The organism is Massilimicrobiota sp. An142, from assembly GCF_002160725.1.
In the GTDB taxonomy this organism is placed as follows: Bacteria; Bacillota_I; Bacilli_A; order Erysipelotrichales; family Coprobacillaceae; genus Allocoprobacillus; species Allocoprobacillus merdigallinarum.
Window position 1 is genome coordinate 1 of record NZ_NFLD01000002.1, and the last position, 57,671, is coordinate 57,671.

General features: G+C 30.0%; 44 protein-coding genes, 2 tRNA genes, 1 pseudogene and 1 other annotated feature. Of the genes and pseudogenes, 41 read left to right on the forward strand and 6 right to left on the reverse strand.

Annotated features, from left to right (window positions below):
- Positions 1–133: 133 nt before the first annotated feature.
- From B5E87_RS01155 to B5E87_RS01180, 6 genes are all read left to right on the forward strand, one after another.
- Positions 134–1,708 carry a Dam family site-specific DNA-(adenine-N6)-methyltransferase gene (locus B5E87_RS01155; protein WP_087243110.1) on the forward strand — a complete coding sequence of 525 codons (1,575 nt, stop codon included), beginning with the start codon at positions 134–136 and terminating at the stop codon, positions 1,706–1,708.
- Entirely contained in the window at positions 1,692–2,558 is an 867-nt protein-coding gene (locus tag B5E87_RS01160) for a type II restriction endonuclease (protein WP_087243239.1), read from the forward strand. Before B5E87_RS01155 ends, B5E87_RS01160 begins: the two co-directional genes overlap by 17 nt.
- A 173-nt stretch (positions 2,559–2,731) precedes the next feature.
- Positions 2,732–4,015, forward strand: coding sequence for an ATP-binding protein (locus B5E87_RS01165; protein WP_087243111.1), 1,284 nt, complete (start codon positions 2,732–2,734; stop codon positions 4,013–4,015).
- Between the two features lie 289 nt (positions 4,016–4,304).
- Positions 4,305–4,697, forward strand: a complete 393-nt coding sequence (locus B5E87_RS01170) for a (deoxy)nucleoside triphosphate pyrophosphohydrolase (RefSeq protein WP_087243112.1) — start codon at positions 4,305–4,307, stop codon at positions 4,695–4,697.
- Complete coding sequence (locus tag B5E87_RS01175; protein ID WP_087243113.1) at positions 4,690–7,494, forward strand: DEAD/DEAH box helicase; 2,805 nt, start codon at positions 4,690–4,692, stop codon at positions 7,492–7,494. Before B5E87_RS01170 ends, B5E87_RS01175 begins: the two co-directional genes overlap by 8 nt.
- A gap of 16 nt (positions 7,495–7,510) precedes the next feature.
- Positions 7,511–9,490, forward strand: coding sequence for a UPF0158 family protein (locus tag B5E87_RS01180; protein WP_087243114.1), 1,980 nt, complete (start codon positions 7,511–7,513; stop codon positions 9,488–9,490).
- A 402-nt stretch (positions 9,491–9,892) separates the two neighbouring features.
- On the opposite strand, the gene B5E87_RS01185 is transcribed toward B5E87_RS01180, so the two are convergent.
- Both B5E87_RS01185 and B5E87_RS01190 read right to left on the reverse strand, forming a co-directional pair.
- Positions 9,893–10,648: a Fic family protein gene (locus tag B5E87_RS01185; protein ID WP_087243115.1), complete on the reverse strand. Its 756-nt coding sequence runs from the start codon at positions 10,646–10,648 to the stop codon at positions 9,893–9,895.
- Positions 10,649–11,058: 410 nt separating this feature from the next.
- A complete protein-coding gene (locus B5E87_RS01190) occupies positions 11,059–12,696 on the reverse strand; it encodes an AAA family ATPase (RefSeq protein ID WP_087243116.1) in 1,638 nt (545 codons plus the stop codon).
- A 75-nt stretch (positions 12,697–12,771) separates the two neighbouring features.
- On the opposite strand from B5E87_RS01190, the gene B5E87_RS01195 reads away from it, so the two are divergent.
- From B5E87_RS01195 to B5E87_RS01240, 10 genes are all read left to right on the forward strand, one after another.
- Positions 12,772–15,771 carry a TOTE conflict system archaeo-eukaryotic primase domain-containing protein gene (locus B5E87_RS01195; RefSeq protein ID WP_087243117.1) on the forward strand — a complete coding sequence of 1,000 codons (3,000 nt, stop codon included), beginning with the start codon at positions 12,772–12,774 and terminating at the stop codon, positions 15,769–15,771.
- Positions 15,768–16,733, forward strand: a complete 966-nt coding sequence (locus tag B5E87_RS01200) for a hypothetical protein (protein WP_087243118.1) — start codon at positions 15,768–15,770, stop codon at positions 16,731–16,733. Before B5E87_RS01195 ends, B5E87_RS01200 begins: the two co-directional genes overlap by 4 nt.
- A gap of 15 nt (positions 16,734–16,748) precedes the next feature.
- Entirely contained in the window at positions 16,749–17,543 is a 795-nt protein-coding gene (locus B5E87_RS01205; RefSeq protein ID WP_087243119.1) for a hypothetical protein, read from the forward strand.
- Positions 17,544–17,552: 9 nt separating this feature from the next.
- On the forward strand, positions 17,553–19,160 hold the full coding sequence (locus tag B5E87_RS01210) for a hypothetical protein (RefSeq protein WP_087243120.1): 1,608 nt from the start codon (positions 17,553–17,555) through the stop codon (positions 19,158–19,160).
- A gap of 94 nt (positions 19,161–19,254) precedes the next feature.
- On the forward strand, positions 19,255–20,601 hold the full coding sequence (locus B5E87_RS01215) for a Wadjet anti-phage system protein JetA family protein (protein ID WP_087243121.1): 1,347 nt from the start codon (positions 19,255–19,257) through the stop codon (positions 20,599–20,601).
- Position 20,602: 1 nt separating this feature from the next.
- On the forward strand, positions 20,603–21,247 hold the full coding sequence (locus B5E87_RS01220; protein ID WP_087243122.1) for a DUF4194 domain-containing protein: 645 nt from the start codon (positions 20,603–20,605) through the stop codon (positions 21,245–21,247).
- Positions 21,234–24,428 carry an ATP-binding protein gene (locus B5E87_RS01225; protein WP_087243123.1) on the forward strand — a complete coding sequence of 1,065 codons (3,195 nt, stop codon included), beginning with the start codon at positions 21,234–21,236 and terminating at the stop codon, positions 24,426–24,428. The genes B5E87_RS01220 and B5E87_RS01225 overlap by 14 nt, the downstream gene beginning before the upstream one ends.
- Positions 24,421–25,599: a Wadjet anti-phage system protein JetD domain-containing protein gene (locus B5E87_RS01230; protein ID WP_087243124.1), complete on the forward strand. Its 1,179-nt coding sequence runs from the start codon at positions 24,421–24,423 to the stop codon at positions 25,597–25,599. Before B5E87_RS01225 ends, B5E87_RS01230 begins: the two co-directional genes overlap by 8 nt.
- 86 nt (positions 25,600–25,685) lie before the next feature.
- Positions 25,686–28,922, forward strand: a complete 3,237-nt coding sequence (locus tag B5E87_RS01235; RefSeq protein WP_158095519.1) for a DEAD/DEAH box helicase — start codon at positions 25,686–25,688, stop codon at positions 28,920–28,922.
- A 10-nt stretch (positions 28,923–28,932) separates the two neighbouring features.
- Positions 28,933–30,390, forward strand: a complete 1,458-nt coding sequence (locus B5E87_RS01240) for a DNA-directed RNA polymerase subunit alpha C-terminal domain-containing protein (RefSeq protein ID WP_087243126.1) — start codon at positions 28,933–28,935, stop codon at positions 30,388–30,390.
- A gap of 54 nt (positions 30,391–30,444) precedes the next feature.
- On the opposite strand, the gene B5E87_RS01245 is transcribed toward B5E87_RS01240, so the two are convergent.
- Entirely contained in the window at positions 30,445–31,800 is a 1,356-nt protein-coding gene (locus B5E87_RS01245) for an NCS2 family permease (RefSeq protein WP_087243127.1), read from the reverse strand.
- Between the two features lie 286 nt (positions 31,801–32,086).
- Between B5E87_RS01245 and B5E87_RS01250 the strand changes: the two genes are divergently transcribed.
- From B5E87_RS01250 to B5E87_RS01260, 3 genes and pseudogenes are all read left to right on the forward strand, one after another.
- A complete protein-coding gene (locus B5E87_RS01250) occupies positions 32,087–32,647 on the forward strand; it encodes an RNA 2'-phosphotransferase (protein ID WP_087243128.1) in 561 nt (186 codons plus the stop codon).
- A gap of 93 nt (positions 32,648–32,740) precedes the next feature.
- Positions 32,741–33,517, forward strand: a pseudogene (gene ucpA, locus B5E87_RS01255) (SDR family oxidoreductase UcpA); the annotation flags it as partial.
- A gap of 312 nt (positions 33,518–33,829) precedes the next feature.
- Positions 33,830–34,762, forward strand: a complete 933-nt coding sequence (locus tag B5E87_RS01260) for a GTP-binding protein (protein WP_087243129.1) — start codon at positions 33,830–33,832, stop codon at positions 34,760–34,762.
- A 10-nt stretch (positions 34,763–34,772) separates the two neighbouring features.
- Here B5E87_RS01260 and B5E87_RS01265 read toward each other — a convergent pair whose 3' ends face one another.
- On the reverse strand, positions 34,773–35,729 hold the full coding sequence (locus tag B5E87_RS01265) for a biotin--[acetyl-CoA-carboxylase] ligase (protein WP_087243130.1): 957 nt from the start codon (positions 35,727–35,729) through the stop codon (positions 34,773–34,775).
- A gap of 93 nt (positions 35,730–35,822) precedes the next feature.
- Here B5E87_RS01265 and B5E87_RS01270 point away from each other — a divergent pair, with 93 nt between their 5' ends.
- Genes B5E87_RS01270 through B5E87_RS01280 form a run of 3 tightly spaced genes read left to right on the forward strand, consistent with a single transcriptional unit; the run spans position 35,823 to position 37,567 of the window.
- Complete coding sequence (locus B5E87_RS01270) at positions 35,823–36,323, forward strand: DMP19 family protein (RefSeq protein ID WP_087243131.1); 501 nt, start codon at positions 35,823–35,825, stop codon at positions 36,321–36,323.
- A 58-nt stretch (positions 36,324–36,381) separates the two neighbouring features.
- A complete protein-coding gene (locus tag B5E87_RS01275; RefSeq protein ID WP_087243132.1) occupies positions 36,382–36,603 on the forward strand; it encodes an acyl carrier protein in 222 nt (73 codons plus the stop codon).
- A gap of 37 nt (positions 36,604–36,640) precedes the next feature.
- Positions 36,641–37,567, forward strand: coding sequence for a magnesium transporter CorA family protein (locus tag B5E87_RS01280; protein ID WP_087243133.1), 927 nt, complete (start codon positions 36,641–36,643; stop codon positions 37,565–37,567).
- On the opposite strand, the gene B5E87_RS01285 is transcribed toward B5E87_RS01280, so the two are convergent.
- Entirely contained in the window at positions 37,562–38,899 is a 1,338-nt protein-coding gene (locus B5E87_RS01285; protein ID WP_087243134.1) for an aminotransferase-like domain-containing protein, read from the reverse strand. The two genes, B5E87_RS01280 and B5E87_RS01285, sit on opposite strands and share 6 nt — an antisense overlap.
- Before the next feature lie 127 nt (positions 38,900–39,026).
- Between B5E87_RS01285 and B5E87_RS01290 the strand changes: the two genes are divergently transcribed.
- From B5E87_RS01290 to B5E87_RS01300, 3 genes are all read left to right on the forward strand, one after another.
- Positions 39,027–40,355 carry a 6-phospho-beta-glucosidase gene (locus B5E87_RS01290; RefSeq protein WP_087243135.1) on the forward strand — a complete coding sequence of 443 codons (1,329 nt, stop codon included), beginning with the start codon at positions 39,027–39,029 and terminating at the stop codon, positions 40,353–40,355.
- Between the two features lie 92 nt (positions 40,356–40,447).
- Positions 40,448–40,538: transfer RNA gene (locus B5E87_RS01295), tRNA-Ser, on the forward strand.
- A gap of 30 nt (positions 40,539–40,568) precedes the next feature.
- Positions 40,569–40,645, forward strand: a tRNA-Asp gene (locus B5E87_RS01300).
- A 74-nt stretch (positions 40,646–40,719) separates the two neighbouring features.
- On the opposite strand, the gene B5E87_RS01305 is transcribed toward B5E87_RS01300, so the two are convergent.
- Positions 40,720–41,250, reverse strand: coding sequence for an NUDIX hydrolase (locus B5E87_RS01305; protein WP_087243136.1), 531 nt, complete (start codon positions 41,248–41,250; stop codon positions 40,720–40,722).
- Positions 41,251–41,481: 231 nt separating this feature from the next.
- Here B5E87_RS01305 and B5E87_RS01310 point away from each other — a divergent pair, with 231 nt between their 5' ends.
- The 16 genes from B5E87_RS01310 (at position 41,482) to B5E87_RS15375 (ending at position 57,643) form a co-directional block, all read left to right on the forward strand.
- Positions 41,482–42,462: an RluA family pseudouridine synthase gene (locus tag B5E87_RS01310; protein WP_087243137.1), complete on the forward strand. Its 981-nt coding sequence runs from the start codon at positions 41,482–41,484 to the stop codon at positions 42,460–42,462.
- A gap of 52 nt (positions 42,463–42,514) precedes the next feature.
- The gene (locus B5E87_RS01315; RefSeq protein WP_087243138.1) at positions 42,515–43,435 is read left to right on the forward strand and encodes an ROK family protein; all 921 of its coding nucleotides are present in this window, start codon (positions 42,515–42,517) and stop codon (positions 43,433–43,435) included.
- A gap of 125 nt (positions 43,436–43,560) precedes the next feature.
- Complete coding sequence (gene mnmA, locus B5E87_RS01320; protein WP_087243139.1) at positions 43,561–44,694, forward strand: tRNA 2-thiouridine(34) synthase MnmA; 1,134 nt, start codon at positions 43,561–43,563, stop codon at positions 44,692–44,694.
- Positions 44,694–46,886: an SF1B family DNA helicase RecD2 gene (gene recD2 / locus B5E87_RS01325; RefSeq protein WP_087243140.1), complete on the forward strand. Its 2,193-nt coding sequence runs from the start codon at positions 44,694–44,696 to the stop codon at positions 46,884–46,886. Before mnmA ends, recD2 begins: the two co-directional genes overlap by 1 nt.
- A 42-nt stretch (positions 46,887–46,928) precedes the next feature.
- On the forward strand, positions 46,929–47,066 hold the full coding sequence (locus B5E87_RS14945) for a hypothetical protein (protein ID WP_158093958.1): 138 nt from the start codon (positions 46,929–46,931) through the stop codon (positions 47,064–47,066).
- Positions 47,067–47,115: 49 nt separating this feature from the next.
- Positions 47,116–48,153, forward strand: a complete 1,038-nt coding sequence (locus B5E87_RS01330) for an AI-2E family transporter (RefSeq protein ID WP_087243141.1) — start codon at positions 47,116–47,118, stop codon at positions 48,151–48,153.
- A 32-nt stretch (positions 48,154–48,185) separates the two neighbouring features.
- Positions 48,186–49,154: a Na/Pi cotransporter family protein gene (locus B5E87_RS01335; RefSeq protein ID WP_241147105.1), complete on the forward strand. Its 969-nt coding sequence runs from the start codon at positions 48,186–48,188 to the stop codon at positions 49,152–49,154.
- A gap of 13 nt (positions 49,155–49,167) precedes the next feature.
- Entirely contained in the window at positions 49,168–49,701 is a 534-nt protein-coding gene (locus B5E87_RS01340) for a dihydrofolate reductase family protein (RefSeq protein ID WP_087243143.1), read from the forward strand.
- 31 nt (positions 49,702–49,732) lie between these two features.
- Positions 49,733–49,932, forward strand: a binding site (T-box leader).
- 37 nt (positions 49,933–49,969) lie between these two features.
- Entirely contained in the window at positions 49,970–52,579 is a 2,610-nt protein-coding gene (gene alaS, locus B5E87_RS01345; protein WP_087243144.1) for an alanine--tRNA ligase, read from the forward strand.
- 63 nt (positions 52,580–52,642) lie between these two features.
- Positions 52,643–52,900 (forward strand): IreB family regulatory phosphoprotein, encoded by a 258-nt coding sequence (locus B5E87_RS01350; RefSeq protein ID WP_087243145.1) that lies wholly within the window; start codon positions 52,643–52,645, stop codon positions 52,898–52,900.
- Positions 52,900–53,322 carry a Holliday junction resolvase RuvX gene (ruvX, locus tag B5E87_RS01355; RefSeq protein WP_087243146.1) on the forward strand — a complete coding sequence of 141 codons (423 nt, stop codon included), beginning with the start codon at positions 52,900–52,902 and terminating at the stop codon, positions 53,320–53,322. The genes B5E87_RS01350 and ruvX overlap by 1 nt, the downstream gene beginning before the upstream one ends.
- Before the next feature lie 2 nt (positions 53,323–53,324).
- Complete coding sequence (locus tag B5E87_RS01360; RefSeq protein WP_087243147.1) at positions 53,325–53,597, forward strand: DUF1292 domain-containing protein; 273 nt, start codon at positions 53,325–53,327, stop codon at positions 53,595–53,597.
- A gap of 47 nt (positions 53,598–53,644) precedes the next feature.
- Positions 53,645–54,721, forward strand: a complete 1,077-nt coding sequence (locus B5E87_RS01365; protein ID WP_087243148.1) for a lactonase family protein — start codon at positions 53,645–53,647, stop codon at positions 54,719–54,721.
- Between the two features lie 686 nt (positions 54,722–55,407).
- A complete protein-coding gene (locus B5E87_RS14950; protein WP_158095521.1) occupies positions 55,408–55,563 on the forward strand; it encodes a hypothetical protein in 156 nt (51 codons plus the stop codon).
- A gap of 559 nt (positions 55,564–56,122) precedes the next feature.
- Complete coding sequence (locus tag B5E87_RS15370) at positions 56,123–57,040, forward strand: AlbA family DNA-binding domain-containing protein (protein WP_241147106.1); 918 nt, start codon at positions 56,123–56,125, stop codon at positions 57,038–57,040.
- 75 nt (positions 57,041–57,115) lie between these two features.
- A complete protein-coding gene (locus B5E87_RS15375) occupies positions 57,116–57,643 on the forward strand; it encodes a winged helix-turn-helix transcriptional regulator (RefSeq protein ID WP_275112286.1) in 528 nt (175 codons plus the stop codon).
- The last annotated feature ends 28 nt before the right edge of the window (positions 57,644–57,671 follow it).

Here is a 57,671-nt window from a genome sequence, read left to right on the forward strand (position 1 = left end):
AACAATGAATTTATATGTTCATTGTCAAAATAAATATAAACAAGATTGCATGAACAGAATACATATTTAGTCCAAATCCGTTTTCAACGGATTTTTTCTTTTAGTTCATTACTAAGGGAAAAAAGGAGTGAATATGAAACCTTTTGTAAAATGGGCTGGTGGAAAAACACAGTTATTAGAAGAAATAGAAAAACTATTACCAAGCAAAATAAATCATTATTATGAGCCGTTTGTCGGTGGTGGTGCTGTTGCATTGCATTTTATGTTTGAAAAAGCAACAATAAATGATATTAATCAAGAACTTATTTTTACGTATGAGTGTATAAAAAATCAGAAAGATGAATTATTAAAAGAATTGGATAAATTGGCTTTGGAGCATGAAAAGAATCCTAAAGAATTTTATTATCATACAAGAGATTTATATAATGAAATGATGGCAAATCAAGAAAAAAACATTTCTTTAGCAGCAATGTTTATTTATTTGAATAAACATTGTTTTAATGGATTATATAGAGTTAATTCTAAAGGTTTATTTAATGTACCATTTAATCAAAAGAAATCAGGAAATTCTTATAAAAAAGAGGATATAGATCAAATATCTAAGTATTTACAGAATGTAAATATTTTGTGTACTGATTTTGAAAATGTTTGTAAGAACTGTGAAAAAGGTGATTTTGTATTTTTTGATAGTCCTTATGATCTTTTAAATGATACATCGTTTGAATCATATACTAAAGAAGGATTTACAAAAGAAGAACATATTAGATTAGCTAATCTTTATAAAGAGTTATCTAAAAAAGGTGTCTATTGTATGCTGACAAATCATAATACAGAACTCATAAGAGAACTTTATAAAGACTTTCATATCAAGGTTATTAATGTTAAAAGAAATATTAATTCAGATGCTAAAAAAAGAACTGGTGAAGAAGTGATTATTACTAATTATGAATCAAATAATGATATTCAATTAATTAATGGTGATGCTTTTGAAATATTACCTACTATTAAAGATAAAACAATAGATATGATATTTCTTGATCCACCATATTTTCTATCAAATGGCGGTATATCTTGCTCAGGTGGTAAGCAAGTTTCTGTTAATAAAGGTGAATGGGATGAAAATTATTCTTTTCAGGAAAAGGTAGATTTCAATAGGAAATGGATAATAGAAGCAAAAAGAATATTAAAAGATACAGGAACAATATGGGTATCTGGTACTTATCACAACATTTATATTATTGGGTATTTATTAGAAGAATTAGGATTTAAAATAATTAATAATGTAACTTGGATGAAAACAAATCCACCACCAAATTTAGCATGTCGTTGTTTTACTCATTCAACTGAAACACTATTATGGGCAAAAAAGAATATTAAAAATGTTAAGCATACTTTTCATTACAAATTAATGAAAGAATTGAATGAAGGAAAGCAAATGAAAGATGTATTTGTTGGATCATTAACACCACAAAAAGAAAAGAGATATGGGAAACATCCCACGCAGAAGCCTGAATATCTATTAGAAAAAATTATTTTAGCAAGTACAAATGAAAATGACCTTGTCTGTGATTTTATGGCGGGTAGCTTTACAACTGGCGTTGTATGTAAGAAGTTAAAGAGAAGATTTATAGGAATAGAAAAAGAAAAGGAATTTTATGAAATAGGTTTAAAGAGAATAGAGGATGTTAATTATGGAGAGAAACTTTGAGAAATGGCTATCAACTTTAAGAAGTTCAATATCTGATTATAAATATTATGTTGACTTTGAAAAGGTATATGAAAATATAAATGATATTAAAGTTGAATTAAATATTTTAAATTCATTAATAGGATCAAAAGATTTTGATGATGAATTTAGATCTATATGTCAGAAATATCCTCAAACATTAAAATGCATTCCTATATTGTTGGCTGTCAGACAATATGAGATAGAAGTGCAAACAAACTATAAAAATATTAAATATGATTTTATGTTATATAAATACAAAAAATTATCTCATAATGATATTGATCTGTATCTTGAATTTTTAAAAGAAACTGGATTAAAAGAGTTAATAGTTAATCATATTATTAATAATTTAGTGGATTATGTTTTAGGTATAGAGGTTGGATTAGATTCAAATGGAAGAAAAAATCGTGGTGGACATTTGATGGAAAATTTATTAGAAAGATATATTCAAGCGCTGAATGTTGAATATTATAAAGAAATGTACACGAAAGATATTGAAAAGAAATGGAATATTGATTTATCACTACTTACAAATGCTGGAGATGTTGCTAAAAGGTTTGATTTTGTTGTAAAAACAGAGAATCAAATTTATGTTTTTGAAACGAATTTTTATAAAGCTGGTGGAAGCAAGTTAAATGAAACAGCAAGAAGTTATAAAAATATCACCCAAGAAATTGATAGGGTTGAAGGAGTAACATTTATATGGGTCACTGATGGTTATGGTTGGCGAAGTGCTAAACATAATCTTAAGGAGACCTTTGATGTATTGAATACTTTGTATAACATTCATGATTTAGAAAATGGAATTTTGAGAAAAGTCATCTTATGATGATTTTTTATTTTATAAGCATATAAGAAAATAGATTTTGGATATTCTAGTATGAAGATAAAATAATAATTTTATATTATTAATATGTACAATTTAAATTTTTTACAAAGAATAAAAAATTTTGAATTTGTTAAATGTTTTTGTGTTATATTCTTTTTGGAAAGGAGAAGAAAATGAAAAAATTAAACTTAATTCCTGATATAGATCACTTATGGAAGACTCTTGGTTATCATTTTGAAAACATATGCCAGGTTATGCACGAGTTTATCGATAATGCTATTTCTGATTTTATTAGAAATAATATTAAAAATTGTGAAATTATTATTACATTTAAAAAAATTGGCGATCAAGTAGAAGTTATTATAGAGGATCATGGAAAAGGTATTATAGACATTGAAAATGCTTTAACTCTAGGTGGTATGAGATATTCAGAGTCGTTATTGAATGAACATGGATTTGGAATTAAACATGGTTTTGCGTCCGGAGATCCTCTTAATAAAACTTGGTCATTAATGACAAGAACAGAAAAAGATGCATTATTAGGGCAATATCAGGTAGTAAAAGCACCGTATTTATTTGAGGGTATGAATGTTGAAGTATGCAAAGGAAATTGCTTAACAGGTACTGAAACAGGAACAATTATCAAGTTTACATGTACATATGATATTTTCAAGACAATACGAATTCCTTTTGGGAGTCATACATCTCAATTTGAGGATTTGGTAAATCTATTTTATGAAGATTTAGGAGTGTATTATTCTTACATTATTAAACAAGAAAATGTTCAGATAACAATAAAAGCTTTTGATGACGATAAAAAATATAAACATATAGCTAATGTAAAACCTATATTTCCAGTTGTTGAAAAGTGTAAAATGAATAAATCGCAAATGGTTGATTTGGGTAATGGAGTAGTCAAAATTGATTTGAAGCATATTATCATGTCGAAAAAAACACTAACAAAAAAATACTATTTAAAAAATATGAGATCTTCGGGAGTAGAAATACGTTATAATGGTAGGTTACTTGAGTTTTTGGGATTTGAAGAAATTTGGGGTATAAAATCACATCCATTTTATAATGGTAATCTCATAGTTGTCAATTTAATTTCTGATAAAAGAGGAAGACTACCTAATACACGTACAACAAAAACTGGTTTAAATAGATCTGATTCAAAAACCGCATTTTTATTTCATTGGATTGCTGATCAAATTTCATTATTGCATGATGAAAAAGAAATGAATCAAAATATAAAAATGAAATTTATTGATCAAGTTGTAAATTTGACTTTTGTTGATAAAGAAAACATAATTTATGATGCTATTAAAACAAAAAAATTTATTTGTAATTGCCAAGTTTACACTCATGAGGGTTATGATTTGTATTTTGAATGTGCAAAAAGTAAAGTTAATGATCTCTACTTTTTTGAAAAAATATGGACGAACAACTTTTATTGAATAAACCTATTAGTAGAATTATTCTAATTACCGACGAACATCCAGAGCCTTTGAGAGAACGTGTTAGGTTGATTAATAAAAAGAATATTGAAGGAAAAAATTATAATATTGTTTTAATTACAAAGTAATTTTTTAAGATCTAATAATGGGGGGGGACTATTATTAGATTTTTTCATTTGAAAAAGTTTTTTTAATATTATTGATATGATATAATTGAAATACGTGTTTTAAAAAAGTATAAAGTATTTTTGCTTTCAATACTTATATAGTCAAGTTTGTGGAGGAAATTATGAAAATAGTTAATGTTGTTGCTGCCATCATCAAAAGAGATGATCAGATATTAATTGCTAAAAGAGGATATGGAGAATTCAAAGGAATGTATGAGTTTCCTGGAGGAAAAATAGAAAAAGGTGAAACACCTGAAGAAGCATTAAAAAGGGAAATAAAAGAAGAAATGGAAGCAAATATTGAAGTTGATTCATTTATATGTCATGTTCATTATCAATATCCAGATTTTATATTGGAAATGGATTGTTATTTATGTCATTTGAAAGATTCACATATTTCATTATTAGAACATTTAGATGCAAAATGGATTCATCCTGTTCAAGAAGATATATTATGGGTTCCTGCTGATGTACAAGTTATCGAGGAAATAAGAAAGAAGGTTCACAATGGATAACCTTTTATTACAAGAAAGAACTAGACTCATTTATAATGATCAACAACAAAACAAAAAGGTTATAACAGATATTGAAAATGCATTATTAGATTGTGATACATTTGATATTTCTGTTGCTTTTATAGCGTTATCAGGATTGGCTTCTATTAGAGAAACTTTACATAAATTGAAAGTTCAAAATAAAAAAGGAAGAATCATCACAAGTACATATTTAGGATTTAATGAACCTAAAATGTTTAAAGACTTATTAAAATATCCTAACATAGAGGTACGAGTATATGATGATCATCATGGTTTTCATTCTAAAGGTTATATCTTCCAAAAAAATTCAAATTATTGGGCAATAGTAGGAAGTTCAAATTTAACACAGTCTGCTTTATCATTAAATCAAGAATGGAATGTTTATGTATCATCACATAAACAAAATGATACAATAAAACAAATACAAGGTGAATTTGAAAATCAATGGCAAAAATCAATTCCTTTAACTCATGAATGGATCAATGAATATCAAAAAAATTATGTTAAACCTGAAAAACATTCAATACGACATATTCAAAAAGACATTGTCCCCAATTATATGCAAAGACAAGCTTTAGCTTCATTAGAACACTTAAGACAACAAAATCAAGATAGGGCTTTGCTTATTTCAGCAACAGGTACTGGAAAGACATATCTTTCTGCTTTTGATGTTCAAAAAGTTAAACCTCGTAGAATGTTATTTGTTGTTCATAGAAAAAGTATTGCTTTGAAAGCTATGGAAACATTTCAAACAATTATTAAAGATAAAACAATGGGTATTTTTTCTGGCAATGTTAAAGAATTGGGTAAAGATTATTTGTTTTCAACAGTTCAAACTATTCATAAAAAAGAAAATAGAGAATTATTTAAACAAGATGAATTTGATTATATTATTATTGATGAAGTTCATAAAGCGGGAGCTTATACATATCAAGAATTAGTTCATTATTTTCATCCTCAATTTTTATTAGGTATGTCAGCTACACCAGAAAGAAATGATCAGTTTGATATATATAAAATGTTTCATTATAATATTGCTTATGAGATCAGACTTCAACAAGCAATGGAATATGATCTGTTATGTCCTTTCCATTATTATGGTATCACTGATTTAAATATTGATGGTATTAGTATAGATGATAAATCTGATTTTAATCTTTTAATTAATGAAAAACGTATTGATTATATTATTGAAAAAATTGAAGAATATGGATATTCAGGTGAAAAGGTTCATGGTTTAATTTTTGTAAGTAGGAAACAAGAAGCTATTGAATTGTCCAATTTATTTAATCAAAGAGGTTATAATACTATTGCATTAACTGGTGATGATAATGAAGAAAAAAGACAGGAAGCAATGGATCGCCTTGAATCTAATGATGAAGATGGCTTAGATTATATTTTTACAGTTGATATTTTTAATGAAGGAATTGATATTCCTAAAGTAAACCAAGTTGTGATGCTTAGACCAACACAATCAGCTATTATTTTTGTACAACAACTTGGAAGAGGATTAAGAAGAAATGATGAAAAAGATTATGTCGTTGTTATTGATTTTATTGGGAATTATGAAAGAAACTTTTTAATACCTATAGCTTTAAGTGGAAATACAAACTTAAATAAAGATACACTGAGACAATTTATAACTGAAAGAAATGTTTTAATACCTGGAGTATCAACAATTCAATTTGATGAAATATCTCAAAAAAGAATCTTTGAATCTATTGATCATGCGAATTTTAATGATGTTAAACTGATTAAAGAAAGTTATGTTCAATTAAAAGCTAAATTGGGTAGAATACCTCATATTAAAGATTTTGAAAAATATGGTGCTATTGATATCCAAAAGATATTTCAAAATAAGGGTTTAGGTTCTTATCATATGTTTTTAAAGAAATATGAGAAAGAATATGATGTTCAATTTTCTTCATTAGAAGAAAAGTATTTACAATTTATTTCATCAAAACTTTCTTCAGCTAAACGTGTTCAAGAATTAGAAGCCATTAAACTTGCTATAGAAAGAAAAGTACATGTTAATGAATATTTAAAACAACAAATGTTAGATGAATATCAAATTCAAATGCCAGAAGTGAGTTATACAACAATACAAAACATATTAACTCAAAATTTTGCAACAGGATCATCTAAAGATGCTTTTAAAGATGTTCCTATTTTGGATACTGATTGGAACATATCTCATGTTTTTCAATCACTATTAAATAATGAAGAATTTAAAAGACAAGTATTAGAAGTCATTGATTATAGTATAGATCTATATAAACGAGAGTATAGTCAACGTTATCAAAACACAGATTTATGTTTATATAAGAAATATACATATGAGGATGTTTGTCAGTTACTTAATTGGGAAAAGAATCTTGTCCCTTTAAACATAGGTGGATATAAATATGATCAACATACAAATACTTTACCAGTCTTTATTAATTATGATAAGGAAGAAGATATTGCAGATACAATTAAATATACAGATCATTTTGTAGACCCACAAACATTAGTTGCTATGTCAAAGAGTAAATTAAAACTTGGTAGTAAAGGGATGGATATATTTACTCAAGCTAAACAAAGACAAACAATAATTCATATTTTTGTTCGAAAGAATAAAGATGATAAAACTTCTAAAGAATTTTATTATTTAGGTATTGGAAATATTATAAATATCAAACAAGAATATATGGCAGATCAAATTCCAGTATGTGAAATTTTATATCATTTAGATCAACCTGTAAGACAAGATATTTATGATTATATAGTGAAATAAGAAATGAGGAATAATAATGAATATTCAAAATTATTTTGCAAGACATATTTATAATAGAGGTGTTGATATCTACAATAGTGGTGGTGTTTACAATGTTGTTAAAGTGGGAAATGTATATAAAGGAAAGGTATTAGGCAACCATGAGTATGATGTTGAAATAGAAGTTTCTGATCAACTGAAGATTACTGATATGCGTTGTACTTGTCCTTATGCTATGAAAGGTAAAAAATGTAAACATGAAGCTGCATTGCTTATAGAGCTATTTGGTAATCATTCATCTTATGATTATGATTATGAGGATTATGACGATGATTATGATGACTATGGCTATGATTATGATACAAAAGATGATAATTGCAGTGATATGTACCAAGGTCATGAAATTTTAGAACCCTTATCAAAGAAATCAAAAGAAGAATTGCTGGAAATCATTGGTCAAGCTCTTGAATCACCAGAAACATATCAAACCTTTTTCCATATTATAGAAGATATGCAAAGAGTCAATCATATATATCAAATGATTTATCAATATATATCATCAAATCAAATACCTCTTAGTGAAGATTATGAAAAGATATACACATCAATTCAAAACTTACATCATTTTCATCAAGATCAATATATACCAGATTTAGCTAAAGAAGCGCTCAATCAGCTTCTTCATACATTTTCATCTTTACAATCTTATCAGGAAGATTTCTTTCATCAGATGATTCAACTAATAGATACTTATGCATCTCAAAATGAAAAAACAAGTATTTATTTTGATCTCTGTGTAAAATATAACCAATCTGTGATTTATCAACTTATTGACAAGCTTCATCAACAAAACATACCTCTAGATGATCTTTTATCATCCTATCAACAAAAGATAAGTTCTTATCCTATTTCAACTGAAATCTACGATAAATATCTTTATATTTTATATCACTATCAAAGAGAATCATTATCTTCTGTTATAGACACCAATAAAAACAATTTAGTATTTATTAAAGAAGCTATCAATCTTTATATGAATCATCAAGACTATCAAAAAGCCATTGATTTATGTCTCCAACAACTTCAAGAACATCCTCATCAAGATATTTATTTATTACTTCTTGATATTTATAAACAAACCAATCAAAATGAGCAAATCATTGCTCTTGCTACTGAGTTGCTTTATCATCAATATCCTGGACAAATCCAATATTATCAGTTACTTCAACAATCATATTTACCAGAAATATGGGAACACAAGAAAAAAGACATTATCCATGATTTAGAAAAGAACCAAATCAATATAAGTGAAATTTATATACAAGAAAAAATGTATGATGCTTTATTTCAATATTTAGCTAAAAATGATGATATATTTGGTATGAAGAAACATGAAGATATTCTTTTTGAACATTGTTTAGACAACATGATTCAATATTATAGTCGCTATGTGATGAATAGTTTAAGACATACAGGATCAAGAAGTTTCTATCATGAAATGGCTGAGCTTATTCATAAAATCAGTGAATATGATTTTGATAAAGCTTTTGATTTATCAAATCATCTGATATCGTTATATCCTAATAGACCAGCAATGATAGAAGAGATTAGAATATTTAAGGTTAAGTTAAAAGATGTGATTAGAGCTATTGAAATGACTGATCAGGATATAACTTGGTATTATCAAATATCTCAAGGACAATTTATCAATATAGATGATGATACGAATATTGCTAAAAAAATGATTGTGTTGAATTCACCAGATTATATACAATTACCAGATCATTATGATATTCATGAATATCATATTATGGAAATGTTCGCCAATCAATTAAAAGATCAGCATATGAAAAGAGAACTTCAAAAGACATTAAAAGGTAAAGGAGCATTCCGTCGCTTTAAGGATTTCATCTATAAAAATCAATTGAACACTGCATGGCAACAATTCTTATATGAAACTCATAGAGAATTGGCTATTCAATGGTGTCATAAACATAATATAGAGTTTGTAGAATAATCAAATGATTTGAATTTTATGATAATTCTTATTGAAGAAAATAAAATATAGCTTTATAATGACAATGTCATGGATGTCTTCTTATTGTAGCCTTTAAGGCTAGTGCTGCTCCATGATATAAGTTCCCTTATTGTTTTATGGTAGGCTTTTAGCTGAATCCACGTTTCAACAATGATAGGGAACTTTTATTTTATGTTTTGAGTTTTTATTTAGATGAAGCTTTATCTTTAGACGGAGAGAGTTTCATCTTTTTTACATATTCTAATCTAAAGATAACATATTTATTCTAATGAAAATATTATAGGTAATATTTGAAAAAAGAAACAGCCCATGCAATATTGTATGGGCTATTCAAGCTAGATGAAAATTGAGGTAATCTATATTTTCTTCTAGACTTAATTATCATTTCATTTCATTGTTATTCATTATATCATTTAGTTTTATTGCCTTTTTTGGTTGTCGTGTCCATGTCTTTTCCTGCTGTTTGATAATAAAATTCTTGAGTGGCTGTAATTTGGAATCTACATCAAATTTTTCAAGACAATCATAGTATTCTTTCCTATCTTCTTCATATATAATGATAGGGCTGACATTATGAATAAGCAGATAATAATTCATGATTGTTCTTCCAGTTCTTCCATTTGCATCAGCAAATGGATGAATATTTTCAAAACAGGCATGAAGGTAACTTGCCACAGTGAAAACATCTTCTCCTTCATACTCATTTATTTCTTCGAGCAGTTCTTGAAGATCGCTTTCGACATTTTCAGGATAACTTCCTACTTCATATTTACCTGTAATATAATCATGTTTTTTGAATTCTCCTGGTCTTTCATGATTCATATCATAACGATATGAATCATATGTTCCTTTTGAAAGTTCATAATGAATCTTCTTGATAAGAGGAATACTTAAGGGTACCTTGTCAATAATTTTGTCAAGCAAAAAATGATAACAATCTTTTTGATTTTGAATTTCAAAAAGTGTCCTTAAATCTCCAGTGTAATTGGATACTTTCCCTTTTTCAAATATATCTCTTGTATCATGGTAATCTGTGTTTTGATTTTCAATTTTGTTCGAGTGATAAGCAAAAAGTATTTTAAAATCAAGTAATTGAGCTTCAAGTTCATCTTTATTTTTATAGTATATTCTATACATGATATTCACCACCTGAAAATTATTATACAACAATTTTACTAAGAATTTATAGAGAAAGTTGTACTCTTTCAACTATTTTCAATATAAAATATGGGAAATCTGGTTGAAAGGCATTGTAAAAATCTTATTAAGTTCTTTGGATAATAAAAGGACTTCACACATTTAAAGATAAACTAATAGGAAAATTTAATGGTAGAGAATAAACTTCACATAAAGATATTGAAGCTATCAATCATTTGTTTAAATAAAACTTTATAAAATTGATAAAAAATTATAGATATTAAATGAATAACTTGTCTGTATTTTTATAAGTTGAATTAAAAAAAGAATAATTATTATAGAAAGAGTAGACTTAATTATTCAAAAAATAAATTATGGTAATAAGAATAAAAGACAAGCAAATTTGGTTACTATTGCTTGTCTTTGTTTCTCCATGTTATAAAAACATCTTTGCCGCAATGGGCTAATCCAATATAAATTACTTTGCCTGACATATTGGCTTCATAATGATTTTTTTGAATTTGTTGAATAGCTTGATTAGAAAGCTGTTCTATTTTTTCTTTGTTTGTTGAATATTTGAATTCCAATATATAAGAAGGTGATATTGCACTTTTTGCTTTTAGAATAATATCACAACGACCTTTTCCAGATTCTTTATTGCTGATGATTTCATAGTCATGGGATAACCATGCACACATTCCTAGAAACATTACATGATAGCTATTTTCATTTTGCAAATCATGATAAGATGGTAATGTCAATAAAATGTGAGTATAATAATTTTCAAAATCAATTTGATTACCAAACAATAATGCATCGCATAATCCGGATAGATCTGTTGAAGAAATATTGAGATAATAAGAGGTTAATTGCTGAAATTCTTTTTGCACTTCTTGATTTGGAATACGTAAAATATATCTATCAATTTGCAAAGAATTTGTTTTTTCTGTTGTTAAGTATCCTGCATTAACAAATAATCCCCATAGATTAGGAGTATTACTGACTTCAAAAAAACTTGTTTCCATTTGTACGAGTGTTTCAAGTTTTCCTGTTTCAATAAGTTTTTCATATCCTTGCTTAAAAGATGTATCACATTCTTTCATCGCATCTTTAATCATTTTATTAGAGCTTGTATTGACCCAATAAGGTCTTAATTCTTTATTGTCGATATAATTAATAATAGACCAGGGGTTATAAATTTCCATGTTCCCAATATGATAGCCATCATACATAGCTTTGACTTTATCATTCAATGAAAGTCCATAATATTCTAGCATAGCTTTTGTTTCTGTTTCTGTAAATCCGAAATATTGACTATAATGCTGATCTGTAAGAGTGCAAACAGCTGGATTATTTAAATCACTAAAAATATTTTCTTTAGCGACTCTTTGTATGCCTGTCAACATAGCATATTGCAGACTTGGAGAAGTTTTTAAGGCATTATGAAGTAATGAAGCTAAACCGCTTTTGATATCATCATAAAATTCACCGACATGTGCTTCGATAAAAGGTGTATCATATTCATCTATAAAAACCATAACTTTTTGATGGTAATATTTTTCCATCCTTTTCATTAAAAAATCTAATGATTCGCTTATCGTATTTAAGCTATTATCATGAATTAAAGCATCAACAATTCTGTTATAACGACTTTTTTCAAATTTAGACATATTAGAAAATACATGTTCATTTTTTTCATAAATATCTTGTAAAGTTGTTTTTATTGATAAAATAAGTTGTTCTTTATGACCTTTAGCATTAGCAAAAGATATAAAGATGGTTGGATATTGATTTATGTATGATGCATATTCTGTTTGCATAATCTTTGTATTTTTGAATATGTCTTTTGAATTTTTGGTTATATCAAAAAACTCAGCCATCATAGACATATTGAGAGTTTTACCAAAACGTCTTGGTCGTGTAATTAAGGTTACAGTCGTTTTTCTTTCGAGAAAATCTTTAATCATTAAACTTTTATCTACATTATAATAATTTTCAGATATAAGTTTATGATAATCCATGACTCCAATAGGTAAAGCCTTTTTCATTGTTACACCTTCTTTCTTGTTATAAGTATAACATAAATACCATTGTATCAAAACAAATTCTTTTTTTAGAATGTTATGGAAGTTAATATACAAAATACTTATTGTGTTTTATTTCTTTTAATGAGAAAATATATGGTAGAAAAAGTAAATAATGAGGATATTATCATGGGTAAAATGACGACATTTGAAGACTTAGAAAAAGAAAATATGCAACTCAAAAAAAGAATAGAATATTTAGAAAAGCTTTTAGATAAACATCATATTGTTTATCATCAAATAGAAAAGGAAAATCATTTCATTAATAGTGAAGTCATTACCCCAAGACATGCGATTATATTTTATCGACTTTTTAAAGGGAGAAAAGATGTTTATAGTCAAAGACATATTAATAAAGATGGGAGAGTTGGATATTATCCTCAATGTGAAAACTTTTGGAAAAATGAAATCTGTTTGAAAAAAACAAATAAAAAAATAAAATGTAAAGATTGTCCAAATAAAAAATGGAAAGTGTTAAATCAAAGAGTTGTTATGGAGCATCTTAAAGGAAATGATATCAATGGTAATGACGTCATAGGTATTTATCCTATGTTAGAAGATGAAACTACAAACTTATTGGTATTTGATTTTGATAATCACGAAGTCGGAACAGATGGTGAGAATGTTGATAATAGTTGGAAAGAAGAGGTCAATGCTCTAAGAGAAATTTGTCAATTACATCAAATTGATATTCTTGTGGAAAGATCACGATCAGGTAGAGGGGCTCATCTTTGGATTTTCTTTGATCAACCCTTACCTGCTATAACAGCAAGACGTTTTGGTAGAGCGCTATTAAATATAGGTGCTCAATCTATTAATTTAAAAACATTTCAAACATATGATCGTATGATTCCTGCACAAGATCATTTGGCGGATGATGGGTTAGGAAATTTAATTGCCTTACCATTACAGGGCCAGGCTTTGAAAAAACAAAATAGTGCTTTTGTAGATGAAAATTGGAATGTTTATCCCCGTCAATGGGAATGTCTTGAAAAAGTTAAAAAACTATCATTGGAATTTGTAGAAGAGAAACTTGAATTATGGAAAGATAAAGATATATTTAGTGAGAATTATGATTATTCGATATCTCAACCATGGATTAAAGAAAATCATTTTCATAAAGATGATGTCAATCATCATGTTGACATCAAATTTGCAAATATGGTTTATATTGATACAAGAAGTTTGAAGCCAAGAATTCAAAATCAAATAAGACGTTTAGCAGCTTTTAGAAATAAAGAATTTTTTAAGAGAAGAGCAATGGGATTATCTGTTAGAGGGATGAATTCATGGATAGAATGCGCAATTGATATAGATTATTGGATTTGTTTGCCTAGAGGATGTTTATCAGTTCTTCGAAATGAATTAGAAAAAAGTCAAATTACATATCATATAGAAGATCTTAGAAATTCGCAAAAGAAAATAGATGTCAATTTTATAGGTCAATTATATGATAATCAACAAAAGGCATGTGAAACATTATTAGAAAATGATATAGGAATTTGTCATGCAACGACTGCGTTTGGCAAAACTGTTGTTGGAACAAACTTGATAGCTCAAAGAAAAGTGAATACACTCATTATCGTTCATACCAATTTGATTATGAATAACTGGGAAGATGATCTTAACCGCTTTTTAAGTGTTCATGAGAAATTACCAACATACACAACTCCATCAGGGATAAAGAAAACAAGAAAGAGTGTTATTGGGAAATTATATAGTAATCATAATTCTGTAACTGGTATTATTGATATTGCTATTGTCAATTCACTCATTACAAAAGGTGAAATCAAAGATTTGGTTAGGAACTATGGAATGATTGTTGTAGATGAATGTCATCATAGTGCATCTGCTATGCTTTATGATGTACTCACTGAAGTTCGCGCTAAATATGTTTATGGATTTACTGCAACTCCAAAAAGAGAAGATGGTTTGGAACAAAAAACTTTTATGCAATTAGGACCTATTCGATATCAGTTTACGACCAAGCAAAGATTACAACTTCAAAATGTCAATCATTATATCTTCCCACGTTTTACGAGATTCATAGATTTAGAAAATACAAAAATATCAATAAATGAAATGTATCAAAAATTGATTCATGATCAAGAAAGAAATCAACAAATTCTTACAGATATAAAAGAAGCACTTCAAAATAAACGTACACCATTGATTATTACAAAATTTAAGGAACATGCTCAATATTTATATGAACAATTACAGGGACGAAGTGACCATATTTTTCTGTTGGTTGGGGGTAAAGGTCATAAAACCAACAGACAAATACGTGAAAAACTCAAAAATATTAACAAACAAGAAAGTGTTATCTTAGTAGCAACAGCACAATATGTAGGAGAGGGCTTCAACTTTCCTAGATTAGATACTTTATTTTTAACCGTTCCTGTATCTGTAGAGAGTAACATAGAACAATATTCAGGAAGATTGCATAGAGATTTTGAAGGAAAAAAAGATGTTATTATTTATGATTATATTGATTCACATATAAAAACATTGGAAAAAATGTATCATAAACGTATGAGAACGTACAAAAAGATGGGCTATGAAATATGTACAACATTACATGTCCGTGAAGATGAAATTCAAATGATATATGATAACTCTGATTATCAAAAAATATTTGATAAAGATATAGAATGTGCTAATGAAAGTATTGTGATTTCAAGTCCAGGTTTAAGTCAAAAAAGTGTTAATTATTATTTAAGATTGTTTCAATCTAAGTTAAAAGAAAATATTTCCATAACAATTCTCACTTTAGATTCTAAAAGTTATCCAAAAAATATGATTGAAAAAACGAACATATTGATTCAAAATTTAAAAGAAAATGCTATTCATGTGATTGTTACTTCATCTTTATATGGACATTACGCTATAATTGATAAAGAAATGATCTGGTATGGAAATATGAATTTACTATCAAATGTTAAAGAACAAGATTATATGATGAGAATTTCACACCAGCAATTAGTATATGAATTATTACAAGAAACACAAAAAGTGATGAAAGAAGGAAAAGAATGAAGGTTAAAGAATTAAGAGATTTATTAAAAGATAAAGACATAAAGCTGATTAATGATGCTTTTGTAGAAGTTTACAAAGCTTTACCAAAATCAAAAAAAGAAGAATTAGATAGTGTTATTGAAAGTATTGTGAAAGGTGAAGGTAAGAAAAAAACAGTTAAACAAGAAGAAGTTTCGTTAAATGATTTATTTGTTGAAATTCAAGATTTTTTACAGGATGCTTATCATGGCTTTTATATAGCACCTAATCGTATTGTGCCTAAAAAAGAAAGGCCTAAATGGCGTTATAAAGTCAAAAGATATTTAAAGATTTTATTTGAGGTTCCCTCAGATCATCCTGATTTTTTACAAGTTGTTATATTGATTCGTGAAATTTATAAGGTGTTAAGTTATGGCTGTGGTGTTTATGTTTTTTCAAGTGATGATCCTTTTGCATCAGTTGGTATCGCTCAAGAAGAGTTATATGAAGAATATATAAAACGACAGATGCAATTACCAGTCACAGAAGAGACAATACGAGAGATGGTTACTGGTGCAACACATTGCTATTTGAGTCGTGAATGTTTGCATGAAATGTTATACGGCGTTTTAAAATTTCATATTCAAAAACTGGAATATCGTGATATGGTTAAAGCATATGGTCAAAAATTTATTGAGTCACAGAAAAAGTTTATTGCTTCATTAGAACGTTATGATGATAGACTTTATGAAGCAACTCCATTACTGAATGAAACGAATGATGTTGTTTTCATTTTTCACTATGGTTCCTTTGAAAAGGCTCTTCAATATTATTTTAAAAACAGCTATGAACGTAATCAGGAAGTGACTCTTTATAAAGTTTTGATGTTAACAGAGATATTCTTTTCCAAAAAAGAATGGATTGAAGCTTATGAGTATGGTTTAAAATTAAATATTGAACCTAGACAAAGATTACAAGATAAATATAAAAAATATAAAGCATAAAAAAGGAGAACGACTATGTCAGAAAGAGAATATATAAGAAGTGCAGCAATAGATATCATAACAAATCAAGTTCAAGATCATTTAGATGAAAATACAATGAATATGTATCAAAAAATGTTAGATCAAGGAATGAGTGAAGAAAGAGCGATAGAATTACTTGCCTTTTATATGGAAATGTATATCCAGGAAAATTTTCATTTACAGGAATTTAATAATGAAAAATGGAAAGCGTTTTTAGATAACTTGGAACCCATTTATCATGTGCCAGGTGAATATGAATTTGATGCTCAGGAAGAACGTCGTAATTTAAGACATATTCAAAGAGAATATGGAAAATTAAAATCTGATGTTGAAGAATTGGAAGATGAGCTTTTTGTGATTGAATCTCATTTATTAGTATTACATGCCCTATATAAGATTGATACATTTGAAGCGAAGAAGATTATACATATTGTCATGAATCGTTTATTAGATTTGAAGAATCATTATACAAGTGATTATACAGATTATACAACTGAAGACATTTTATCTTTAGCAGACGGATTAGAGAAAATGTGTAATCCTTATATCAATCCACAGTTATATGATTATTTATCAAAGTTTGTTGATTTAAAAGATGAATCACAGTTTGATTATATTTTTAAAAATATTTTTCTATGTTTGTCTAGAATATTAGTCAGCATGGATAGATTTGAAAAAGATCTTGGAAAAAATGGCTATTTCCGTTTTATTAGTCAATATATTGATCTTGAGGCTTGTATTGATGATGGGCCAGCATTTATCTTTAACGAAAATACATTAAAAAAGTAAGAGGTTGTTATGGAATATAAAGATTATATGAATCAGATTCAACAAAGATTGAATACAATGAGTGAAGAAGAAAAGAATCAATGGATTTATCAATATGCCAGGGTTCTTGATAAAAGTCAACGTCAAAAAATGTTAGAAAGTTTAAATTTTGAACATTCTCAAATCATCAATTTTCATGAAAAAGACTTTCAACAATTTATCAAGGATGTGAGTGATGGGGAATTAACGATACCTGCAACAGAAGAGGATGATTATTATTATGGCTATGATTCAGAATATATAACGTATTATACAAAAGAATGTGATCTTTTAAATCAATTGAATGATTATATTCAAGATGCTTTTCTATATATCAATAATTGTCAATATCAGCAGGGATTCAATATTCTTCAAAAGCTGCAAGATTTAGAATATGAAGCTGTATATGATTATGGGGATATATATGAATTATCTTTTGCAGAGTTATTTGAAAATAACTTGATGGATGTTAGCCTTGAACAATATTCACTTTATTATTTATATGCTGCTTTTCAGCTACATCGAAATATATCTGAAATGTATTCATATTTCAATCAGAGTAAGGTTGAATATGTTCTCAGCGATTTAATGGCTTTTGGACCAGAAGAGATAACACTGAGTGATGATGAATATGATCGATGGATATCATTTTTAGAAAATACGCCAGGAGACTATGCAGCAAAGCTTTTAAGAGATATATGCTTTCTTTATGGAGATATCAATCAATTAACAAAAATGACTTTCGAGATAGGAGCTAAACATCCATCTTTATATCTAGATGTTATTGACTATGATCTTTCTTTACATCAATTAGAACATGCTAAAACGATCGCATCACAGGCTTTCAAGCAGCTAGATGAAGGTTTAACGATACGCTCAAAAATTGCTGAAAAACTGATTCCATACTTTCAAGATGATATAGAGTTATATAAAATATCTTTCTTATTCAATCCTCAGATTAATCATTGTTTGCAATTATATACATTAGATTGTGATATCGCTTTTATAAAAACTGAATTTCAGAAGAAAAACTATGCTATTCGTTTTGAATTTGCAACCCTAGAACAAGAAAAAGCTTCTTTATCTTCTGATCAAAAAGAGATTCTTTTATTTTTCTTAGGAGACTACGAAAATATTCTTGAAAAAGCTGAAAAAGATCAAAATAATCTTGGATGGTCATCAAATTTAAAAGGAATACTTATACCATTATTACTCATGTATCTGAAACCAGAAAAGATGCATTTTGTGGCTGATGATGCAGTTATGGATGATTTAAGGCGTAGTTTAAAAGTAAGTGGAGAAGATTTCTATCAGTTATTTCATATCTGGAAAGAAAAATACATGATAACTGATGAATTCAAAAAGAAATGTATCCAATGGTTAAAAGATGAAATCGAACAAAGAGCTGAAGTTATTGTAGGAGGAACTCATCGTCATAGCTATTATGAGGTTGCAAAAGAAATTGTTGTTTTATCAGAGATTTTATATCTCAATAAAAACATTACAAGCATGGAAACATTTGTGAAAGACTATATAAAAAGATATTCACGTAAACATGCTTTTAAAGCTGAAATGTTAAAATATGCAAAACAAGCATAATGTCTACATTTTGTTTTATAAAACCGTTTGAAAAGAACGGTTTTTTATGTCATTATATGCTATAATATGAATAATTGAGAGAAAGGGAAGATTTATGCATAATTTATTTGATGTGATACCAAATCAATTTTTCTATATTTTTATAGGTGATAATAAGCGTATATTGTCAGATTGTGTTTACTTAGCTTATCAGTCATTTCAAAATGATCTTTCTTTTTCATGTACAAGGGAACAGCTACTAACAATATTTCAGGATTACTTTGAAACACATCTTACCACGATTGACAGTGAAGAAAATTTAAACAATTCTAGAGATAAGGCTTTGTATGTATTAAAGCGTTTAAAGGATTGTGGATGGATTCATGAAGAGGTTGGGGAAAATTATGAAGTGTTTATCACTTTTGAAGATTATAGTATTCAGATTATGGATTGTTTGTTTCATTTAGAAGATGTAAGAGAAAGTGAAGAATATTCAGGACTTATATATAATATATATACATCATTTCAAAACTTTGATATTCATCGAGGAGATTTGATTTTTGAAACAGCTTATGAAAATACCAAAGATTTAATTCATAAATTAAAAAATTTGAATTCCAATATCAAAAAATATATTCAAAAACTATTAGATGATGGCATAAAAGATGACTTGCAGGCATTATTAAATTCTTTACTGCAGGAATATCAGACAAAAATCATTGATCGTGCCTACTACAATCTGACAACCTATGATAATCCTTCTAAATATCGTCAGAGCATTCTTTCACGTATTCAGGAAGTGATGGATAATCAGGATTATGTCAGTTTGATTATTCATAATATTATGGAAAGAAAAGGTATCGAACATGATCAGGCTTATGATTTATTGATGAATCAGAAAGAATATATCATGCAATCTTTTGAACATATTGAGGATATCATGCAGGAAATTGATAGTAAGAATAATAAATTTATTGAATCAGCGATTCATCGTATCACTTTCTTATTAAACAATCAAAATGATATTGAAGGAATAATCAATAATATCATAAAATCCATTGCCAGTGGAAACGATGTTAATGATTTAGGTAATATCTATATCAATCAGATGATTAATCGTGATTCTTTATATGTTCCTCGTCAAATAAGTAAATCAATGAAAACACAAATCGAAGATACTGTTATTTTAGATGAAAAGAAAAAAATGGAATCTATAGAAAGAATCAAAAGATCAGAAAATTATTCTCATAAAAAAATTGAAGAAAAAGTGATGTTATTATTAAAGGATGGACCATTTAAAGGTTCACAATTACCATTAGAGACACAAAATGATTTGATTTATTTTGTCTTTATTTATCTTTATGGATTTAGCTATCAGACCAAATATCAGGTAGAACCTTTAAATGAAGAAGTGATAATCAATCATTATCGTTTTCAGGACTTTTTGGTGAAGGAGAGATGACATGAATAAATATCAGCAGGTCACAACATTTTATAATCACTATGTACGTTTAAGTGATTCAAAAAAAGAAGAGTTTTCACGTTTGTGTAATAAATTATTGAGTTATAATTATATCTGTGCCAGTCGTCCTCAAGATCAGGATGACTATTATAAAATTGTTAGTGAATTAGATTTATATGTTCAATACTTTGCATTAATGGATTATGTTGTAGAACATCATCAAGTAGATAAAGTCATTAATTTATATAATTTACAAAATTATAATCGTTATACATTGAAGAAAAATGAATCCATTGTTTTATTGCTTTTAAGAAGATTCTATTATCAGAAGATGCAGGAAGTTTCATTAATAGATCAGATTACAATGACAATGGAAGAACTTCATGACGCTATGCTTGCCACAGGACTTTTTGAAAAACGCATCAATAAAGGTGAAATGAGAGACATATTACGTATTTTAAGACGTTATCATATTATTGACACAACAGGACAAAGCGATGATGATCAATCTATCATTATTATTTATCCAACAATACTCTATGTTTTGCCAGTTCAACAGATAGAGGATATTGATCATCGACTAGCAGAATACAGCAGACAAGGTGGTGACAAAAGTGAAGAAGCTCGTGAAGATGAAGATTATTAATTGGCATCTTTTTAGTAATGAAACAATTGAAATCAAAAATAATGTTGTTATTACAGGGGAAAATGGAACAGGTAAGTCAACATTATTGGATGCACTTCAGTATGTTTTAACTGCGGGGAAAGCCAAATTTAACAGTGCTGCCAATGATTCTGGAAAACGTAATATAGAAGGGTATATGCGTGGAAAACTGGGACGAGAAGGTAAGCCATTTTTACGTACTGGGGATGTTGTTTCTTACATTGTCTTAGAATATTTTGATGAAACATCTAAACGTTCACAACTGATAGGCGTCGTCCTTGAATTAAGTCAAGCCAATATTAAAAAGGAACTCTTCTTTCAAGTTTTAGACCAAAATATACAGGATGATTTGTTTATTCATAAACGACATATCTATAATCGTAACGAATTTAGAAAAGAATTACAAAAACGCAAGCTTAAAGCCAATTTTGCAGATAAGAAGAGTCAGGTTCCTTCACTTTTTAGACAAAGTTTAGGTGTCTCTTCAAAATATTTTGAACTGATACCTCGAGCCCTGGCATTTAAGCCTATTAATCAGGTATATAATTTTATTTATGATTTTTTATTGAATGAAGATCCTGTCAAAATTGATGATTTACGTAATAATATTCATGCTTATAGACATTTAAGTGATGTCTTAAAAGAACAACAAAAACGTATGGAATTATTAGAACAAATTGAAAAAACATATCAGCAATATCAAAAAACAATGAAACATTTAAAAAATTATGAATTTGTAAAAGATGTGTTTTATATAGAAAGCTTAAATTATCAAAAAGGACAATTGGTACAGAGTATCGCGAAAAATAAGAAAATGATTCAAGATATGAAACAACAGATATCTCTGATTCAAAATCAGTTGCATGGTTTACAAAAAGATGTCTTTCAATTGGAAAGTACTCTTGAATCTAATGAAAGCTATCGTTTAAAAAAAGAACTAGAAGAAAATCTTCATCAGCAACAAAGACGTTTTGAACAGATATCTCAAGATTATCAGTTCTATATATCACAATTACAGGAAGATATCACAATGTTAAAGCGTTTAAGAATGAAAGAGACTTTTGTTGAACGTATTCAAAATCAAGATTATGATAGTCAGTATTTAAGTGAACAACTTTTTGATATCCGTAATGATTTAAATGAAAGACGAAATGTCAATATGCAAAAAACAGCTCAATATAATCATGAGTTCAAACAGCTTAGAGAAACCAGTCAGCAGTTCAATAAACAGATGGAACTGTTGAATCGTAATCGTTTTTATTATCGCAAAGAAGTCAGTGAATTAATCGAAGTTCTTTCAGTGAATCTGGAAGAATATTTTCAGCAAAAAGTTGAAGTTAAGCCTTTATGTGAATATCTGGAAGTAACAGATGAATCATGGCGTCAGGCTATTGAAGGTTATCTCAATACGCAGCGCTTTGATTTGATTATTGAACCTGTTTATTTTCAAAAAGCTATGCAAATTTATGAACAATATAAAGCAGAACATCATATTTTTGGTGTCGGTATTGTAAATGTGATTCCTTTACAGAAATATTCTCAAACAGCAGAAAATAGCTTGGCACAGTTTGTGACAAGTTATAATAGCTATGCCAAAAATTATGCCAATATGATTTTAAATAAGGTTCATTGTGTTGAACATGTTGAAGATTTGACACAATATCCAATTGCAATCACAAAGACATGCATGGTTTATCAAAATTATGCTGTGAGAGCTATCAATCCTAAAATCTATCAACAACCATATCTAGGACAGGAAGCCATGAAAATTCAAAAGCAGATCATTCATCAAAAATTAACTGATTTAAAGCAAGAGATGACACAGATAGAAAAACAAAAACAGGATGCATCAAGAATTGTCCATTGGATTGAACAGTCACATATCAGTGATCTTGTTAGAAATTTCTATATTATTGATGATTATCGTCTGCTTGAAAAACAAATTCAGGATTTAAAAACACGCTTAAGTGAGATTGAAGAAGATGATTCCATTATGACTTTGATGTTCCAGCTTGAACATCTTCAAAAAGAATTGAAAACAGTTCAAAATCAGCTGACAGAGAAACAAAATCAATATAGTTATGAAACAGTCAGCATGGAAAATAACCAGAAGTCTTTAGAATCTTTGGAACAGACTTTGTCATCTTTACCACCACTTCCTGTAACACTTGATCCAGAAGTTGAAAAAATCAAACAACGTTACCAAAAACGTTATGGCAGATATCAGTATCAGACAATCAATCATCAGCTTCAATCGCGAATCAATGAGGATAATGCACAAGTTGTCAAAGATCAAAAAGATGTGGAATATCATATGCGTACATTTAATCATGAAGCCAAAATGGGTTATGAAGAAAGTGTTGAAAACATTGATGCCTATTTAACGATGTATTATCAGTTAAGAGATATCGAAATTGTGAAGCGACAGGAAGATGTTCGTCAGGCACGCATGAAGTGTGAAATGTCTTTCCAGGAATCATTTATTTCAAGGCTTTACGAAAAGATTCAACAGGCTAAAAAAGACATTCAGGAACTGAATAAAGGATTAAAAAATAAAAACTTTAATGGAGATCACTATGAATTTGAAGTCAATCCAAGTCGTCGACCAGAATATCGACAATATTATGACATCATCAGTACAAACCAGCAATATAACAGCGACAATTTATTTGTTACGACGTTATCACAAGAAAATCGTCATGTTATGGATGAGCTGTTTAAACAAATGGCTTTATTAGATGATAATGAAAGTGGAGAAAAGTTACTCAGAAAATATACAGACTATCGTGAATATCTTGATTATGATATCAAGATAACTCATGAAAATGGTGATTTCACAAAGTTTTCTAAGGTCAATCGTGAAAAATCAGGTGGAGAGACACAGACACCATTTTATGTTGTGATTGCTTCAAGCTTTGAACAGCTTATTAAGCAACGATATCAGGAAGATTCAGGATGTGTTGTTTTATTTGATGAAGCATTTAATAATATGGATGAAACAAGAATTCAGTCTATGATGAAATTTTATAATGAACTCAATGTTCAGATTATTATTGCAGTTCCACCTGATAGGGCTAGTACAATTATGCCTTATGTTGATACCACTTTAGCGATTATCAAATCTGGAGATCATTCATTTGTAGAGGAAATTATTCATGAATAAATATGGAAAATTGGTTTTAAATCATTTATTAGATAAATATGAACGTAGTGTTTTGTCTAAACAAGGCTCAGATAAACATTTACGCATTCATATACCAGTACGTAAAATGTTTCCTAAATATGATAACAGTGATTATTATCATGAACGTTTGTTGATTGATGAAGCACTTCATGATTTAAGAGAATTACATATCGTGAGTTTATCAATGGACCTAGATGGTATTGATGATATTGAACTTTCTTTAATGAATATTGAAAAAGCCTATCAATATGCAAATCGAACTTTTTCTTTAGAAACAAGAAAGACAGTTATTCAGCTATTGGAACAGACAACATTTTCATATCAATGGCTGGAAACTTTTCGTATCGATATGTTAAAAAAGCTTTCTTTGTTTCAGTCGGTTTATCGCTATTTGAATCTTGATGATATTTTGGAAATTAAGGATATTTTTACAGTTTTGAAAGCTTTGCCTTTACAAAGTCATGAAATCTCATTAAGAAAGTTTTCTTTGGCGGTTTTAAAAGATTCTAAACGTTTAGAAGTTATCAAAACACGTTTATTACATATTTTATTTGATTACTGTCCGGAAAGTTTTGAGGATGAAGATGATGCTTTTGCATATTTCAATATTATGAAAAATCCTGGTTTTCTCTATTTAAGGGGACGCATGGTCATTGAACTCAATGGTCAAGTCATTGATTTAGGGCGTTTAAAAAGTCCCTTTTCTTTGATGAGTGAAAATATAGAACAATTACATATCTTAGATATCCAAGATCAGAATGTTTTGACCATTGAAAATCTGACTTCATTTTATGATACTGTTTTAGATAATACACTTGTGATTTACTTAGGTGGTTATCATAATGCTTTAAGACGTTCGTTGCTGACAAAAATATATGCGCTTTATCCCCATCTAAAGTTTTATCATTTTGGAGATATTGATGCAGGAGGATTTTATATCTATTATCATTTAAAAGAAAAAACACAGATTCCTTTTGAGATGCTTGGCATGGATATTCCCACATTACAGCACTATCAGGCTTATTGTAAATCCTTAACGCAAAATGATAGACGTCGATTAGAGAAACTGCAGGAAAAACATCATTTAGAAGTTATCAGTTATATGCTAACGCACAATTGTAAGCTGGAACAGGAAATTGTGAATCTGTAATCAAAACATTTTCAAAGAGTCATGATATGGCTCTTTTTATTATGACAAAATATGATATAATGTGCACATATAAGGAGAATTCATCTATGAAAACTGATTTTAATTTATTAACTTTATTTTCTAATCCAAATAATATATCTATTGCTAAAAGTTATGATCGTTATGACAATGTTTTAAGCATTGATCTTGAACAAGTGGAAAATGGATATCATGTTGATGCTGTCGTGAGAGTTAGAAGTGAAGAGTTTCAATGTTCTTTTTCCTTTGATGAGGAGTATAGTTTAACGGATTACAATTGTGAATGTATCTGGTGCCGTGATGGGAGCCCATGTGCTCATATTGGTGCAGTTTTATTGAAGTTAAATCAACTGGAGATTCCATCTTTTCCATACCACTATACCAATTCTCAAATTGAAGAAGAAAAAAAGCGACAAGAAGAACATCGCCAACAACAACTTCAGCGTGCCTATGCTTTAAGAGCTTTAGAAACAAATAATTTAATTCAACAAAATAAAGAATATTATCATAATCAGGTAAGCTCATCAATTTCTCATGAAAAATATCAATTAACACCTTCTTTTTATAATGACGATGATGATTTATATTTAGAATATAAGATTGGTAATACGAAAAAATACATTATTAAGAATATTGATGAATTCTTGGAACATATAGAGAATGAGGAGCAGGTCAAATATGGCAAATTTCTACAATTTGTTCATACACGTGAAGCTTTTACAGATGAAGCATTAAAACAGATTAATTTTCTTAAAAATGCTAAAAATACAATGAATGAGATTTATCGCGATAACTACTTTTTTGATTTTCGAAGAGATTTCAATATAGGAAGATATTTATATATTCATACAGAATTTATTGATGAATTTTATGATGTCTATAAAAAATTAGATTTAAATCATTGCCATTTTGAAAATATTGATTATGCTATCAAAGTGCGATTAATCAAAGACAATCATTACTATATACTTCGTGTCACAGATGAAAATGTCTTTTATCATGGTAATCATTATATTTATTTTATTTCAAAATCTGATTCACAGACAAATATTCAACGTCTTCAGATAAATTTAAATGATAAATCTTTTGATGCTTTACTTCATTTACTTAAAGAACCTATCTTTATTAAAGAAGAAGATTTTGATGACTTTTATAAATATGTATGGACACCTATGCAAAATTCTTTTGATTTAGAATGTGATTTTGAACTTATCCAGTCATCTTATACTTTCATTAAAATATATGGTGATATGAATGAAAATGAACAAATTTATTTTAAGATTTATTATGAAGATGAAAATCAAAATCGAATTCATGCTTTTCAAAATGATTTAATGACAACCGTTCAACAGGATATTGTAGAAACATATTTTCGTGAACATTGTCAGCAAATTGATGAAAAGAATGGTTGTGCCTATTTTAATAGTTATGATGAAAAAACATATGAATTTATGCATACAGGTATTGAATTTCTCCAACAATACAGTGAAATATATATTTCAGAAGCATTAAAGAAAATTGGGAAACCTGTTCATTATCAAATTCAGGTCGGTGTTAAAGTTGATCATGATCTTATATCTTTAGATATGAAAAGTACTCAAATTCCACAAATGGAAATTGCTGAAGTTTTGTCGAAATACCGTCGCAAAAAGAAATTTCATCGTTTAAAAAGTGGTGAACTTCTTTATCTTGAATCACCTGATTTGGAAGAATTATCAAAATTTATGGATGAATATCATATCAATGCAAATGATATTCAAAATGGAAGTCTGACTTTAAATAAAAATCGTGTATTTGCATTGGATAATAATGCAACAGAATTGCAACATATACAAATTGAACGAGATGAATCCTTTCAAAAACTTATTCAACAATTCCATCAGCATACACAACATCTTTATCCTTTAACACCATACTACAATCAACTATTGAGAGATTATCAAAAAGAAGGCTATCAATGGTTACGAACACTTTACGAATTGGGATTTAATGGGATATTGGCTGATGATATGGGGCTAGGTAAAACATTACAGGTGATTGCTTTGTTGGATCAGTTAGAAACAAACAAGCCAAGTTTAGTTGTGTGTCCTTCTTCGTTAATTTATAACTGGGAAGATGAAGTTCATAAGTTTTCTCAAACTTTACCAGTGACATGCATTGTATCGGATGCGAATACAAGAAAAACGATGATACATGCGATTTGTGGTAAACATCTTTATGTCACTTCTTATGATTATATACGTCGTGATATAGAGTTATATGATGCTATTGAGTTTGAATACGTGATTCTTGATGAGTCGCAATATATCAAAAACCAGAAAACAAAAAATGCAACATCTGTTAAACAACTCCATGCTCTGCATAAATTAGCACTGTCAGGAACACCTATAGAAAATTCACTAGCTGAATTATGGTCAGTCTTTGATTTTTTAATGCCACAGTATTTATATAATTATCATTATTTTCAAAAGAAATTTGAAACAGATATTGTCAAAAATCAAGATCAAAAGAAGATACAACAACTTCAAAAAATGGTTTCACCATTTATTTTAAGAAGAAACAAAAAAGATGTCTTATTAGAATTGCCTGATAAGATAGAAAAAACACAATTGATTCCTTTTACACAACAGGAAAGTGAATTGTATTTTGCTAATCTTGCTCAAATTAATACTCAGCTTCAAGAATTATTTCAAATGGAAAAAGTTGATCAGATTGTGATTTTATCAATGTTGACAAAACTGAGACAAATCTGCTGTGAACCAAGAATGATATATGATAATATTTATCAAAGTTCATCTAAGATGAAAGCTTGTATGGATTTGATTTGTAATTATAAAGCCAACCATCAACAAGTCTTATTATTTTCATCTTTTACAAAAGTCTTCGATTTGATGGAAGAAGAACTAAAATTAAATGGCATTCGTTATTTTATCTTAACTGGTGGAACTTCTAAGGAAACAAGACGAGAACTTGTACAGCGTTTTCAAGAGGGTGAGGCTGATGTCTTTTTGATTTCTTTAAAAGCAGGAGGAACAGGACTTAATCTAACAAAGGCACAGGCTGTTATCCACTATGATCCATGGTGGAACATTTCTGCACAAAATCAGGCAACGGATAGAGCTTATCGCATTGGACAACATCATAATGTTATGGTTCATCAATTGATTATGAAAGAGAGTATTGAAGAAAAAATTCAAATCTTACAGGCTAAGAAGAAAGAATTAGCAGACATGTTTGTAGAAAACAGTGAGGGAAATATTTCTTCATTATCAACAGAAGATTTGAAAGCGTTGTTTGCTATGTAGGGGGAAGACTATGAGATATTATATTAAAGAATATTTAAATCAAAAATATGAAATAGCAGCTATGGATGGTTATGATGCCTATGTCAGCATTTACAATCATGAAGATATTCATTTGACTTCTCAACAAAAAGAAACTGTATCCTGTTCGACTGTTGATAACCAGTATTATTACGGCATTGGTCAAGAAGAATGTCACGACTACTGTCAAATAGCTCAATATTTAGATATGGATCCATTACGATTTTTACAATTTTATCCATCATCACGTGATTATGGAAATTATAAAAACTTTTCTCAATTTCAAGACATTCATCATTGCATGGATTTTAGAAAAATCATAGAAGATGAAATCAAAGAACTTGTTTTAAAAGAACAATTACATCCAGATTCATTATTGTATACTCTATTAAAAGCAAAAGGCTATGTTTATCAGTCATCTGATGAAAATATACCTTATGAATTGCTTCATACACCTATTGAAGAACTAGGATTAAGTGTCCGTAGTTACAATTGCCTGAAAAGAGCAAATATTCATACTTTACGTGATTTAAGACAAGTCATGAAAAATGATGAACTTTATAAAATAAGAAATATGGCTCATAAGCTTGTTAAAGAAATTATTGATGCATATTGTCAGTTTCTGAATCAGAATTTTTCTTATCATTTAGAGTTGCATTTCATGCAAAAAAAGAGTCCTATCACATTTGTCTATGATAAGCAAGGTTTTGCATTAAAAAGTATTGTATCTAGCATTTTTCAAGACTTTTTCTTGGCTGATCACAAAAGTTTGTTAAAACATCATGATGCAATTTTTACCCCCAAAATAACAAATGTTCTTTTATGGATGGGCTACAGCAATATTGATGATGTTGAGCCTCACTTACCAAAGCTCGATGATTGTTTTTATAAACTTTCTTTTATATCAAAGCCAGATGCTCTACAAAAAAGGTATAATGACTATCTTCATGCTCATATCACATATCATGAAATTCCTTATTCCATTTATCAAAAGCTTATCAATCAGGAGGCTTCACAAAAAGATATACAAAATGCCTTGCAAAAATATAATGCCTATGTTGAAAGTGTTGTTGAACAAATTAATAATAAAATATATTATGTCGAAAACGATCAGACAAGAGAATTTTATCATGATGATGAAAACGATACTGTTGATATATATGATATGGGTATTTATGAATGTATTCAATATGATGATTTGAAAAAGATTATGGATTCATTAGAAGATATCTGTGTTATCAAAGAGGTCATGAAAAAAATAAGATTATCACATTCTTATTATATTATTAAGGATCTCAATGAATATAAAGCACAGGTAGACATGATTATCAAAAATCATTCTCAATTAGAAGCCAAAGAACTTATAGAACAACTATTAGATAATCCGTTTTTATTAAAACATCAATACGAAGAACTTGTTCAATATATTCGTCTCAAATATAATAGCTAAATATTTCTATGAAAAAGGAGTTGCTCTGATGAGTCAACTCCTGAATTTTTTGTATTAAATAATCGCAAGTAAGACAAAGTTTAAGATAAATAATAATGCAACACCAGCAATAATAGGGTGAATATCTTTGGCTTGTTTCTTAAAGATTTTAATTAAACAATAGAAAATAAAGGCACTGGCAATACCATAAGAAATACTATAACAAAGAGCCATAAAGATACCTGCAAAGAAAGCTGGAATCGCATCTTCTAAATTTGACCAGTCAATTTCAGCAAATGATGAAACCATCATACATCCAACAATAATTAATGCTGGTGCTGTTGCAGCTGAAGGAATGGCACTGACAAAAGTTGCTAAAAAGGCACTTAAAGCAAAGCAGATGGCTGTGACAACAGATGTTAACCCTGTACGACCCCCAGCCCCAATACCAGCAGCACTTTCTACATAAGTTGTTGTATTTGAAGTTCCAAAAATAGCTCCAATAGATGTTGCAGTTGCATCCGCAAACAATGCTTTATCCATTTTAGAACTGAATCCACTACTTGTTTCTAATGCTTTTTCATCTTCTTCAGAGAAAATACCACTACGTCTACCAGTTCCAATAAATGTACCAATTGTATCAAAAGTGTCTGACATACTAAATGCAAAAATAGTAATTAAAACTAAAGGTAAACGAGACAGATCACTAAATAATGAAGGTAAACCTTCAGATGTAAAAATAACACCAAATGTTGAAGGTAAAGCACTTAATGCTTCACTAAAGCTAACAGTATCTGTTGTGGTTGTCACACCAAAAGGAATACCTAAGATAGTTGTGACAATAATCGCAATTAAAATACCACCTTTCACATTTTTTAATGTTAAAATAGCTGCTAAAACCAATCCAATTAAGAAAATCCATAAAACAGGTTGATTTAATGTAGCAATGGCAGGAACACCGCTATCAAATGTAATAAAACCAACATTTAAGAAACCTAAATAAGCAATAAAGACACCAATTCCACCACCAATAGCATTTTGTAAAGATTGTGGAATAGCCTTAATAATGATTTTTCTGATCTTTGTAACAGTAATGAAAATATTAATCAAACCACAAATAAAAACCATTGATAAGGCTTGTTGCCATGTGAATTGTAATTGAAAACATACTGTATAAACGAAAAATGCATTCAATCCCATTCCAGGTGCTTGAGCATAAGGAACATTTGCTACAAGTCCCATAATTAAAGTTCCAACCACTGCAGAAATAATTGTAGCTAAGAAGACAGCTCCCCATTCCATTCCAGCTTGTGATAATGTATTTGGATTGACTGCAATAATATAAGCCATCGCAAAGAATGTTGTAATTCCAGCCATCACTTCTGTTGAAACAGTCGTTCCATTTTCTTTCAATTTAAATAATTTTTCCATTTTTTCTCCCTTCTCCTGATTTTAATCAAGAATGTCTAAACTTTATCATATTTCAAATTAATTTTCAAATACATCCATCAAATGACTTTATTCATATCATTATTTATCAATGCTTCATAGAAAATATTATTAAGAAATATGATTTTCTTGTATAATAAATTTGAAATCAAAATTCAATTTAAACGATATCATCAATAAATTCTGTTATGTTGAAAAAGATGTAGCAAGATATCGCTATATTTATGAACAGCATTTCAAAAAGAAAGTCAGGAGGGTTTAAGTAAATATGAAATTGACACCTATAAGTCGTTACATGGCATTACTGTTACGTCATCATCCTGAACAGGCAGGGATAACCTTAGATGAACATGGCTGGGCACATGTAGATGAATTAATCAAAGGTATTCAAAAAAGATATCCACAATTTCAACGAGAGATATTAGAAGAGATTGTTCGCACTGATTCAAAACAAAGATATGCTTTTAATGAAGATCATACTTTGATTCGCGCTAATCAGGGTCATTCTATACCTGTTGATATTGAATTCAAACATGCAGTGCCACCTGATATTTTATATCATGGAACAGCTAAAAAGTATGTATCTTCTATTCAACAGCAAGGTTTGATTTCTAAATCGCGACTTTATGTTCATTTATCGACTGATGTTGAAACAGCTATAAAAGTAGGAAAAAGACATGGAGAACCTGTTATCTATCAAATTGATGCGAAACAAATGTATCAGGATGGCATTATTTTTTATCTTTCAGCTAATTATATCTGGCTCGTGAAAAAGGTTCCGCTTCAATATATGAAGCGACTGGATATAGAAAATATAAATCAGACATGAAATGTTTGAGTGTTATGTTCAAAAGGATTACAATAAAGATATAGATAATAATAAAGGAGACATGAATTTATGGGAAAATGAGATGGAAAAGTTGCAATCATTACAGGAGCGGCTGCTGGATTGGGTGAAGGTATTGCAGAAGCCTATGTGAAATATGGAGCTAAAATCTGTATGATTGATTTATCGAAAGATGTTGAACAGACAGCTCAAAAGCTACGAGATCAATATCAGGCTGATATTATTACATATGTAGGCAATGTAGCTGATAAAGCACAAATGAAAGAAGCTGTGCAAAAAACAGTGGATGTTTTTGGTGAAGTCAATATTGCCTGCTGTAATGCTGGAGTTTGTCGCTTGGCACCATTTGAACAAATGAGTGATGAAATGAGAGATTTTCATATTGATGTCAATATCAAAGGTGTATGGAATACTTGTCAGGCAGTCATTCCTTATATGTTAAAACAAGGGAAAGGAAGTATTGTGATTGCTTCTTCCGTGACTGGAGATATTGTGGCTGATGCAGGAGAAGCAGCTTATGCCATGACAAAAGCAGCTCTGGTTGGTTTAACAAAATGTCTAGCTGTTGAATATGCCAGCCGTCATATTCGTGTGAACTGTTCACAACTTGGTTATGCCAGAACACCAATGGTTGAAAAGATGGCAGTAGAATCAAATCCAGATGATCCAGAAAGTGCAATTGCTGATATTGCCAAAGGCGTTCCAATGGGAAGACTTGCCAAACCAATAGAAGTTGGAGAATTATTTGCATTTTTAGGTAGTGATGAGTCAAGTTATATCACTGGTTCACAGTTTGTTATTGATGGTGGAAGTACATTGCCTGAAACGATGAGTATGGGAACAAATGAATAAAATGATAGAGGGAACATGTCCATTCCCTCTTTTTTCATGATCATGAAAGTAGTAGAATATTAAAAAATATGTTAAAATACGCCATATAATCACAAGTCTATATGATGTTATAGACAAGTTATTCAACTTATCAATGTTTAAGTATGATTATAATTCAATAGATTCATGAAAAGTGGTATTATGATTTTTGATGGAGATATTCATTAAACTGATTAAATACAAATAGAATCAATAATTAATGAGCTTCTTTTTATGACACTCATTTGAACATGTTTATAAAAGATAATTCCATAAATGAAGGGAGATGGTAATTTGACAAAGGTAGATTTAATTACTGGTTTTTTAGGTTCAGGAAAGACTACATTTATTAAACATTATGCCAGTTATCTGGTGAAGCAGGGATACAAAGTGGGTATCATTGAAAATGACTTTGGCGCTGTCAATGTGGATATGATGCTTTTACAGGAATCATTAGGTACACAATGTGATTTAGAAATGATTGCGGGTAGTTGTGATCGCCAAACGCATCAAAGACGTTTCAAGACCAAACTCATTTCAATGGGCATGTTAAAATATGATTATCTTTTGGTTGAACCATCTGGTATATATGATGTTGATGAATTCTTTGATGTCTTACATGAAGAACCTTTAGAAAACTGGTATGAAATAGGAAATGTTTTTGCTGTTGTCAATGCTCAAATTGAACAGCATTTATCAAAGACTTCACGTTTTTTATTAGCTTCTCAAGTTGCTCATGCAGGATGTATTTTATTGAGTCATTATCAGGAAGCCAGTTTGGAAGAAGTGAAGCAGACAATTCATTTCATTCAACAATCTCTTTATGATGTACAATGTCAAAGAGTGCTTCAAGAAACGGATTTTGATACACATTGGATGCAATGGACGGACGAAGATTTCCAAAGTTTTATGAATAAAAGTTATGTGTTGAGTGATTATATGAAACATGAGATTGATTATCAAAAAGCATATACATCATTATATTTTATGAATAATCGTTTGAATCAGACAGAATTCAAGAAAGCTATTGATTCTATTTTTCATGATTTGTCATGTGGACATGTTTTTCGTATCAAAGGATTCATATCTGAAAATCAACAATGGATGGAATTGAATGCCACTCAAGATCATATCTCTTTACAACCTATATCTGATGGACAGGATATTGTGATTGTCATTGGAGAAGATTTGAATCAGGAACATATTGAAACTTATTTAAAGCCATAAAAAAACATCGTTACGACGATGTTTTTTTTCGTATAGAAACTTCTCCAGAACAAAGCTGACTGATGCCTTTTTCAGTTTGAATCTTTAATGATGCATCATCATGAATATCTAAAACATAAGCTGTATAGGTCTGATTATTTTCATAGACGGTAATATTTTGATGTAAAATATAAGAATGCTGACGATAAAAATCAAGAAATGAAGATGTCTGTAAGTTTTGATAATCTTGATAGAAAATATGAAAAAAATCTATAATGAGCTGTTCACGAGAAACTTTTGTTGTACAAAAGTCTTCAATACAGCCTGCAATATTTTGTAGTTCATCAGGCATTGTATAAGAATGAACATTGATACCAATACCGACAATCATATTTTCAATACGAGCTGTATTCATTTCAAGACTCGCTTCACATAAAATTCCTGCAACCTTTAAATCCTGAATCATAATATCATTAACCCATTTGATTTGAGGGTAAACAGGATAATTTTTTTCAATCGTTTTGACTAGCGATACAGCTAGGCATGCAGTGATTTTTAAAGAATCATAAATGGTCAGATCTGGTTTTAAAACAAAAGATAAATAAATCCCTTTTTGTTGAGGGGAATGAAAGCTTTTTCCATTTCTTCCTTTTCCTTTTGTCTGTGATTGGGCAATGACAATATCTCCCTGTTGATGAGGTGATCTTTTTAAATAATCATTGGTTGAATCAATATCATCAAAATACTCAATGTTCTTAAAAAAATCAGGAATCTGTGCTTTGATATGATCAATCAAGATCACATCATTATCGTCAGTTAAACAATATCCTTTTTTTGTCGATGATAAAATATGATATCCTTTCTCTTTTAATTTTTTTATACATGTTGATATTGTCATACGTGACACATTTAAACTTTCACAAATATCTTGTCCAGAAATATATTCATTTTGGTGTTGTTTTAATATTTTTAAGATTTCTTTTTCCATGCATTTATTATAGCTTATGTTTATAGGAAAGATAAAGGGATATTATATACTTTTTCACTCAAAAAGTATAAAATAGAGATAGGAGGTGTGATGATGCCAACAGTAGAAGATGTATTAGATGATTTGACTTTACAGGCCAGTGAGATTGTATCTAGAGAAGATGATAGTCAAATTGTCATAGATTTATATAATGTGATTTCTCAAAAGTGTGAAAACGGGGATTTATTAAATGAATTGAATGGAATCGAAAGAGTTTTCTATCTCTGTCAGACTTTTGTTTTGATGATGGGTAGTGGTGGTATAGAAACCTATTACAAAGAGCCATCAGGAAATTATGCTAATGAAACAGTGGAAGCATTACTAGAAATGAATGCTAAACGTACTGCTTTGATTTTGGATAGAGGCAATGGTATTTTTCATGAAGGAATTGTACCCGAGAATCAGCAATTAAGAATGGAAGAATTGAAAAACTTGGATTATAGTGAAATTTCATGGTTGTTTGATTTATTGGATCAGGAATTTTTGCAGTTAAAAGAAGATTTAGAAATGTTAAGTCTGAATTATGTTTTGAATCATAAAGAAGCTTTTATGTAAGAAAAGAGATTGTGTTTTCTAAAAGATATGATTATAATGAAAATGAGGTGAATAAGGAATGGATTATTTTGATAAAATAAAAGAGAGATTATCATCTAAATTAAAAGGTCAGGAATTAACAAAAGAATCTTCTTTTAAAGATTTAGGTATTGATTCATTGGATTTGGTTGATTTAGTCTTTGAATTAGAAGAAGAAATTGGTGTTGAGTTTCAAGATGATGAACTGTTGAAAATTACAACAGTACAAGATTTATTAGATTTAATTGATACAAAGAAATAGGGGGAAACTCTATTTCTTTTTTGTTAGGAGGAAAGTTATGATTTATCAGGTTGATCATCAAAAAGAAATTGTTAATATTCATGATATTCAAGAGGAACATCGTTATATTGCGATGATGGATTTAGAAGAACTCAAGTCCTGTTATCAGGAGTTTGGCATTGATGAAGCTGCTATTCAACGTTTAGAAGATCCTTCATTATTTCATCAAAATATGATTATTCCAGCATATCATTATTATTTTGGTTTGGTTCATTTGATTAATGCAAGAGATATTTTTGTAAAGAAAGATTCATTAGCGTTATTTATCTTTAAAAATATATTTTTGGTTGTTGTGATTGATGATGAAGATCATCACATCAATCAGGTTTTTCAATCATCCAGTGATTATGTTTTACAAAAAGAAGCTTCTATTACAAGACTTGTTTATTATTTTTTAAGTGATCTTCTCGCTGCTGATTATCAGTATCTTGAAGAACTTCAAAATGAAATTGAGGAACTAGAAACACAAGAAGAAGATTCCATGCATTTTACAAATCAGTTAAGACAGTTAAATAAAGAATTGCTGTTATTACAAAATTATTATGAAAACTTCATGACGATAGGTGAAGATTTAGAAATGAATCATCATCATATTTTTGAAGATGATGATTCAAGATATTTTGAAATCTTTACACGTCGTATTGAGCGTTTATCAAAAAATGTAGAAATGTTAAGAGAAATCTTGAATCAGGCTCATAGTGCTCATCAGTCTAGAGAAGACTATAAACTGAATAAAACAATGCAATTTTTTACTGTTGTCACAACGATCTTTATGCCATTGACTTTAATTGCAGGATGGTATGGGATGAATTTTGAAAATATGCCTGAATTAAAAAGTATATACGGTTATCCAGCTGTGATTGTATTAAGCTGTATTGTTGTGATTGGATTGATTGTTTTATTTAAGAAAAAGAAATTTTTATAACATGTCTAAAAAAACTTGATAAAAGATTTGTAAAGCTTCTTTTAAATCATGACTATCAATTCTTGCCAGACTTAAACGAATCGAAGGATGAAAATGGGAAGGATCATAAAAACATCTTTCATTACGGGCAATTTTGATATGTTTTTGTTGGAGTCTGGTTTGAAATAAATCAAGATTGATATCAACAAGACATTGAATGGTTAAATAGTAACCAGAATAGCTGGAAATCACTTGAATCAGTTGTGAATCCCAGTTTTGAGTGACTTTTTTGATAATCTGATAATCTTTTTTTAAATGATTTTGTAGTTGCTGAGTTTGTTTTTTATAAAGTGAGCTTTTAATGTAGGATTCTAAAGTGGCTTGAGAAATTAATGATGGTAATTGATAAGAATAATAGTAGGATTGATGAGTTAGTTTTTCAAATGTGTTTTTAAAGTCTTTATGAATAATCGCAGCACCAATACGTAAATAAGGAATTGTTTTTGAAAAGCTTGTTAGATAAATACAGTTTTGTCCTTCCATATAATAATAGAGTGGTAAATAATGTGATGTTGATGAACAATGTCCAAAGTAATCATCTTCAATAATATAGACATTATACTTTAAAGCCAGTTGCGCAATTTTTTGACGCATAGAGGTAGAATAAGTTGTTCCTAAAGGATTATGATTACGTGGAATGGTATAAAAAAATTTAATGTCATAATGTTGAAAGAGATATTGTAATTGAGTTAAATCAATACCATTTTCATCACGGGCAATTGTCAAAACAGGCAATGATTGAGATTTTAAAAATTGAACATAATAACTATATGTTGGCTCTTCAATCAGAATATATGTATGCTGATTAGGAAAATCAATAGCCGATAAAAAAGATAACATTTGTGTGACACCTTGAATCAGATAGATAGAACTTTCTTGAGTATAAATGCCCATGTCCAAAAAGAAGTCGGCTAAAGTCTGGCGTAAAGATTGAACACCTTGTAAAGACAGGTTCAATGAAGATTCTCTATATTCTTCAATAGCTAATGATAAGCAATGTTTGGCATCTTCTAAAGATGTTGCTTTGATTGCAGGATTCCCTGTTTCTAGTGAAAATTCTTTTGTGTTGGATATTGGTAAGATAGGGGAACCAAGTACATAATAGCCACTTTGTGCTTTGGCATAAATCAAATGTTGATGAATCAATAATTGATAAGCTTTGATCACTGTTTCTTTACTACATCCTTGTTTTTTAGCCATAGTTCCAATCGAAGGCAGACGTTCTCCCTGTTTATAAACCTGTTGCATGATATCTTGTTCTAATGATTGAGCTAAACGTTCATATTTGGTCATATTGATCAACTCCTTAAAGATAGTATATCACATTCTAAACTATACCGGTATAGTTAACAATTCATTGCATTGCTTTTTTAAATAATTATTTTATAATGAAATCATCAAGAAGAAAGAGGTGCTCAAAATGAATAAAGATGGTGTTAAAATTGTAACAATTGGTGGAGGAAGCAGTTATACTCCAGAATTAGTAGAAGGATTTATTAAAAGATATGATCATTTACCAGTAAGAGAATTATGGTTAGTAGATATTGAAGCAGGACGTGAAAAATTAGAAACAGTTGGTGCGTTGGCAAAGCGTATGGTTAAAAAAGCAGGCTTACCAATGAAAGTCATTTTAAGTTATGATCGTCGTGAAGCTTTAAAAGATGCAGACTTTGTCACAACACAAATGCGTATTGGACGTTTACCAGCGCGTGTGTTAGATGAAAGAATTCCATTAAGCCATGGTTTAATTGGACAAGAAACAAATGGAGCTGGAGGAATGTTCAAAGCTTTCCGTACAATTCCTGTGATTTTAGATATTGTTAAAGATATTGAAGAGTTATGTCCAAATGCATGGTTAATCAACTTTACAAATCCAGCTGGAATGGTGACTGAAGCTATTTTACGCTATACAAACTTTAAAAAAGCCATTGGACTTTGTAATGTTCCAGTGAATATGGTTGCTGGTTTTGCAAAAATGTTAAATGTTGATGAAAGTCAAGTGACAATGGAAGTTCAAGGGGTTAACCACTTTATTTTTGCAACTGATGTTTTTGTTGATGGGGTTTCACGTTTTGATGAATTATTGCATAAATATGCATATTTGAAACCTGAAGATACAATTCAAATGAAAAACTTCGTATCTTTACCATACTCTCCATCATTTATCAAAGGATTAAAAGCCATTCCTTGTCCATATCATAATTACTATTTCTATACAAAAGAACAATTAGAAGAAGAATTAGAACAATTGAAAACAGGAACAGTTCGTGGAGAAGTTGTCAGCAAGACTGAAGAAGAATTATTTGAATTATATAGTCATGAAGAACTTCAGGAAAAACCAGAACAATTAGCAATGCGTGGAGGTGCTAAATATTCTGATGCAGCATGTAATTTAATTGCTTCTATCTATACAAATAAAGGTGATATTCAATATGTAGATGTCAGAAACAATGGCGCTATTGCTGATTTACCAATGGATAGTGCAGTAGAAGTGGCTTGTCGTATTACTGCAGATGGTCCACAACCTATCGCAACAGGAGATTTAAGATTACCAATTAGTGGATATGTTCATATGATGAAAACATTTGAACGTTTAGTTATTGAAGCAGCCATCAAAGGTGATCGTGATTTAGCAGTGACAGCTTTAAATATGAATCCATTATGTCCAAGTGATGAAATTGCTAATATTGTGATTGATGAATTATTAGAAGCACATAAAGATTATTTACCACAATTCTTTAATAAATAGAGTTAGTTCGCTAACTCTTTTTTTGTATAAAGTTTTTTTATTTTAGTATTGAAATCTTTAAAAAGGTATGTTATTATAGTTAGGCAACTGAAGGAGACATACTCAAGAGGCTGAAGAGGCGCCCCTGCTAAGGGTGTAGGTCGGGAAACTGGCGCGAGGGTTCAAATCCCTCTGTCTCCGCCATTTATGTAAACCCTTGGCAGTTGTTATATTGGTCTGGTAGTTCAGTTGGTTAGAATGCCGCCCTGTCACGGCGGAGGTCGCGGGTTCGAGCCCCGTCCAGACCGCCAATATAAAATGATAACTATTCCATCAAGGAATAGTTTTTTTGTTTATAAAAGAAAAAAGTGGCTTTACCACTTTATCATTGATGATCTTTTTGATAGGCATACATAATCGCAATGACTGTTTTTGCATCAACGATTTCACCGTCTAATACTTTTTGATAAGCTTCATCAATATCCAGCTTGATAATATCAATAAACTCATCATCATCACCAGCTAAAGCATCATTGACTTCTTCAAAATCAATTGCTTCATAAAGATAAAGCCATTCGCTTGTATAGCCTGGAGAAGGTAAAACTTTCATAATAAATTTCATGTCACGAGCACGATTATTTGTTTCTTCTTCTAATTCACGAAAGGCACAATCTTGTGGATCTTCATCTTTTTCTAACTTTCCAGCAGGCACTTCAATAGTTTGAATACGATTAGGATATCTAAATTGTTTCACAAGAATGATTTGATGATTTTTAACAGCTAAGATACAAACACCACCATGATGATAAACAACTTCACGATAGGCATGTTCACCATTTTCTAATTCGACTTCTTCTCTTGTGACTTGCATAATTTTACCATCATAAATAAGTGTTCTTTGAATCTCTTTTTCCATGATTTTTCACCTCCTCCATATTATAACATAAAATAGAAAAAGAAAGTATGCGGGGGAGCATACTTTCTTCTATCTCTATTATTTACACGTTAGGGTGATAATAGGGGGGTATGTTTAAGTGACAACCACTTAACATAAATAATTATAACAGAGTTTTAAGAGATGTAAAGGCTTTCAAATAAAATTGTGTATTTTTTTAAGAAATTTTGATAGAATGAAAATGGTGATGAAATGAAAACTTTAATGATAGATGAAAATTATGAAAACCAAAGAATAGATAAATATTTAAAGAAATTATTATGTCAGGCACCGCCACAGCTGATTTATAAAATGTTAAGAAAAAAAGATGTGAAAGTTAATGGTGTCAGGGTGAAAGAAAACTATATTTTAAAAAAAGGGGATCAGGTAGAATTATTTTTATATGAAGATCGCTTTTTAGAGCTCACAAAACCTCAAAGTATCTTTGATTTACCAATTACTTTTGATGTTTTATATGAAGATGACAATGTATTGATTGTCAATAAACCAGCTGGCTTGCTGGTTCATGAAGATATTCATGAAGATGTCAATACATTATCAAATCAGGTTTTAACTTATTTACATCAAAAAGGAGAATATGATCCTCAACAGACATTAGGATTTACTCCTGGACCAGTCCATCGTCTCGATCGCAATACCAGTGGCATTGTGATTTTTGGAAAAACGATGCGTGCTTTGCAGGATTTAAATGAGATGATGAAAAAACGTCATTGCATTGACAAGACATATCTGACAATCTGTAAAGGCTATATGCCTAGTGGTGAGTTGATTGGATATATGAAAAAAGATAGCGATCGCTCACTTGCAAGAATGGTATCACCTTCAACTGAAGGGGCTTTAAAGATGCATACGCTTGTTGAAAACATTAAATCTAATCAAAAATATTCTTTATTGAAAGTTAAAATCATTACAGGAAGAACCCATCAGATTCGTCTGCATTTATCAAGTGTTGGACATCCAGTGATTGGAGATAGTAAATATGGAGATTTTGAATTGAATCGTTATTTGAAAAAGACTTATCATTTTCAAAATCAATTTTTACATGCCTATTCCATCTGTTTTGTTAAACCGATAGGTTCTTTAAAATACTTACAGGATCATGTCATAACATGTCCATTACCACAAAACTTAGAAGTTTTGAAAAATGCATTGTTTCATGAAAAGAATCTATGAAAACAGTTGATTTTATTGTATAATAAATATAAATCAAGGAAGGAGAACTAAGATGAAATATTATATTGGGATTGATTTAGGTGGAACAAACGTACGTACTCTTTTGGTTGATGAAAATGGACAATCATATAGTGAAGTCAAAGATGCAACAGAAAGAGAAAATGGACCAGATTATGTTTGTTCAAAAATTATAAGACAAATTGAAAGTTTAGATTATTCAATTTGTGGTGGTATCAATAATGTTCAGGGGATTGGAATTGGTGTTCCTGGACCTGTAGATACTGAACGTGGTGTCATGATTATGGCAACAAATTTACCTGGATTTGAAAATTATCCTATTTGTGAAAAACTTTCAAGTCGTTTTAACTTACCTGTATTTATTGATAATGATGCTAATGTTGCTGGATTAGCAGAAGCTTTATTAGGTGCTGGTAAAGGAAAACCAACATGTTATTATGTGACAATTTCAACTGGAATTGGTGGAGCTTTTGTTGTGAATGGTCAACTTGTTTCTGGTGGAAGAGGACATGCTGGAGAAGTTGGAAATATTATTGTGAAAAACAACGGATATAAATTCGGTGGTTTAAACCCTGGAGCTGTAGAAGGTGAAGCTAGTGGTACAGCTATTACACGTAAAGGAAAAGAAATCTTAGGTGAAGATCGTGTCAATCATGCTGGAGATGTTTTCAGATTAGCTGATGAAGGTGATATCAAAGCAAAAGGTATCGTTGATGAATGTGTCAGTGAACTTGCTACTATGTTAGCAGATATTGCTCATACTGTTGATCCACATTGTTTTGTATTAGGTGGAGGGGTTATGAAATCTAAAAAATACTTCTATGATCAACTTGTTGAACAATTCAATGCGAAAATTCATATTGGTATGAGAGGACATATCCCTATTTTAGAAAGAGAATTAGAAGATTGTGGGGCTATTGGTGCAGCCATGCTTCCAATGTCAAAATTAAAATAATGGTAATATGACAACTGGTAAAGAGTGAGATGCTCTTTATCAGTTTTATTTTTATATGAGTATTCCATTATTTTTACTTTATAATTGTTGAAGAAAATGATAGAATATGCAAGAAGGAGGCGTCTATGAAACAAAGAGTTGTATTAGGTTTAAGTGGTGGTGTAGATAGTGCAGTTGCAGCTTATGTTTTAAAGCAACAAGGTTATGAAGTTATTGGCGTTTTTATGCGTAACTGGGATTCATCATTAAATAATGATATTTTAGGAAATCCGACAAATGACGATGATATCTGTCCACAGGAAAAAGATTATAATGATGCAAAAAAGGTCGCTGAGCATTTAGGAATAGAATTAAGACGTGTTGATTTTATTAAGGAATATTGGGATCATGTTTTTACATATTTTTTAGAAGAATATGCCAAAGGGAGAACGCCTAATCCTGATATTTTATGCAATAAACATATTAAATTTAAAGCTTTTTTAGACTATGCCAAATCTATTGAGGCCGATTATATTGCGACAGGACATTATGCACGTGTGGAACATCATGATGGACAAGATTCTATCATGTTAAGAGGCATTGATTCTAATAAAGATCAGACATACTTTTTATGTCAGTTAAATCAATCTCAACTACAGTCTTCATTATTTCCAATTGGAAATATGACCAAACCAGAAGTCAGACAATTGGCAGAAGATTTAAATTTGCCAGTGGCTCATAAAAAAGACAGTACAGGAATCTGTTTTATTGGAGAAAGAGATTTTAGAGAGTTCTTGAAAAATTATATTCCAGCCAAAGCTGGAAAGATGGTAGATATTGAAACTGGTCAAGTTGTTGGTGAACATCAAGGCATTATGTATTATACAATTGGACAACGTAAAGGTTTAGGTATTGGTGGTCCAGGTGATGCCTGGTTTGTTGTGGGTAAAAAGTATGATGATAATATTTTATATGTGTGCCAAGGTGATCAGAATCAATGGTTAATGAGCGAAGGTGCTTTGATTACGGATGTCAATTGGATCGGTAGTCAAAAACCATCGGGAGAATATGATTGCACAGCCAAATTTAGATATCGTCAAAAAGATAATGAAGTTTCGATTCATTTTGTTGATGAAACAACACTTTATGTGACATTCAAACAACCTGTCAAAGCTGTAACGCCTGGTCAGGAAGCAGTCTTTTATCAGGGTGATGTCTGTCTTGGTGGAGGAACGATTGATAAAGTGTATAAAGATGATAAGGAGATTACATACTTATAATGTTAGAATATACGGGAATTATTAAACGTATTAGGTTTTATAGTGAGGATACAAAGTTTATTGTCTGTCTGATTGATAGTGAACAGGAAGATAAACCAATTCTAGCAACGGGTTATATGAGTTATGTAAATCTACAGGATAAATATCATTTTCAGGGTGATTATGTGATTCATCCTAAATATGGGAAACAATTTCAGATTCAATCTTATGAGATTGTTTTAGCGAATGAGGAAAGTGAAATCATTCGCTATTTATCTAGTCCTTTATTTAAAGGGATTGGTGAAAAACAGGCCAGTGCTATTGTGGAAGCTTTGGGTCAAGATGCATTAAGTAAGATTAAAGAAGATAAGCATGTTTTAGATCATGTTCGTGGTATGAATGAAACCAAACGTGAAACGATTGCGAGTGTGTTAAATTCCCAGGATTTCGATCAGGAAGTTTTGATGTTTTTCATGGGACATGGTATTTCGACACGTCATCTGGCTTTAATTCAAGCTGTCTATCAGGAAAAAACATTGGATATCTTACAGAATAATCCTTATCAGTTAATTGATGATATTGATGGAATTGGTTTTAAAACGGCAGATGATCTGGCATTGAAAATAGGTGTTGATCAACATGATCATCATCGTATTCAGGCAGCTATTGTTTATGCTTTAAAAGAAGCCTGTTTTCAAGATGGAAGTACATATCATAATTTTGAGGCTATCGTGAAAAGATTTCATCGCTATATTCCTCAAATTGATGATGAAAGTTTTGAAACAGCTTTGCAGGATGTTCTTGAACAACGTAAAATTATTCAGGAAGATGATCGTTATTATCCTTATGATTTATATCAAAGTGAAATACAAATATCAAAAATCTTTCAAAAATGGCTTCATGCGCCTTTGTATGAATATGATCAGCAGGAAATTGATACCATTATTGCAGATTTAGAAACAGAGTTATCTATTCAATATGATCATTTTCAAAAAGAAGCGATGACACTCTTTTTAAAACAGTCAGCTATGATTATTACCGGAGGACCAGGAACTGGAAAAACAACGATTGTCAATGCTATGATTAAAATCTATCAGCGTTTAAATCCTGATCAAAAATTAGCTGTTGTTGCACCAACTGGTAGAGCAGCTAAACGTTTGACTGAAGTGACAGGAGTGGAAGCTTGTACCATTCATCGTTTATTGAAATGGGATTTACATACAAATACTTTTGCAATTAATGAGAAAAATCCATTAGATGTGGATTTATTGATCATTGATGAGTTTTCAATGGTCGATTCTTTATTGTTTTCACATCTTTTGTTAGCTTGTCAAAAAGTCAGTCAGATTCTTTTGATTGGAGATGATCAGCAATTGCCATCTGTGGCACCTGGTCGTGTTTTAAATGATCTCATCAGTTGTCAGCGTATCCCAACCATTGCTTTACATCACATATATCGTCAATCCAAAGAAAGTGGTATTGTTCAATTAGCCCATAGTATTCGCAATAATCAATATGATGAAACTTTATTTTCAAAGTATCAGGATATTCATTTTCAAACATGTGCCGCCTATGATGTTGTCAAATACGTTCGTGTATTAGTCACAAAAGCATTAGAAGATGGCTATGATGTGCATGATATACAAGTTTTAGCACCAATGTATAATGGTGTTGCTGGTATTGATGCTTTAAATGATTGTCTACAGGAATTATTTAATCCTCAAGATGGATTTAAAAATGAACTGCGTGTGGGTAAACGTTTATTTAGAGAAGGCGATAAGATTTTACAGTTAAAAAATCGTATTGAAGATAATGTTTTTAATGGCGATATAGGAACATTGGTAGAAATCTGTTATAAAGATAATTTTGAATATTTATCAGATATGATGATTGTTGATTTTGATGGAACTATTGTTGAATATACGCCACAGGAATTTTATACATTGACACATGCTTATTGCATGAGTGTTCATAAATCACAGGGAAATGAATTTAAAATTGTCATTATGCCTGTTTTAAAAGACTATTATATTATGTTGAAAAAGAATCTGATTTATACAGGATTAACACGAGCAAAACAGTCTTTATGGTTTTTAGGAAATCATCAGGCTTTTCAATATGGAATTAGTCGAGAACAAGATGATCGAAGGAAAACGACATTGATTTCAAGAATGAACGAAACTCCTGAAATTTCTTTGTATGATTTTGAATAATCAGGACATACTAAGATTGTACTTTTAAAGGAGTGAATAATTATGTCAAAATTAGCTGTTGCTTTTTTCTCGGCAGGAATTGTTGCTGCGGCAATGATTATGATGAGTGATATGCCATGTGCCGATAACATCGAACATACTGTTCATAAAGCCAAAAAAGCGATTAAGGAACAACTTTAAGAAGTACAAAAGGACTCATTGTAGTCCTTTTCTTGTCGTGGAGGTTGAAATGAAAAGAAACAATATCGCACGTTCTCTCATCATTTTTTGTATTTGTGCTATTTTACTTTATTATGTTTATACTTTATTTCGTATAGGATCATTATTGATTTATATTTTTCAATTGATTTTTCCTGTTATTATTGCATTGTTTTTTCATTTTCTTATTGATCCCCTGATTGATTATTTTACCAGTGATCGCCTTTCTAGAAAAGTTGTTGTAACACACTTGTATTTATCTTTTTCATTGTTTTTTATTTTAAGCTGTTATTTTTTAATCCCTTATTTATTAGATCAATGTCTTATTTTTTATCATCGTATCTGTGATAGTCAGATTATGGTTAATCCTATTTTTTCTACTTTTATTCGTTTTTTAGAAGAATATCAAGTCATTGATTATTTTATAGATATGTTTAATGGTTGGACACAGACAGTCATTTACTGGGTTGGAAATATTTTTATAGCATTAGGCATTTCATTTTATTTATCTTATGATAATCTTCATTTAATTGAAAAAGCCATTGTCTATCTTCCTTTTGAAAAACAAGGTATCTGTATGCAGACATTAAAAAAATTAAAACTCACAACATATCAGTTTATGAAATCAATGATTTTAGATTTTTTCTTCTTCTTTTTGATGTGCTTTATTCCTTTCTTTTTTATAAATCAGAATTTTGCAGTTTGGATTGCATTATTTTTATCACTTACAAATCTCATTCCTTATGTAGGACCTTATATTGGTGGCATACCAGTTGTTATTTATGAATTCTTTATTGACCAGCATCTTGGTTATGCATCTCTTATTGTGATTATGGTTTTACAATATTTAGAATCTTCTTATTTACAACCTTATTTATTTTCTAAAGGCATTCATTTACATCCTATTCTTCTTTTAATAGCATTGACTTTCTTTGGAGATCTTTTTGGTCTGATTGGTATGATTTTTTCGCCACTATTATTGTCATATGTTGTTTTTATTGGAGAACTTTTCAAGAATTTACGTATTGGTGATGATATTAAGAGAATTATGCATCATGAAAACCGATAAAGATTTTACAAATTTTTTCTTTATTATCATATATGATAATAAAGGGGTGTGAAGCCATGACGATTTCTCATTATTTAGGACTGTTAGGAGGATTGGCATTATTTCTGTTTGGCATGGAACTGTTATCAGAAGGATTAACAGAAGGATTGGGAGAAAGATTAGAAATCTTTTTATTAAAACTGACCAATCATAAGTGGAAAGCTATTGGTGTAGGGACTTTGTTGACATGCCTGATTCAAAGCTCATCTGCTATGAGTGTTATTCTCATTGGATTTTTAAATGCTCATATTATGTCATTAAAAAGAGCTATCTGGGTTATGATGGGAGCTAATATTGGGACAACTATAACAGGACAGATGATTGCTTTAGATATTGGCATGTTTGCGCCATTGTTAGCCTTTGTAGGCGTATGTTTATATCTGATAAGTCATGGCATTAAGCATCTATGTGGACAAGTGATGATGGCTTTAGGACTATTATTTATGGGACTTGAAATGATGGCTCAATCCATGTTGCCCCTACAACACTCATCCACATTTGTGAATGCTTTGATGCATATTCAAAATCCAATATGGGGTGTTTGTATCGGTATGTTGTTTACAGCTTTAATTCAAAGTTCATCAGCATCTATTGGTATTTTACAAATTCTCGCTTCTAAACAGTTGATTTCTTTTCATCAGGCTGTTTATCTGATTCTAGGTTTTGATTTAGGAACATGTATAACAGGTTTTCTTGCTTCTTTAAAAGGATCACGCAATGGAAAACGTCTAGCATTGTTTCATTTTCTTTTTAATGTTGTAGGAGCTATCAGTTTTTTAATTATTTCACAAATGATTCCTCTCGCTGATTGGATTGCAGGATGGACACCATTATCACCCCTCCATCAAATAGCCAATATGCATACATTTTATAATATGATGACAACATTCATTGTCTTACTATGTGAACCTTATCTGATTCAGACTATTCAATGGATTTACCCATATCACCATAAAAAATAAAAAGAAAGTAAGGATGATAGTGAGAAAAGTCATTTTGTATATCGCAATGAGTTTAGATGGATATATCACCGATCAACATGGACGTATAGATTGGCTGCATGGTGACAATCCTACAGATGAAAAAACAGAAAGTTATCATCATTTATTAAAACATGTTGATAGTGTCATTATGAGTGAAACAGCTTTTCGTATGATAGAAAAGAAAGTCAATCAATATTGGATTCACCAAGGATTAAAGATTTATGTTTTATCATCTTTGACTCAGTTATCATCAGATCATGTCATTGTCACATCTGAAGATATTTGTTCATTAGTTCAAAAAAAACAGGATTCTGGAAAAGATATTTGGATTTGTGGTGGTCAACAATTGATTACACCTTTAATTCAGGCTAATATGATTGATGAATATCATATTTCTATGATTCCAACATTAATTGGAAAAGGGAAACGTTTATTTGAAGATTTTGATCAGGAAAAAAGATTATCTTTGATAAAAACTTATGTTTATAATGGTATTGTTGATATTGAATATCAGAAGAAGTATTGATTTTTGATAATAAATTGGATATAATATCAAAGTCAAATCGTTGAAGAAGAAAAGTATTTATAAGTGATCTTGAAGAGAGGGAATGGCTGGTGAAAATTCCTGGATACTTGTAAAGAAAGCTACCTTCTAAGAGTGATGCAAACATCAACGTAAATCGGCGTTAACGATCAAAGAGCATAATGAGTATTCATTATGAATGAGGATGGTACCGCGATGATAGTCGTTCCTTTTCAGGAATGACTTTTTTTTAATTAAAAGGAGGAAAATCATGAAACAATTAACAGGTAATCAGGTTAGACAAATGTTTTTGGATTTTTTCAAATCAAAAGGACATATGATTGAACCTGGAGCATCATTAATCCCACATAATGATCCAACATTATTATGGATCAATGCAGGGGTTGCAGCATTAAAAAAATATTTTGATGGAACAGAAAAGCCAGCATGTAATCGTATTGCGAATGCACAAAAATCAATTCGTACAAATGATATTGAAAATGTTGGGAAAACAGCAAGACATCACACTTTCTTTGAAATGTTAGGAAACTTCTCAATTGGAGATTACTTTAAGGCAGAAGCGATTCCTTTTGCATGGGAGTTTTTAACAAGTCCTGAATGGATTGGTTTTGATAAGGATAAACTTTATATCAGTGTTTATACTGATGATGAAGAAGCTTATCGTATCTGGACAGAAGTTTGTCATGTTGATCCAAGTCATATTTTAAAAACAGATGATAATTTCTGGGAAATTGGTGAAGGTCCAGGAGGACCAGATTCAGAAATTTTCTATGATCGTGGAGAAAAATATGATCCAGAAGGATTAGGAGAAAAATTATTCTTTGATGAAATGGAAAATGATCGTTACATTGAAGTATGGAATGTTGTCTTTTCACAATATGACTGCAATCCAGCTATTGATCGTAAAGAATATAAAGAATTACCACAAAAAAATATTGATACAGGAATGGGATTAGAAAGATTAGTCAGCATTATTCAAGAGGGAGAAACAAACTTTGATACTGATTTATTCTTACCAATTATCCATGCGACTGAAAAGCTTGCAAAGGTTCCATATCAAGATAATAAAATGGCTTATCGTGTGATTGCTGATCATATTCGTACTGTGACTTTTGCATTAAGCGATGGTGCATTATTTGATAATGCTGGACGTGGTTATGTTTTAAGAAGAATTTTAAGACGTGCAGTACGTTATGGTAAAAAGATTGGTATTGATCATTCATTTATGTATGAACTCGTTGGTGTGGTTGCGGATATCATGAAAGATTTCTATGATTATCTACCTGCTAAAGTGGAATATGTAAGTGGTTTAGTTAAAAAAGAAGAAGAAGCTTTCCATAAGACATTATCAAATGGAGAAAAACTATTAAATCAGATGTTAGAAAAAAGCCAAAATCATTTATTAAATGGTCAAGATGCTTTTAAATTATATGATACATATGGTTTCCCATTAGAATTAACTGTGGAAATTGCTGAAGAGTCTGGTTTTGAAGTGGATGAAGAAGGTTTCAAAGCAGAAATGAAAGCACAACAGGAACGTGCACGTAATGCTCGTGGTGATTTAGAATCTATGTCATCACAAAAACCTGATTTAATGGCATTTGATGCCCCATCTACATTCATTTATAATCCAACACCAATTCAGGCGAAAGTCATTGCGACATTCCAAGAGGGTGTGAAATGTGATGTGATTGATAGCCAAGGCGAAATCATTTTAGATCAGACAACTTTCTATGCTGAAATGGGTGGACAATGTGCTGATACAGGAATGATGTCTAATGATTCTACAGAAATTGAAGTTAAAGATGTTCATAAGGCACCTCATCAACAACATTTACACATAGTTAACGTTAAAAAAGGTGAAATTCGTGTTGGAGATGTATTAACTTTATATGTTGATACAAGAAAACGTGCGTTTATTACTCATAATCATACAGCAACACATCTTTTACAAAAAGCTTTAAAGAATGTATTAGGAGAACATGTTTCACAGGCTGGATCATATGTAGATGATCAAAGATTACGTTTTGACTTTACTCATCCTCAAAAAATGACTTTAGAACAATTACAACAAGTTGAAGATCAGGTTAATGAACAAATCTTCAAGGGATTGAATGTTGATATTCAGTTAATGAGTAAAGATGATGCAATGCAATCAGGTGCTATGGCTTTATTTGATGAAAAATATGGTGATGAAGTGCGTGTTGTCAGCGTTGGTGATTATTCTAAGGAATTATGTGGTGGATGCCATGTTTCTAATAGTATTGAAATTGGAATCTTTAAAATTGTCAGTGAAGAAAGTGTAGGTTCTGGTGTAAGACGTATTGAAGCTGTTACATCATTACAGGCTTATCAGGCATTTAAAAATAGTGAAACACTTTTAAATCAAGTTCAAGACTTATTAAAGATTAAAAATAAGAATGAAACAATTGAAAAAGTTACACATTTCATTGAAGAAACTAATGAAATCAAAAAAGAAAGAGATCAATATTTAGATCAGATCAATGCTTTATCTGCAAAGGAACAATCTAAAAATATTGTTGATTTAAATGGTGTACAATTCTTATATGTTCAAGAATCTAAAGAAGTTGCTTTAGCTAAACAAATGGCTTTTGACCTTCGTGATCAGTTACAGCATGGTTTTGTGATTATGGTCAATGAATATGAAGGTAAGATATCTTATTTTGTAGGATTAACAAAATCTATGGTTCAAGCTGGATATAAAGCAGGAGAGATGATCAAGACAATCAATCAGGTGACTGCTGGTCGTGGTGGTGGAAAACCAGACTTTGCTCAAGGAGGATGTGCTGATTGCTCACATATGGATGAAGCTATCGCACAAATCAAAGCGCAATTCTAAGTTTTACTAGCAATTTGCAATGATTTAGTGTAATATAGATTATATAGATGGGAGGTCGTATAAATGGGAAAAGATTTTACTCAAACACGTCTATTTAATTCTGAAGAAATTAAAAGAGAAGTTATCCATTCTCATTTAATGACAGTTGCTAATGCTTTAGATGAAAGAGGATATAATGCAGTTCATCAAATTGCAGGATACTTGATTTCTAATGATCCTGCATATATTTCAAGTCATAAAGGGGCTCGTTCAATTATTCAACAGATTGATCGTGATGAAATTATTGAAGAACTTGTTAAATTTTATTTGGAGTCTAAATAGTGGAAAAAATATTAGGATTAGATTTAGGTTCGAGAACTTGTGGCATTGCGATGAGTGATGCTCTTGGTATGCTTGCCCATGGTGTAGAAACCTATCGTTTTGAAGAAAATAACTATAAGGATGCTGCCAAACATATTCAACAGATTGTTGAAGAACATCATATTCATACAATTGTGCTTGGTCTACCCAAACATATGAATGGGGATTTAGGGGAAAGAGCACAAATTTCAATGGCTTTTAAACAGAGGCTGGAAAAGATGATGGATGTCGAGGTTGTTTTGGTTGATGAAAGATTAACAACTGTTATGGCACAGAATCAATTGATTTTTGCTGATGTTTCACGCAAAAAAAGAAAAAAAGTTATTGATAAAATGGCAGCTGTACAAATTTTACAAGGATACTTAGATGGTCAAAGGAGATAGTCATGGACGTTAATAAAATACAAGTCATTGATGATGACGGTAATGAATTAGAATTTGATGTACTCTTTACTTTTGATAGTGAAGATACAGGAAAAAAATATGTTTTATATTATGATGCAAATGATGAGGATGCTCAAGTCTATTCATCTATTTATGATGATGAAGGGAATTTATATCCAATTGAAACACCTGATGAATGGGATATGATTGAAGAAGTCTTCAATAGTTTTATGGTTGAAGATGAAGAAGATGAGAACTCTCAAGACATGGATTAGTATCAGGAGGTAACGAAAGTTACCTTTCTTTATTAAGGAGGATAAAAATGGGATTGTTTTTTAAGAAACGAAAAGTAAAGCCAATATTTGTAGGAAGTTATGGTAATGATTTAACTAGAGGAATTTATGTTTTTCATATAGATATTGATAATGGTGAAATTTTAAAAAAGAAATTTTATAAATCATTAGCGAATCCAATAGCCATTTCTAAACGTGAACGTTTTATCTATGTATGTTATAAAAATAATACAGGGAGACCAACTGATGGTGGTTTATGGCAATATGCTTCAATGGATCTACAATTTGGTTTGGCTGGTAAATCAACAGATCATGGAAAGACATATGTAGACAGTTATGTTAATGAAGATCGTACATGTGCCTATGCTGTGGATTACTACAACAGTGAAGTTGTTGTGATTCCAATATTGAAACAAAAAATTGTCAAAGTTGTACAAACAATTAAACATCAGGGAAGTAGCGTAGATGAGAAACGTCAAAATGAAGCCCATCCTTGTTTTATTGATGCTACACCTGATCAAAAATGGATAGTTGTTTGTGATTTAGGAACAGATGAAATTGTTCTTTATGATATTGGTGAAAAAGGAAGACTTCAGCGTAATGATGAATTAACATTTAAAGTGAAACCTGGTTCAGGACCAAAGAAAATTATTTTTTCACCAGATGGACAATTTGCATATGTTCTAAGTGAATTAACAAGTGAAATTCATGTTTATCGTTATGAAGATGGCGTATTTACTTTTGTTCAGACAGTCAAGACTTACCCAACAGATGAATATATTGGTCAAAATACTGCTGGTGATATTCTCATTAATGAAAAAGGTGATTACTTATTTGTATCAAACTGTGGACATGACTCTGTGACAACTTTTGAAGTAGATCTGGCTACAGGAATGTTGACAGCTGTAGATAATACAGATACAGATGAAAAACCTGTAAGTATGATTCTTGTGATTGATAAATATATTGTTGTGGCTTCTCAAAAAGGTGGTTCAATTGAATCGTTTGAAGTCAGACGTGGTGAATCAAAAGGTGTTCTTTTTGAAACACATTTTAGTTATATGGTGAGTGAGCCTGTTTGCTTAATTGAAGGAAGAGGTATTTAAGGAGTTGTAACAAAATAACTTTTTTAAAAAGTGGAGGATAAAGGAGTAACTATTGAAAAATAGTTATTCTTTTTTGTAGTGTGCCGTGTATGGCACGAATTCAGTTGGAGATAAATCAACCACAAGTTGTTGACTATGATGTTGAGGATGGAGGAAGTGGTGTAATAATTCTTTCGAGCGTATGAATAAAAACTTGATATAAGGCTAACTGGTAAATAAGATTACCAGACAAACCGAAGTCCAAAAGGTAAACGTAAAACCAAGACTATGGTGAAAACAAAAGAAAAACAATCTCTTAAGATAAAAAAGGTGGTCAAATGCCTTGTGTTCTAAATGATATATTAAATGATTTATTGACTTATCTTATGAACTAACAGCTAGAGAGATGAGAAGAGATATCTCATACTACCTACCGTTTAAGGAATTGTGACAGCTCGCATATTTCTAATGGCTTATTGCATGTGCAGTCATATGGAATCGTAGAAAAGTTAGATTTTCTTAATAAGGTAGATATAGCAGTACAGATTATACTGGATAAAATGAAAAATACTTTACCTAAATATGTCAAATGTAATGAAAAGGAATCTAAAAAACATTCTAACTTCCTCTTCATTGTCGGCAGAATAATAGAGCCATTGATTATCTTTTAAATCGAGGAATTGATTACAATATCATTATCAATTATCTTGACAAATCACTTTTATATCAAAGTTTCTATCAAAACAGTAATACAAAAATCATTTTTAAATGTTGCTTTTATAGGTTATGATATAAATAATTATCAGCTTAAATATGCCAATGTCAGAGGTATTGATAGCGACTTTAAAGATGATGGTGTATGAAGTGACAAAACGCTATTCCTTTCTATTGTAGGCTGAAAATCCATGCAAAGAAGTCTATATATGTGAAGCATCTACTGTTGCTCTTTCCTATGTAAATTTATTGAAAATGCGATAAAAAATTATAAAGACTATCATATTGTATTACTTGAAAGTGTTCAAATTGCTTGTATAGATAGTGAAATATCATCTAAGACACCAATAATACCTGAGCAGCTTTTAAAGGACTTTCTAGAAGTCAAAAAGATCATTTTGTATTTAGATAATGATAGAGCAGATTACTTAGCAACTAAAATAATTAAAGATAATCCATGATATATGGCTGTCATTGCACATATCCTTATGGATATGTGAGTGGTATGTACAATAAACTGTACCAACAGCATTAAATTTGGATAGTTTTTCGCTGTCTTTCACCTTGCTTGTCAGGGAATTTCCTAGTATCCTTGTAAAATCTACAATCTATTCGACATAATTACGTTTGTTTCTGTATAAAAAACATTGTATAATAGTAGCTATATAAAAATGTTAATAATCATTTTAGACAGAAAGGGAGAAACATATGAATCTTGTTGACTTGCAAAAAGCCGCACATAGAGTTTTAGAAGAAAAAAATATTGAATCAGATTATATTGAATATAAAAAGTCTGATAAACAGTTAGATAAGATTTTAAAAACAATCTGTGCTTATGCTAATAATTATATGAACAGAGATTATGGATTTTTATTTATTGGTGTAGAGGAAGAAAATGATAATGAATTAAAGGCTATTCCTAAAAGACCAATTATAGGTATTGAAGAAGGGCAAATTGAAATCATTGAAAATAATATAAAGTCTTTATTTAAATATATTCAACCTAAGCCGGTTTGTCATTTTATAAGCGATAAGATAGACGATAGATTTTATTTAGTGATAGTTGTTGAACCTAGTATGAGAATAACTGAAGTAACAGAAAAAGGCGCAAATGTGGTTAGACTCCCAAAAGGAGGAAGATATATTAGAATATCAAGAGATACTATTTTGCCCTCTCAAAAGCAAGAATATGAGTTGTTGAAAAAATTTTCACAATATTCATTTTGTTCTGATTTGCATGAAACAGCTACTCTAGATGATTTAAATTATGAATATATGAAAGAATATTTAGTACAGACAAGTGCAGCAGATGATGTTAAACGTTTATCAAAATTGGAAATGGCGAGAGCGTTAAATTTAGTTGGAAATACTGCATTAACAGGTCAAAGAGTCAAAAATTTTGCAATTTTGATGTTTGCAGATAATCCATCAAAATACATTCCAGAGGCATATGTACAAGTTATTAGAGAGGTAAATGATGGTACAACTCGAATGCAAGCTGTTAAATTTGATGGACCTATTTGGATACAAGCAAAAAAGGTTTCAAAATATTTTGAAGAAGAAATCATGAGATCATATACGGTAAGATATGATGATAAAATAGAACATGATATTATTTATAATTAGCCTCTTACAACTTTTGAAGAGTTAGCAACGAATTGTATTCTTCATAATCAATATGATAATTACCAGTATATAGGAATATATGTCTATAAGGATAGAATAGAATTTATTAATCATAATAGACCTGTTCCACCATTAACAACCAAAGATTTAAATGAAAAAGATTATTTCGCAGATAGACAATATGCAAATCCACCAATTAAGGAAATGTTTTTTGCGCTTAACCTTATAGAATCTTATGGTTCTGGTATACGTCGTGCTAAAGAAGCGTTAGAAAAAAACAAATCACCAAAGATGAGATTTCTTCCAGAAGATACTGATATGGATTATACTTTAGTGACTGTTCCAATAAATAATGAATTTTTAAAAATCAAAAGTACGGAAATTAAAGATATAGAACGTATTGCGAAAGATTTGACAGTTATTGAATCACAGATTTTACAAATAATAAAAGAGAATCCTAAAATTTCTATAAATAAGTTATCTGAAAAAATTTCAAAATCTCCTACAACTACTAAAAGATATTTAAGAAACTTGGTAGAAAATCAAATTATTGAAAGAGAAAATGGAAATAAAAAAGGTGCTTGGATTTTCTTGAAAAAATAATTTATCTTAAATATCAAATTAAAAAATA

What these genes read in the sequence shown, in the direction of transcription:
- B5E87_RS01280 (WP_087243133.1), top strand. Translation starts at nt 36,641, where the DNA reads ATGATTTATCAGGTTGATCATCAAAAAGAAATTGTTAATATTCATGAT.
- B5E87_RS01305 (WP_087243136.1), bottom strand. Translation starts at nt 41,250, where the DNA reads ATGGAAAAAGAGATTCAAAGAACACTTATTTATGATGGTAAAATTATG.
- B5E87_RS01365 (WP_087243148.1), top strand. Translation starts at nt 53,645, where the DNA reads ATGGGATTGTTTTTTAAGAAACGAAAAGTAAAGCCAATATTTGTAGGA.
- B5E87_RS01225 (WP_087243123.1), top strand. Translation starts at nt 21,234, where the DNA reads ATGAAGATTATTAATTGGCATCTTTTTAGTAATGAAACAATTGAAATC.
- B5E87_RS01200 (WP_087243118.1), top strand. Translation starts at nt 15,768, where the DNA reads ATGAAGGTTAAAGAATTAAGAGATTTATTAAAAGATAAAGACATAAAG.
- B5E87_RS01160 (WP_087243239.1), top strand. Translation starts at nt 1,692, where the DNA reads ATGGAGAGAAACTTTGAGAAATGGCTATCAACTTTAAGAAGTTCAATA.
- B5E87_RS01155 (WP_087243110.1), top strand. Translation starts at nt 134, where the DNA reads ATGAAACCTTTTGTAAAATGGGCTGGTGGAAAAACACAGTTATTAGAA.
- B5E87_RS01310 (WP_087243137.1), top strand. Translation starts at nt 41,482, where the DNA reads ATGAAAACTTTAATGATAGATGAAAATTATGAAAACCAAAGAATAGAT.
- B5E87_RS01235 (WP_158095519.1), top strand. Translation starts at nt 25,686, where the DNA reads ATGAAAACTGATTTTAATTTATTAACTTTATTTTCTAATCCAAATAAT.
- B5E87_RS01315 (WP_087243138.1), top strand. Translation starts at nt 42,515, where the DNA reads ATGAAATATTATATTGGGATTGATTTAGGTGGAACAAACGTACGTACT.
- B5E87_RS01205 (WP_087243119.1), top strand. Translation starts at nt 16,749, where the DNA reads ATGTCAGAAAGAGAATATATAAGAAGTGCAGCAATAGATATCATAACA.
- B5E87_RS01195 (WP_087243117.1), top strand. Translation starts at nt 12,772, where the DNA reads ATGGAAGTTAATATACAAAATACTTATTGTGTTTTATTTCTTTTAATG.
- B5E87_RS01245 (WP_087243127.1), bottom strand. Translation starts at nt 31,800, where the DNA reads ATGGAAAAATTATTTAAATTGAAAGAAAATGGAACGACTGTTTCAACA.
- B5E87_RS01170 (WP_087243112.1), top strand. Translation starts at nt 4,305, where the DNA reads ATGAAAATAGTTAATGTTGTTGCTGCCATCATCAAAAGAGATGATCAG.
- B5E87_RS01330 (WP_087243141.1), top strand. Translation starts at nt 47,116, where the DNA reads ATGAAAAGAAACAATATCGCACGTTCTCTCATCATTTTTTGTATTTGT.
- B5E87_RS01215 (WP_087243121.1), top strand. Translation starts at nt 19,255, where the DNA reads ATGCATAATTTATTTGATGTGATACCAAATCAATTTTTCTATATTTTT.
- B5E87_RS01220 (WP_087243122.1), top strand. Translation starts at nt 20,603, where the DNA reads ATGAATAAATATCAGCAGGTCACAACATTTTATAATCACTATGTACGT.
- B5E87_RS01285 (WP_087243134.1), bottom strand. Translation starts at nt 38,899, where the DNA reads ATGACCAAATATGAACGTTTAGCTCAATCATTAGAACAAGATATCATG.
- B5E87_RS01265 (WP_087243130.1), bottom strand. Translation starts at nt 35,729, where the DNA reads ATGGAAAAAGAAATCTTAAAAATATTAAAACAACACCAAAATGAATAT.
- B5E87_RS01340 (WP_087243143.1), top strand. Translation starts at nt 49,168, where the DNA reads ATGATAGTGAGAAAAGTCATTTTGTATATCGCAATGAGTTTAGATGGA.
- B5E87_RS14945 (WP_158093958.1), top strand. Translation starts at nt 46,929, where the DNA reads ATGTCAAAATTAGCTGTTGCTTTTTTCTCGGCAGGAATTGTTGCTGCG.
- B5E87_RS01210 (WP_087243120.1), top strand. Translation starts at nt 17,553, where the DNA reads ATGGAATATAAAGATTATATGAATCAGATTCAACAAAGATTGAATACA.
- alaS (WP_087243144.1), top strand. Translation starts at nt 49,970, where the DNA reads ATGAAACAATTAACAGGTAATCAGGTTAGACAAATGTTTTTGGATTTT.
- B5E87_RS01270 (WP_087243131.1), top strand. Translation starts at nt 35,823, where the DNA reads ATGCCAACAGTAGAAGATGTATTAGATGATTTGACTTTACAGGCCAGT.
- B5E87_RS01175 (WP_087243113.1), top strand. Translation starts at nt 4,690, where the DNA reads ATGGATAACCTTTTATTACAAGAAAGAACTAGACTCATTTATAATGAT.
- B5E87_RS01360 (WP_087243147.1), top strand. Translation starts at nt 53,325, where the DNA reads ATGGACGTTAATAAAATACAAGTCATTGATGATGACGGTAATGAATTA.
- B5E87_RS01230 (WP_087243124.1), top strand. Translation starts at nt 24,421, where the DNA reads ATGAATAAATATGGAAAATTGGTTTTAAATCATTTATTAGATAAATAT.
- B5E87_RS01180 (WP_087243114.1), top strand. Translation starts at nt 7,511, where the DNA reads ATGAATATTCAAAATTATTTTGCAAGACATATTTATAATAGAGGTGTT.
- B5E87_RS01335 (WP_241147105.1), top strand. Translation starts at nt 48,186, where the DNA reads ATGATAATAAAGGGGTGTGAAGCCATGACGATTTCTCATTATTTAGGA.
- mnmA (WP_087243139.1), top strand. Translation starts at nt 43,561, where the DNA reads ATGAAACAAAGAGTTGTATTAGGTTTAAGTGGTGGTGTAGATAGTGCA.
- B5E87_RS01350 (WP_087243145.1), top strand. Translation starts at nt 52,643, where the DNA reads ATGGGAAAAGATTTTACTCAAACACGTCTATTTAATTCTGAAGAAATT.
- B5E87_RS01290 (WP_087243135.1), top strand. Translation starts at nt 39,027, where the DNA reads ATGAATAAAGATGGTGTTAAAATTGTAACAATTGGTGGAGGAAGCAGT.
- B5E87_RS15370 (WP_241147106.1), top strand. Translation starts at nt 56,123, where the DNA reads ATGAATCTTGTTGACTTGCAAAAAGCCGCACATAGAGTTTTAGAAGAA.
- B5E87_RS01190 (WP_087243116.1), bottom strand. Translation starts at nt 12,696, where the DNA reads ATGAAAAAGGCTTTACCTATTGGAGTCATGGATTATCATAAACTTATA.
- B5E87_RS01185 (WP_087243115.1), bottom strand. Translation starts at nt 10,648, where the DNA reads ATGTATAGAATATACTATAAAAATAAAGATGAACTTGAAGCTCAATTA.
- B5E87_RS01275 (WP_087243132.1), top strand. Translation starts at nt 36,382, where the DNA reads ATGGATTATTTTGATAAAATAAAAGAGAGATTATCATCTAAATTAAAA.
- B5E87_RS01240 (WP_087243126.1), top strand. Translation starts at nt 28,933, where the DNA reads ATGAGATATTATATTAAAGAATATTTAAATCAAAAATATGAAATAGCA.
- B5E87_RS01250 (WP_087243128.1), top strand. Translation starts at nt 32,087, where the DNA reads ATGAAATTGACACCTATAAGTCGTTACATGGCATTACTGTTACGTCAT.
- B5E87_RS01165 (WP_087243111.1), top strand. Translation starts at nt 2,732, where the DNA reads ATGAAAAAATTAAACTTAATTCCTGATATAGATCACTTATGGAAGACT.
- recD2 (WP_087243140.1), top strand. Translation starts at nt 44,694, where the DNA reads ATGTTAGAATATACGGGAATTATTAAACGTATTAGGTTTTATAGTGAG.